Annotated in this window: 44 protein-coding genes and 1 tRNA gene (1 of these 45 only partly in view); 23 read left to right on the top strand and 22 right to left on the bottom strand. The window is 71.2% G+C overall.

All coding sequences use genetic code 11. The features are described 5' to 3' along the window. The first annotated feature begins 227 nt into the window (after window positions 1-227). Window positions 228-1,277 (top strand): glycosyltransferase family 9 protein, encoded by a 1,050-nt coding sequence (locus tag FH610_RS24635; protein WP_139577135.1) that lies wholly within the window; start codon window positions 228-230, stop codon window positions 1,275-1,277. Next, a complete protein-coding gene (locus FH610_RS24630) occupies window positions 1,274-2,326 on the top strand; it encodes a DNA topoisomerase IB (RefSeq protein ID WP_240809164.1) in 1,053 nt (350 codons plus the stop codon). Before FH610_RS24635 ends, FH610_RS24630 begins: the two co-directional genes overlap by 4 nt. On the opposite strand, the gene FH610_RS24625 is transcribed toward FH610_RS24630, so the two are convergent. Continuing rightward, window positions 2,286-3,209, bottom strand: a complete 924-nt coding sequence (locus FH610_RS24625) for a glycosyltransferase family 9 protein (RefSeq protein ID WP_139577134.1) — start codon at window positions 3,207-3,209, stop codon at window positions 2,286-2,288. The two genes, FH610_RS24630 and FH610_RS24625, sit on opposite strands and share 41 nt — an antisense overlap. Window positions 3,210-3,234: 25 nt before the next feature. Further along, complete coding sequence (locus tag FH610_RS24620) at window positions 3,235-4,443, bottom strand: glycosyltransferase (protein ID WP_139577133.1); 1,209 nt, start codon at window positions 4,441-4,443, stop codon at window positions 3,235-3,237. 562 nt (window positions 4,444-5,005) lie between these two features. On the opposite strand from FH610_RS24620, the gene FH610_RS24615 reads away from it, so the two are divergent. Together FH610_RS24615 and FH610_RS24610 are read left to right on the top strand one after the other, a co-directional pair. After that, the gene (locus FH610_RS24615) at window positions 5,006-5,251 is read left to right on the top strand and encodes a BON domain-containing protein (protein WP_139577132.1); all 246 of its coding nucleotides are present in this window, start codon (window positions 5,006-5,008) and stop codon (window positions 5,249-5,251) included. Continuing rightward, window positions 5,248-5,976 (top strand): metallophosphoesterase family protein, encoded by a 729-nt coding sequence (locus tag FH610_RS24610; RefSeq protein WP_205826019.1) that lies wholly within the window; start codon window positions 5,248-5,250, stop codon window positions 5,974-5,976. Before FH610_RS24615 ends, FH610_RS24610 begins: the two co-directional genes overlap by 4 nt. Window positions 5,977-6,080: 104 nt before the next feature. Here the strand turns inward: FH610_RS24610 and FH610_RS43305 are convergent, their stop codons facing one another. After that, window positions 6,081-6,230 carry a GPGG-motif small membrane protein gene (locus FH610_RS43305; RefSeq protein WP_167530303.1) on the bottom strand — a complete coding sequence of 50 codons (150 nt, stop codon included), beginning with the start codon at window positions 6,228-6,230 and terminating at the stop codon, window positions 6,081-6,083. A 120-nt stretch (window positions 6,231-6,350) separates the two neighbouring features. Between FH610_RS43305 and FH610_RS24605 the strand changes: the two genes are divergently transcribed. Then, the gene (locus FH610_RS24605) at window positions 6,351-7,313 is read left to right on the top strand and encodes a TIGR03557 family F420-dependent LLM class oxidoreductase (RefSeq protein WP_139577131.1); all 963 of its coding nucleotides are present in this window, start codon (window positions 6,351-6,353) and stop codon (window positions 7,311-7,313) included. 168 nt (window positions 7,314-7,481) lie between these two features. On the opposite strand, the gene FH610_RS24600 is transcribed toward FH610_RS24605, so the two are convergent. After that, complete coding sequence (locus FH610_RS24600) at window positions 7,482-7,973, bottom strand: DUF6328 family protein (RefSeq protein WP_139577130.1); 492 nt, start codon at window positions 7,971-7,973, stop codon at window positions 7,482-7,484. Then, window positions 7,970-8,473, bottom strand: coding sequence for a DUF1360 domain-containing protein (locus tag FH610_RS24595; RefSeq protein ID WP_139577129.1), 504 nt, complete (start codon window positions 8,471-8,473; stop codon window positions 7,970-7,972). The genes FH610_RS24600 and FH610_RS24595 overlap by 4 nt, the downstream gene beginning before the upstream one ends. Before the next feature lie 55 nt (window positions 8,474-8,528). Here FH610_RS24595 and FH610_RS24590 point away from each other — a divergent pair, with 55 nt between their 5' ends. Then, window positions 8,529-9,125, top strand: coding sequence for a nucleotidyltransferase family protein (locus tag FH610_RS24590; RefSeq protein ID WP_139577128.1), 597 nt, complete (start codon window positions 8,529-8,531; stop codon window positions 9,123-9,125). 108 nt (window positions 9,126-9,233) lie between these two features. Here FH610_RS24590 and FH610_RS24585 read toward each other — a convergent pair whose 3' ends face one another. Next, entirely contained in the window at window positions 9,234-9,596 is a 363-nt protein-coding gene (locus FH610_RS24585) for a PRC-barrel domain containing protein (protein WP_139577127.1), read from the bottom strand. A 162-nt stretch (window positions 9,597-9,758) separates the two neighbouring features. Here FH610_RS24585 and FH610_RS24580 point away from each other — a divergent pair. Further along, window positions 9,759-9,832 (top strand) — tRNA-Lys (locus FH610_RS24580). Window positions 9,833-9,877: 45 nt separating this feature from the next. On the opposite strand, the gene FH610_RS24575 is transcribed toward FH610_RS24580, so the two are convergent. Both FH610_RS24575 and FH610_RS24570 read right to left on the bottom strand, forming a co-directional pair. Then, entirely contained in the window at window positions 9,878-11,029 is a 1,152-nt protein-coding gene (locus FH610_RS24575) for an HNH endonuclease (RefSeq protein WP_205826018.1), read from the bottom strand. A gap of 130 nt (window positions 11,030-11,159) precedes the next feature. Then, window positions 11,160-11,363: a hypothetical protein gene (locus FH610_RS24570; RefSeq protein WP_139577126.1), complete on the bottom strand. Its 204-nt coding sequence runs from the start codon at window positions 11,361-11,363 to the stop codon at window positions 11,160-11,162. A 175-nt stretch (window positions 11,364-11,538) separates the two neighbouring features. On the opposite strand from FH610_RS24570, the gene FH610_RS43810 reads away from it, so the two are divergent. The 3 genes from FH610_RS43810 (at window position 11,539) to FH610_RS24550 (ending at window position 14,906) form a co-directional block, all read left to right on the top strand. Then, on the top strand, window positions 11,539-12,456 hold the full coding sequence (locus FH610_RS43810) for a 2'-5' RNA ligase family protein (protein WP_205826017.1): 918 nt from the start codon (window positions 11,539-11,541) through the stop codon (window positions 12,454-12,456). A 114-nt stretch (window positions 12,457-12,570) separates the two neighbouring features. After that, a complete protein-coding gene (locus tag FH610_RS24555) occupies window positions 12,571-13,896 on the top strand; it encodes a DUF2786 domain-containing protein (RefSeq protein WP_139577125.1) in 1,326 nt (441 codons plus the stop codon). Between the two features lie 224 nt (window positions 13,897-14,120). Continuing rightward, window positions 14,121-14,906 carry a DeoR/GlpR family DNA-binding transcription regulator gene (locus FH610_RS24550; protein WP_139577124.1) on the top strand — a complete coding sequence of 262 codons (786 nt, stop codon included), beginning with the start codon at window positions 14,121-14,123 and terminating at the stop codon, window positions 14,904-14,906. Between the two features lie 30 nt (window positions 14,907-14,936). Here the strand turns inward: FH610_RS24550 and FH610_RS24545 are convergent, their stop codons facing one another. From FH610_RS24545 to FH610_RS24535, 3 genes are read right to left on the bottom strand one after another with little or no spacing between them, the layout of a single operon-like run. Further along, window positions 14,937-15,761: a class II fructose-bisphosphate aldolase gene (locus FH610_RS24545; protein ID WP_139577123.1), complete on the bottom strand. Its 825-nt coding sequence runs from the start codon at window positions 15,759-15,761 to the stop codon at window positions 14,937-14,939. Window positions 15,762-15,782: 21 nt separating this feature from the next. Further along, window positions 15,783-16,721: a 1-phosphofructokinase family hexose kinase gene (locus FH610_RS24540; protein ID WP_240809163.1), complete on the bottom strand. Its 939-nt coding sequence runs from the start codon at window positions 16,719-16,721 to the stop codon at window positions 15,783-15,785. Continuing rightward, window positions 16,718-17,611 (bottom strand): SIS domain-containing protein, encoded by an 894-nt coding sequence (locus FH610_RS24535; protein WP_139577122.1) that lies wholly within the window; start codon window positions 17,609-17,611, stop codon window positions 16,718-16,720. Before FH610_RS24535 ends, FH610_RS24540 begins: the two co-directional genes overlap by 4 nt. A 225-nt stretch (window positions 17,612-17,836) precedes the next feature. Here FH610_RS24535 and FH610_RS24530 point away from each other — a divergent pair, with 225 nt between their 5' ends. Together FH610_RS24530 and FH610_RS24525 are read left to right on the top strand one after the other, a co-directional pair. Beyond that, entirely contained in the window at window positions 17,837-19,150 is a 1,314-nt protein-coding gene (locus FH610_RS24530; protein WP_139577121.1) for a family 4 glycosyl hydrolase, read from the top strand. Next, entirely contained in the window at window positions 19,147-19,938 is a 792-nt protein-coding gene (locus FH610_RS24525; RefSeq protein ID WP_139577120.1) for a DeoR/GlpR family DNA-binding transcription regulator, read from the top strand. The genes FH610_RS24530 and FH610_RS24525 overlap by 4 nt, the downstream gene beginning before the upstream one ends. Before the next feature lie 11 nt (window positions 19,939-19,949). On the opposite strand, the gene melA is transcribed toward FH610_RS24525, so the two are convergent. After that, window positions 19,950-21,254: an alpha-glucosidase/alpha-galactosidase gene (gene melA / locus FH610_RS24520; protein WP_139577119.1), complete on the bottom strand. Its 1,305-nt coding sequence runs from the start codon at window positions 21,252-21,254 to the stop codon at window positions 19,950-19,952. After that, on the bottom strand, window positions 21,251-22,177 hold the full coding sequence (locus FH610_RS24515) for a carbohydrate kinase family protein (protein WP_139577118.1): 927 nt from the start codon (window positions 22,175-22,177) through the stop codon (window positions 21,251-21,253). The genes melA and FH610_RS24515 overlap by 4 nt, the downstream gene beginning before the upstream one ends. A gap of 194 nt (window positions 22,178-22,371) precedes the next feature. On the opposite strand from FH610_RS24515, the gene FH610_RS24510 reads away from it, so the two are divergent. The 4 genes from FH610_RS24510 to FH610_RS24495 all read left to right on the top strand — a co-directional run bounded on the left by FH610_RS24510 (window position 22,372) and on the right by FH610_RS24495 (window position 26,601). Beyond that, on the top strand, window positions 22,372-23,295 hold the full coding sequence (locus tag FH610_RS24510; RefSeq protein ID WP_139577117.1) for a carbohydrate ABC transporter permease: 924 nt from the start codon (window positions 22,372-22,374) through the stop codon (window positions 23,293-23,295). Between the two features lie 14 nt (window positions 23,296-23,309). After that, window positions 23,310-24,227: a carbohydrate ABC transporter permease gene (locus FH610_RS24505; protein WP_205826015.1), complete on the top strand. Its 918-nt coding sequence runs from the start codon at window positions 23,310-23,312 to the stop codon at window positions 24,225-24,227. Between the two features lie 17 nt (window positions 24,228-24,244). After that, window positions 24,245-25,555, top strand: a complete 1,311-nt coding sequence (locus FH610_RS24500) for an ABC transporter substrate-binding protein (RefSeq protein ID WP_139577115.1) — start codon at window positions 24,245-24,247, stop codon at window positions 25,553-25,555. A gap of 188 nt (window positions 25,556-25,743) precedes the next feature. Then, window positions 25,744-26,601 carry an endo alpha-1,4 polygalactosaminidase gene (locus FH610_RS24495; protein WP_205826014.1) on the top strand — a complete coding sequence of 286 codons (858 nt, stop codon included), beginning with the start codon at window positions 25,744-25,746 and terminating at the stop codon, window positions 26,599-26,601. 70 nt (window positions 26,602-26,671) lie between these two features. Here the strand turns inward: FH610_RS24495 and FH610_RS24490 are convergent, their stop codons facing one another. Then, the gene (locus tag FH610_RS24490) at window positions 26,672-27,196 is read right to left on the bottom strand and encodes a DinB family protein (protein WP_139577114.1); all 525 of its coding nucleotides are present in this window, start codon (window positions 27,194-27,196) and stop codon (window positions 26,672-26,674) included. Between the two features lie 83 nt (window positions 27,197-27,279). Then, the gene (locus FH610_RS24485; RefSeq protein ID WP_139577113.1) at window positions 27,280-28,008 is read right to left on the bottom strand and encodes a GntR family transcriptional regulator; all 729 of its coding nucleotides are present in this window, start codon (window positions 28,006-28,008) and stop codon (window positions 27,280-27,282) included. A gap of 140 nt (window positions 28,009-28,148) precedes the next feature. Here FH610_RS24485 and FH610_RS24480 point away from each other — a divergent pair, with 140 nt between their 5' ends. Genes FH610_RS24480 through FH610_RS24460 form a run of 5 tightly spaced genes read left to right on the top strand, consistent with a single transcriptional unit; the run spans window position 28,149 to window position 33,891 of the window. Next, window positions 28,149-29,408 (top strand): sugar ABC transporter substrate-binding protein, encoded by a 1,260-nt coding sequence (locus tag FH610_RS24480; RefSeq protein ID WP_139577112.1) that lies wholly within the window; start codon window positions 28,149-28,151, stop codon window positions 29,406-29,408. A gap of 1 nt (window position 29,409) precedes the next feature. Continuing rightward, a complete protein-coding gene (locus FH610_RS24475) occupies window positions 29,410-30,357 on the top strand; it encodes a carbohydrate ABC transporter permease (protein ID WP_139577111.1) in 948 nt (315 codons plus the stop codon). Further along, window positions 30,354-31,172: a carbohydrate ABC transporter permease gene (locus tag FH610_RS24470; RefSeq protein WP_205826013.1), complete on the top strand. Its 819-nt coding sequence runs from the start codon at window positions 30,354-30,356 to the stop codon at window positions 31,170-31,172. The genes FH610_RS24475 and FH610_RS24470 overlap by 4 nt, the downstream gene beginning before the upstream one ends. A 5-nt stretch (window positions 31,173-31,177) precedes the next feature. Beyond that, window positions 31,178-32,449 (top strand): beta-N-acetylhexosaminidase, encoded by a 1,272-nt coding sequence (locus FH610_RS24465; protein WP_139577110.1) that lies wholly within the window; start codon window positions 31,178-31,180, stop codon window positions 32,447-32,449. 35 nt (window positions 32,450-32,484) lie between these two features. Then, window positions 32,485-33,891: a cellulose binding domain-containing protein gene (locus FH610_RS24460; RefSeq protein ID WP_139577109.1), complete on the top strand. Its 1,407-nt coding sequence runs from the start codon at window positions 32,485-32,487 to the stop codon at window positions 33,889-33,891. A 69-nt stretch (window positions 33,892-33,960) separates the two neighbouring features. Here the strand turns inward: FH610_RS24460 and FH610_RS24455 are convergent, their stop codons facing one another. Continuing rightward, complete coding sequence (locus tag FH610_RS24455) at window positions 33,961-34,752, bottom strand: class II aldolase/adducin family protein (protein ID WP_139577108.1); 792 nt, start codon at window positions 34,750-34,752, stop codon at window positions 33,961-33,963. A 203-nt stretch (window positions 34,753-34,955) separates the two neighbouring features. Here FH610_RS24455 and FH610_RS24450 point away from each other — a divergent pair, with 203 nt between their 5' ends. Then, a complete protein-coding gene (locus tag FH610_RS24450; protein WP_139577107.1) occupies window positions 34,956-35,609 on the top strand; it encodes an HAD family hydrolase in 654 nt (217 codons plus the stop codon). 4 nt (window positions 35,610-35,613) lie between these two features. On the opposite strand, the gene FH610_RS24445 is transcribed toward FH610_RS24450, so the two are convergent. After that, complete coding sequence (locus FH610_RS24445) at window positions 35,614-36,516, bottom strand: LysR substrate-binding domain-containing protein (RefSeq protein WP_139577106.1); 903 nt, start codon at window positions 36,514-36,516, stop codon at window positions 35,614-35,616. 99 nt (window positions 36,517-36,615) lie between these two features. Between FH610_RS24445 and FH610_RS24440 the strand changes: the two genes are divergently transcribed. Next, complete coding sequence (locus FH610_RS24440) at window positions 36,616-37,443, top strand: oxidoreductase (protein ID WP_139577105.1); 828 nt, start codon at window positions 36,616-36,618, stop codon at window positions 37,441-37,443. Here the strand turns inward: FH610_RS24440 and FH610_RS24435 are convergent. The 5 genes from FH610_RS24435 to FH610_RS45290 form a co-directional block, all read right to left on the bottom strand. Next, window positions 37,421-38,473, bottom strand: coding sequence for an alcohol dehydrogenase catalytic domain-containing protein (locus FH610_RS24435; RefSeq protein WP_139577104.1), 1,053 nt, complete (start codon window positions 38,471-38,473; stop codon window positions 37,421-37,423). The two genes, FH610_RS24440 and FH610_RS24435, sit on opposite strands and share 23 nt — an antisense overlap. Next, on the bottom strand, window positions 38,470-39,087 hold the full coding sequence (locus FH610_RS24430) for a VOC family protein (protein ID WP_139577103.1): 618 nt from the start codon (window positions 39,085-39,087) through the stop codon (window positions 38,470-38,472). Before FH610_RS24430 ends, FH610_RS24435 begins: the two co-directional genes overlap by 4 nt. Before the next feature lie 102 nt (window positions 39,088-39,189). Beyond that, a complete protein-coding gene (locus FH610_RS24425) occupies window positions 39,190-39,558 on the bottom strand; it encodes a YybH family protein (protein ID WP_139577102.1) in 369 nt (122 codons plus the stop codon). 36 nt (window positions 39,559-39,594) lie between these two features. Next, a complete protein-coding gene (locus tag FH610_RS24420; RefSeq protein ID WP_139577101.1) occupies window positions 39,595-40,308 on the bottom strand; it encodes an SDR family NAD(P)-dependent oxidoreductase in 714 nt (237 codons plus the stop codon). Between the two features lie 188 nt (window positions 40,309-40,496). Further along, on the bottom strand, window positions 40,497-40,695 hold the 3' portion of the coding sequence (locus tag FH610_RS45290) for a LysR family transcriptional regulator (RefSeq protein WP_205826011.1). The gene runs 713 nt beyond the window's last position; the window shows 199 of its 912 coding nt (coding positions 714-912); its start codon lies off the right edge, out of view; the stop codon is at window positions 40,497-40,499.

Genomic DNA, 40,695 nt, shown 5'->3' with positions numbered 1-40,695 from the left:
GCGAGGGGGTGGCATGAGCGAGCGGAGCGAGCGAATCGGTAGGCACAGCGCGATTCGCGAAGTGCTGATCTGCGCGCCTGCGGCACGACGCGACCCCGAGCCGCCAGGCGAGGGGGTGGCATGAGCGAGCGGAGCGAGCGAATCGGTAGGCACAGCGCGATTCGCGAAGTGCTGATCTGCGCGCCTGCGGCACGACGCGACCCCGAGCCGCCAGGCGAGGGGGTGGCATGAGCGCGCTGCTCGTCGAAGGAGTCGAGCGGATCGCCGTGCTGAGGGCGAACGCCCTGGGCGACCTGCTGCTGGCACTGCCCGCCATCGGGGCGCTGCGGCGGGCGTATCCCGCTGCCAAGATCACTCTGCTCGGCCGCGAATGGCACGCGCGGTTCCTGCGCAATCGTCCGGGCCCGGTGGACGAGGTGGTGGCGCTGCCGCCCATCTCCGGCGTCTCCTCCCCGCCCGACGGGATCGCCGCCCCCGATGAGCTGTACGAGGACCTGCGTCAGCGCAGGTTCGACCTGGCCGTCCAGATGCACGGCGGCGGGCGTAACTCCAATCCGTTCATCCGCCGCCTCGGCGCGCGGGTGACGGCCGGCCTGCGCACCCCCGACGCCGCGCCGCTCGACCGCTGGGTGCCGTACGTCCACTACCAGCACGAGACCCTGCGCTACCTGGAGGTGGCCGGGCTGCTCGGCGCGGCCACCAACGAGATCGAGCCGAGGATCGCGGTCGTCAGGGAGGACTGGGCCGAGCTGAACCGCACGCTCGGCAAGGTGCCCCGGGGGCTGGTGGCGATCCACCCGGGCGCGGGGGACCGGCGCAGGAGATGGCCGCCGGAGCGCTTCGCCGAGGTCGCCGACCGCCTCGGACGGCCGGTGGTGGTGACCGGCGTCGAGGAGGAGCGGGAGGTCGTCGAGAAGGTCGTCGCGCAGATGCAGACCCCGGCGAGGGCCGTCGTCGGAGAGCTGTCCCTCGGCGGGCTCACCGCGCTGTACGCCGCCTGCGACCTGCTCGTCTCCAACGACACCGGGCCGCGCCACCTGGCGGCGGCGACCGGCACGCCCACGGTGGGGATCTACTGGTGCGGCAACATGATCAACTGGGGTCCGCTGAGCAGGGGACACCAGCGGCCGCTGATCTCCTGGACGTCCGGCTGCCCGATCTGCGGGCTCCCCGCGGGGTCCGAGGGCATGCGCGAGTGCGGCCACAGGGACGTCTCGTGGGTGGGCGACGTGAGCGTGGACGACGTGCTCGAACAGGCGTGGGACCTGCTGCGATGAGCACCATGGCGGAGAAGGCGAAGGTCTTCGAGACACCGCCCGTCGAACTGCGGCCGAGCGACCCGAGCGAGCCGGGCATCCGGCGCAGGCGCCGCGGGCGCGGGTTCAGCTACATCTGGGCCTCCGGCCGGCCCGTGAAGGACCGCGCCACACTGCGCCGGATCAAGTCCCTCGCGATCCCGCCGGCCTGGACCGACGTGTGGATCTGCGCCCACCCGAACGGCCACCTCCAGGCCGTGGGCACCGACTCGGCGGGCCGGCGGCAGTACCGCTACCACGACGAGTGGCGCAGGCAGCAGGACGAGGCCAAGTTCGACCACGTGCTGGAGATCGCCCAGATGCTCCCCGCGTTCCGCGAGCGGGTCACCCGCGACCTGCGGGGTGACGAGCTGAGCCGCGAGCGCGTGCTGGCCACCGCCGCGCGCATGCTCGACATCGGCTTCTTCCGCGTCGGCGGGGAGGAGTACACCGACTCCTACGGCCTGGCCACGCTGAAGACGTCGCACGTGAAGTGCGGCGACGGCAAGGTCGTGTGCCGCTACCTGGCCAAGGGCCGCAAGGAACGGGAGCAGGTGCTGGCCGACGCCGACGTGTGCGAGGTGCTGACGGCGCTGTCGAAGGGGGGCGGGGGCGAGCTGCTGCGCTACCGCGCCGACGACGGCTGGGTGGACGTGCGGAGCGCCGACATCAACGCCTACCTGAAGGAGGCGTTCGGCACCGACGTCTCGGCCAAGGACTTCCGCACCTGGCACGCCACGGTCCTGGCGGCGGTCGGGCTCGCCGTCTCCCGCCCCGTACGCAGCGGCGCGGGGCGCAAGCGGGCGGTCTCCAGGGTGATGAAGGAGGTGTCGGAGTACCTGGGCAACACGCCGTCGGTCTGCCGCGCCTCCTACGTGGACCCGCGCATCGTCGCGCTGTACGAGAAGGGACGGACGATCCCCCTCGAACGGCTGGGTGAGGACACCGGCGAGGGCCGGCTCGCCACCCACGGGCCGGTCGAGGAGGCCGTCATCGAACTCCTGCGCCGAGCGCCCGCACGGCGGCGTTGACCACCTGGGCGGCCGGGACCGCGGCGTCCAGGCGGTCGGCGCCGTCCACCTCGTGCAGGATCGGGTGCCGTCCGTCCACCGTGGACACGAGCACCGAAGGCGTCCGATAGGACGCGGCGAGCCGCGTCATCGCGACGTCGCCGCTGATCACCAGCCGGGCCCCGGCGACCAGTGCGCACAGCTCCCGGAGCGAGGTGCGGCCCGCGAGCACGATCTGCGGCGGCAGCACCGCCCGGGTCGCCACGAGCAGGGCCATCGGCCGCTCCCGCGAGCTGCCGGTGATCACGACGGGCAGGCCCTCGTCCGTGAGCAGCCGGGCCACCTCGGCGAACCGATCGGCGGGCCAGCGCAGCGACGTGCCGCCCGCGCCGGGGTGGATCACGACGGCCCCCGGTGCGGGGCTCGCGGTCAGGGGAGTGGGCAGCGCCGAGTCCTCCGGATCGGCCGGCACGCCGTGCCACCGGAGCAGCCGGCACCACCGCAGCACCTCGTGCTCGCCGGGGTCCCACCACGGCCCCCTGATCCAGGGGACGTCCGGGTTCGCGTACGCCCACAGGCGTCTCGTCCCCTCGCCCCGGTAGCGCAGGTTCAGCAGGATGCGGTGGCTGCGCGGCCCGCGGCCGTGCAGGTTGACGGCGAGGTCCGGCAGGAGCGGCGGGTGGTCCGCGTCCTCCTCGCCGGGCCCGGGCCACGACAGCGGCGCGAGCCCGTACGCGGGCAGGATCCGGTCGACCGCGCCGGTCAGCGCGGCGAGTTCGCTCAGCTCCGGTGGGCAGGCCAGGACGACGCGCAGCCCGTGGCGGCGCAGGGCGCGCAGCGCGGGCACCACGGTGAGCAGGCCCCCGATGCCGTCAGAGCGCAGCACGAGGGCCGTCGACGTCACCGGCTCACCTCGGGGGTAGGCAGGATCAAGAGGCGCTCCTTTCCAGCTCCGGGGTGGACAGGGCCCGGTCGTAGGCGGCCAGGGTCTCGGCGGCGATGCGGCTCCAGGCGTACCTCGCGCGGGCCCGGTCGGCCCCCGCGATGCCGTACGCCGTGCGCCGCACCGGGTCGTCGAGCAGCTTGCGCAGCGCCTTGGCCAGCACGACGGGCTTGCGGGGCGGCACGAGAAGGCCGGTCACGTTGTTGACCACCGTCTCCTTCTGACCGCCGACCGCCGAGGCGACGACCGGGACGCCGCAGGCCATCGCCTCGAGCGCCACCATCCCGAACGGCTCGTACCAGGGCACGGACACGACGGCGGCGGCCGAGCGCATCAGCGAGGGCAGCGTGTCGCGCTCGACCCGGCCGAGGAAGCGGACCCGGTCGGAGACGCCCGCCTGGGCCGCGAGCCAGCGCAGCCGGGTGACCTCGGGGTCGTGGTGCAGCTCGGCCGCGGGGGGACCGCCCGCGATGACCAGCTCGGCGTCCCGCAGGTACTGCAGCGCTCTGATGGTGGTCTCCAGGCCCTTGCGCGGCACGAGCCGGCCGACCGAAAGCAGGCGCGGGCGCTCCGGCCGTTCCAGAGGCTCGACGTGGGGATGGAAGGTGGTGACGTCCACTCCGCAGGGGACGACCCGGGTCGCGCGGCGCGGCACGCGCATGCGGATCAGCTCGTCGACCTCGTCGTTGCAGGTCGCGATGATGCCGTCGACGCGCCGTCCGATCTCGGCCTCGGCCTCGATGCGATCCCGCGGGCTGGTGTCCGCCGGGCCCTGGTGACGCCGCTTGACGCTGCCGAGCGCGTGGTAGGTGTGGACGACCGGGATGCGCAGCTTCTCCGCCGCGCCGACCGCGGCCAGCCCGCTCATCCAGAAGTGGCTGTGCACGACGTCCGGGCGGTCGAACAGCCACCGGTCGTGCAGCCACTTCCCGAATTGGGGGATCCAGGGAAGGATCTCGTCCTTGGGGATCTCGGAGGCGGGGCCCGCGGGGACGTGGACGACGTCCACACCCGGGCCGAAGGCGACGGTTTCCGGCAGGTCCTCGCGGTCCTTGCGGGTGTAGACGGTGACCTCGTGACCGGCGCGGGCGAGCTCCTGGGCGAGGGCGGCGACGTGCACGTTCTGGCCGCCGGCGTCGACACCGCCGAGGGTGGCGAGCGGGCTGGCGTGCTCCGAGACCATGGCGATCTTCACTGGGGGTTCCTCCAAGAGCGGCAGTGGCGGGTACCCGGCTCGGGGGTCAGGGAGTCCAGGTGTGCAGGCCCGGCGACCGGGACGGGGGCGGCCGGTCGCGGCGTGCGGGGGTCGCCGGCGCGGACGCGGCAACGACGGTTCCCTGGGGCGGAATGGCCCGCGACGACGGCGGCGCACGCGTGGCGGACCGCGGCGGGACGGTGGAGGGCGGGCGTGCGGCCCGCGAGGACGGTGGCGCGTAATCGAGAGGCGGCGCCGAAGGCGGCCCGTACGGGACGGGCGGCGACGTGGGGGCCGGTGGAGGGAGCGCCCGTGGAAGAGGTGTGGAAAGCGGTGCTGCCGGTGCCCGCGATGCTCCGCTCAGGGCGGGGTGAAGTCCGGTCACACGTTCCCAAGACGCTCCTCCGTCACGGCATGCTCACGCCAAGGAGGTACCTGCGTCTTAGGCACCAGGAATACAAACAACCATATCCACCCTCGCGCCCGTCAAACCAGTGGTTTCGCTCGGAAAGGGCCGGGCAGCGCTAGGCATACGGAACCGAGGGGGACACGAGGGGAAGAGATGGAGACGCCGCACTATGTCGCGGCCCGCGTGCAGCGGGCTCTTGCGGAGGACGAACGGACCACCGAACTGGGCATTCGGGTGGATGTGCGAGGAGAAGAGGTCTACCTGCGCGGGCAGGTCTCCTGTGACGAGCGGCGGCACCAGATCGAGAACGTCGCCCGGGAGGCGGCTCCGGGCCTGCGGGTGCACAACGAGCTCACCTTGGTGGAGGTGCGGGAGCCGGGAGAGGAGGAGCATCTGTGAGGGAGCTGCGGATCGCCGCCGTCGCGGACATCCATCTGGGCGAGGACCTGCGCGGCCACTATCGCAAGAAGATCGAGGGCATCGAGCGCCGTGCGGACGTGCTGCTGGTGGGAGGCGATCTGACCAGGCACGGCACGATCCCCGAGGCCCAGGTGGTCGCCGAGGAGCTGAGCGGCCTGCCCATCCCCGTCGTCGCCGTGCTGGGCAACCACGACTACCACTCCGACCGGAACGAGGAGATCATCGATCTCCTCCGCGACGCCGGCATCACCGTCCTCGACGACGAGGGCGCGGTCGTCCCCATCGACGGCGTACGGCTCGGAGTGGCCGGCGGCAAGGGCTTCGGCGGCGGTTTCGCCGGGAAGTGCGCCAGCGAGTTCGGGGAGCCGGAGACCAAGGCGTTCGTCCGGCACACGAAGGAGATCGCCGAGCGGTGGCGGCGGGCGCTCAAGGAGCTGGACGCCGACCACAAGATCGTGCTCAGCCATTACTCGCCCGTGAAGGACACGCTGATGGGCGAGCCGCCGGAAATCTATCCGTTCCTCGGCAGCTACATGCTGGCGGAGGCGGCCGACGCCGAGGGCGCCGATCTTTTCATTCACGGCCACGCGCACGCGGGCACGGAAAAGGGCGTGACTCCCGGAGGTATCCGGGTGCGTAATGTCGCCCTTCCGGTAATCAAGCACGCCTACACCGTTTACTGCCTGAACGGCGACCATTGCTGATTCGCTGTTCCGATGGCGAGACGGCGACCGGCCCTTCGGCCGGCCGCCGTCTCGGTGTCCGCGAATAGCGTGGATGAGGTTGCGGCTTGCGGGTGAGGTTGGTGCTAGGGATTGAAGATGCTGACGCCCCCGGGGCCGACGAGGAATCCGAGGACGATGAGGACGATCCCCCAGAGGATGTCCCGACGGGCCAGGATGACGTAGATCCCGGCGATGACCAGTACCACGGCGATGATCCAAAGCAGAGTAGCCATGGCCCTCCACTGCCCCTGCAAAGGGGCTCGTAACATCATCGAGCCCTGGCCCCGATTGAATTTGCCCTTGAAGCACCCATTGTTACGTTTGCTTGACAATATTCGGGCATCTGGTGATACATGACCACTTTCGGATATTTTCTGTCCAGCGAGGAGCATGACCCCAAGGAGCTGGTACGTCAGGCGAAACTCGCCGAGGACGCCGGCTTCGAGGCGTTGTGGATCTCCGACCACTTTCACCCGTGGCTGGACGAGCAGGGCGAGAGCTCGTTCGTGTGGTCCGTCATCGGAGCCATCTCTCAGGCCACGTCGCTGCCGGTGACCACCGCGGTCACCTGCCCCATCATCCGCATCCACCCGGCGATCATCGCGCAGGCCGCGGCGACCGCCCAGATCCTGCTGGACGGCAGGTTCCGCCTGGGGGTCGGCACCGGCGAGGCGCTGAACGAGCACATCCTGGGCGACCAGTGGCCTCCGGCCGAGGAGCGCCAGCGCATGCTGGAGGAGGCCCTCGACGTCATCAGGGAGCTGTGGACGGGCGAACTGGTGACGTACCACGGCGAGTTCTACGAAGTGGACACGGCCCGGCTGTACTCGCTGCCCGACCAGCCCCCGCCGATCTACATCTCGGGCTTCGGGCCCAAGTCCGTCGATCTCGCGGGACGGCTCGGCGACGGCTACATCCACACCGCGCCCGCCGCCGACATGGTCGAGGCCTTCCACAAGGCGGGCGGCGAGGGCAAGCCGTGCGCGGCCGGGCTGAAGGTGTGCTGGGCGCACGACGAGGCCGAGGCGCGCAGGACCGTCCACAGGCTCTGGCCCAACCAGGGGATCCCGGGCGAGGCCGCCCAGCTCCTGCCGCTGCCGCGGCACTTCGAGCAGCTCTCGCAGCTCGTCACGGAGGAGGCCGCCACTCAGTCGACGCCCTGCGGGTCCTCCCCGGAGGCGCATCTGAACGCGATCCGCGCGTACGTGGACGCCGGTTTCGACGAGGTCTACATCTCCCAGATCGGCAAGGAGCAGGAGGGGTTCTTCGAGTTCTACGCGACGCAGATCCTGCCGCGCCTGCGGGAACGGCGCTGACGCGGCCGGGGAGCGGAGCTGACACGCCTGCGGGAACAGCGCTGACGCGGCCGGGGGAACGGCGCTGACACGCCTGGGAGAACTGCGCTGACGCGGCTGGGAGAACGGCGCTGACGCGACGCACACGAGAGCGCGACCGCGGGCACCGCGGTCGCGCTCCCCGGACTTCTAGTCCTCGTCCTTGACCAGGCGCAGCGACAGGAGCGGCTGGACGAACCACAGCCAGGCGCACAGCAGCGCCACACCCGCGCCGATCACCGCGGCGGGCCCGGGGCTGGTCAGCGCGTCCAGAACCAGGGCGGTCGAGCAGGTCATGGACACGGCCAGGGCCACCCCGCCTGCCACGCCCAGCCGGTTGGCCCGGCGTAGCAGCAGTTCCTTGAGCCCCGACCGGAACAGGATGCGGTGCTGGGTCGCCGGGGCGATCGTGCAGATCGACGCGACCGCCGCGCTGACGACCGCCAGGTAGAACAACCAGTTGCCGGTCGTGTCGATCTTGCTGAAACCGGAGGAGAACGGCAGCGTCAGCAGGAACGCGAACAGCACCTGCACGCCCGTCGCGGCCACCCGCAGGCCCTGCAGCAGCTCGCCGAGCTCGCGGTCGACGCGCTCCTTCGGGTTCTCGTCGGTGTTCTCCAGAGGCTCGAGAACCTCACTCATTCCTCGGCCTTCTTCATCAGGCGCGCGTAGGCGAGCTGGAGCCAGTCGGAGATCGCCACGGCCGCCATGGTGGCCCCGGCCAGCCGGGTCAGTCTGGGAAAGAACACGGCGCCCGCCGCGTATCCCGTCGCGATCCACTGGGACAGGCAGAACGGGCAGGTCAGCAGCTCACCCACGGCGTGCTGCAGCCCGTGACCGCGGACCTCCTCCTTGAGTTCCGCCGGGCCGGAGACGCCCTCGTAACGGGTGAAGGGAGCGCGGATGGGGCTGGTGACCGGGTCCTTCGCGAGCGTCCGCGAGAGCCGGTGGGTGAACAGCCCCATGAGCATGAGGTCCATCACCTTGATCTTCTCGGGGGCCTGACGGCCTGTCAGCTTCGCCGCGGCGAGCAGCACCGTGACGGCCCCGCCGTACACCGCGAGAACCCGTGTATACGAGGCCAGCGGACGGTTGTCCTCTCCCTCGTACTCGCGCTTGATCTCCTGGAGGGTCTCGGTCATGAGCGCGCCCTACCCGGGATTGTTTGCAGCGAACATGGCTGGGCAAGCGACGTGAGTGGGTAGTCACAGTCATGAAGTCACCGACGCGATTCTTGAGACGCTCAAGCGCGCCGGGGCCGGTCTCAAGGAGGCCGGGGTGCGGTTCGCCCTGGCCGGAGGCTGCGCCGGCTACGCGAGGGGCGCCGCGCCATCACTGCACGACGTCGACTTCGCCCTGGTCGAGGAAGACGTCCCGCTCGCGCTGAAAACCCTGGAGAGCCTGGGTTTCCGGACCGCGAAACCACCGGAGGACTGGCTGGTCAAGGCGTTCGACGAGGAAGGGGTCCTCGTCGACCTGATCTTCTCGCTGGCCGACAGGCCCGTGACCGAGGCCATGATCGCCCGGGCTCAGCCGATCAACACCGCCGCGTTGAGCCTGCCCGTCCTCGAAGCCACCGATCTTGTGATCTCCTGGATACTGCCGCTGTCCGAGCACGCCTGCGACTACGGCTCGCTGCTGCCCATGGTCCGCGCCATGCGGGAGCAGGTGGACTGGGACAGGGTCGCCTCGGTCGCCGCGCCGTCGCCGTACGCCTCGACGTTCGTCACGCTCCTGGAGCGGCTGCACATCATCGCCCCTACGACACCTCGGCCGGACAGCACCTGGCCCTGAACACCGGCCCGCCGTCCCGGTTCGTGCGGAGGAGGGGCCGGGCGGGGTCCGGCTCGCCGACGTAGAGGGGCCGCGCCGTGACGGCGCGGCCCCCCTTTCACATGTCACTCACATGGACGAAGTGCGGGGGAACCGTCCGTAGTACTCCCCGACACGGTCCCGATAGCCCGGGTCGGTCATCGCCGTCTCGTCGAACTCCGGCGCGTTCTTGATCTCCTGTTTCGTGCGGCTGACGAAGATCTTGCGGTCCTGGAAGTCGATCCTCGTCACCACACTCGCGGGAAGCATGACCTTCTTACCGAAGATCCACGGGCCCGTGTCCACGACGATGTAGCTCTGTCCGGCCTCGTAGGTGGCCTCGTCAACGGAACCGATCTTCCCGTCCACCGCCTGCACGTCGTATCCGGCGATGTCCATCTGCTGTCCCGTGCCCGACACGGTGTCGGAATACGACCAGAGATCCGGTGTCATGGTGCTCACACTCCCTTCGTCGTCACTCCACGTACCCGAAGGCGAGAAGGGGAACATCCCGGACACGTAAGGGCAGGACATGATCTGGTCGCCCGTATTCCGACACGGTGAGCGCGCCGGTGGCGCGGAGCACCTCCGGATGCCGCTACTCTTGTGGTGCGGGCGCCGCTAGCTCAGTTGGTTAGAGCAGCTGACTCTTAATCAGCGGGTCCGGGGTTCGAGTCCCTGGCGGCGCACACAGGCAGGGCGTTCACCACTTGAGGTGAACGCCCTGCGGCGTTTCAGTCGGCTTCTCCTCCCGCGACCGCCTCCCTGTGGTAGGTCACATGGCGAGGGTCGATGGAGTGCTCCGCGACCACGGACAGCGCTCCGACCGGCGCGCCTGTCGACCGGTCCACCACGATGAGATCGCCCTGGACGGCGAGGGCTCCCGCGTCGAAGAGCGTGTGATGGTTAGGGCAGAGACAGAGCATGTTGGCGAGCTCATCGGGGCCATTGTGCGGTTCCCCGAGCGGGCGGATGTGGCAGCCCTCGGCATAGGGGCCGGTGGGGAGCATCAGCCGAATTCCGCAGATCTGGCACATGTGATCATGCAGTGTCTTCACGAGCCGTGACAGTGCGCTGTCCCGCACGATCCGCTCGACCGTGGTCGAGCGGCGCCCGACCGGCGCCGCCTGCAGACCCACGCGGGCGAGGAGAGCGTTCTGGTCGACGTCATGAAGGTATTCGGACAGTAGGAAGGCCGCGACGCGTGAGCGGACGGCATCGTCCTTCGTGACCAGGTCATAGACCCAGTCGCATGGGCCGGAGAGCGGTTGATGACGACGCATCCAGCGGAGTGGCTCGCCGCCGCTGGCGGCAGGCGGAGCCGGGTGTTCCGCAATTTCCCACAGGCCGAAATGGGCGAGTTTGAGGACGGGGTACTCCGGGTTCGGCGCGTCATCGACAAGGCCGAAGGTGGAAATGAGCGAGCCGATCTCGGCGCGGGTCGTCTCCCAGGGGACAAGCCTGGGTTCGGCCCGTGCGGCCCGGCCGAGTGCCCAGAGCAGTGTGAGTGGCTGGTGTCGCTTCGGGCGTTTCGTCTGCGGCGACTTGGCCGTCTCAAGGTTCATGACCTTGCCGAGTAGGGCCTCGATTGGACTCTCGGCGGCAAGGTCTTCCGGTGTGGTCACCGTGAAACCCAGGTCGGCCAGGGTCCGGGCGACCGTGGCCGCTCCTCCCGAGAACTCCGAGGCGCGCAGCGGGCGGCCGGCCACACCGCGATGCGCGACTCCGGCGATGGCTTTGGAGTCGTATCGCCGGCCCTGGTGCGTGAGGAAGTAGCCCCGTGCTTCGCGATAGCCGTACTTCGCGAGGAATTCCTCCCGGCCGAGCCTGTCGAACTCCTCGATGGCGGCCAGCACCATGTCCCGGCGAAGATCGGATAAGCCCATCCGGTCATGGTATGTGCCCAGATCGACGCTTGATCGCCGGCAATTCGCGGCACCCGGCGGGCAGCCCCCAAGGAGGACGGTGTGTCCTCCTCCGTTTCCGTGGAGAGAGCCCGTTGCCGCGCCGTGGACGTCAGCGGGAGGTCTCGTACCAGTGGTAGGGGATCGACCAGTCCCAGTGTTCGGTCTCCTCCTCCTGCTCGCGCGCCAGGTTGGGCGCGTCGGGACCCCAGGCCATCGCGTAGGCGAGGCCGAACTGGGCGGCCCAGTACCGTCCAAGCCGTACGAATCCCCGTCCAACAGCGAAGATCATCCGCTTCGCCAGGGAGAACACCATCGGGCACCACTCCTCGCACGATCAGGCACGGCACCAATGTGGCCTAGATCACTTTGTATCTGGAAATAAAGATTTAATCTGGTCGAATCCTCCATGTAAATGCCCAGAGCGGTACGTTACCCGCCGCAGTGGCGTCCGGTCGTACGCGTGACCATCCGGCGGGAGGATGTCGGTCATGGCACCCTTCGAGATCGGTGAGACCGCCCTGGTGGTGGAGGTCCCCTCGGCCGAGCCCCTGGTCCGGGGCCTTCGGGAACGCTACGACTCCTCCGCGGCGTACGGCATGCCCGCGCACGTCACCGTCCTGTATCCCTTCCTCCCGCGAGAACGCCTCGACGACGGCGTGCTCTCCGCGCTGCGGGACCTGTTCGCGGAGCGAAGGCCGTTCGAGGTCGCGTTCGGGGGCGTCGGCCGCTTCCCGGGCGTGCTCTACCTCGCACTGGACCCGGACGGCCCGCTGCGGGAGCTCACCGAGGCGGTGGTGGGCCGTTGGCCGCAGACGCCGCCGTACGGAGGCCGGTTCGGCGACATCGTGCCGCACCTCACGGTCGCGGAGGGACTCGGCGGCGAGGTCGTCGCCGGAGTCGCGGCGGGCCTGGCGGCAGGGCTGCCCGTGACGACGTTCGTCGGCGGCGTGACGCTGCGGGTCTTCGACGGGGAGAGCTGGAGAGCGGAGGGCTTCTTCCCCCTGGGGGAGCCGCCGTCGGCCGAGTTCGCCTTTCCCGGGCCCCTGCGCGATCGCCTGGTGGCCGCGATCCTGAGCGGGGACAAGACCGCCACCGCGGGCCTGCTGGCGGACTACGAGCACTGCGGTGATCCCCTCCCGGTCGTCGGCCGGTGGGCGGCGTTGATCGACTCGGCCGGGCGGCGAGTGGCGCTGCTGGAGACGACGCAGGTGCGGGTGGCGCCGATCCGGGAGATCGACGAGGCGTTCGCCCGCGACGAGGGCGAGGGGTACGACACCGTCGCCCAGTGGCGGGCCGCGCACGAGCGCTTCTGGACCGGCCCGGAGATGTCCGCCGTCCTGGGCGGACCACCGGTCGTCGACGACGACACGCTGATCGTGGCCGAACGCTTCCGCCTGCTCGGTTGAGATTCCGCCGGGCCCGCCTGACAGGCACTCCCGCCGGCCTGTGGATAACGTCACGGCGCCGGGGGCCGGGGCTGACAGAATCGCTCGCACGACCGATCGGGGGAGGGCGAGCGGATGGGCGGCGGAGAGCGGGAGGGCACGCGGCGGCGGTGGAGCCTCGGGCCGCCGGGCGGAGCCGCGTGGAGCTTCCCCTGGTCGTCCGGCGAGCCGGGGCAGGGGGCCGAGGACCTGGTGGCCGGGCTGCTGTCCGCGGCGCTGGAGGCGCGCCGCCGCCGCGACGAGACCGAGTTCCGGCGATGCGTGAAGGTCCTCGCGCAGGGCCAGGGGCTCCGCCAGGTCGTGGACCGGGCCCTGCTTGACGCCCTGAACCGGCATGTGACGCTCGCCTGGCACGGCGGCTGGCAGCCCGCCGACGTCGTACGGCTGGTGGTCCGGCGGCTGGAGGCCCGGCACGTCCGCCTCGTGACCGACGCCGTCGCGGCCGAGATGCGTGCCTACGCCGCGGCGACCGTGGACGATCGCTGGCTCGACCAGCTCGACGCCATCGGTGCGACGGTGTGGTGGGGCCGCGACGAGGAGTACCTCCGTGAGGACGGCGACCGGACCGCGATGGTCGCCTGCGCGCTTCGGGTGATCCATCTGCTGGCCACGCTGCCGCCGCTGGAGCGGCTGTGCCCCGTGCCGGGAACGGCCAGGCGTACGCCCGGCGTCCGGGGCGGCGCCGTCGACGAGCGGACGCTCGCCCGGGTGCGGGCCCTGCTGGCGAAGGCCGAGTCGACCGAGTTCGAGGCGGAGGCCGAGACGTTCACCGCCGCGGCCCAGGCGCTGATGGCCCGGCACAGCATCGACGCCGCGCTGCTCGCCTCCCGGACGGCGACCGGTCCGGGAGGAGCCGGTCGGCCGCAGGGGCGCCGGCTGGGGGTCGACGCGCCCTACGAGGGCCCGAAGGCGATGCTGCTGGACGTCATCGCCTCGGCCAACCACTGCCGCTCGGTGTGGAGCCGTCATTTCGGGTTCGCCACCGTGCTCGGGTTCCCCGCGGACCTGGCCGCGGTGGAGGTGCTGTTCACCTCCCTGCTGGTGCAGGCCACGACCGCGTTGAGGCTGGCCGGATCCCGCAGGGACGGCTCCGGCCGTTCCCGCACGCGGTCGTTCCGGCAGTCGTTCCTCGCGGCGTACGCCCAGCGGATCGGCGAGCGGCTGCGGGAAGCGGCGGGGGAGGCGGTGCGGGAGGCGGCCGCCGATGCCGGGCGCGACCTGCTGCCGGTGCTGGCGGCCCGGGAACAGGCCGTCGAGGCGAAGGTCGAGGAGATCTTCCCGACGCTGACCATGGTCGGCGCGGGCGCGGTCAGCAACCGGGAGGGCTGGATCTCCGGCCGGGCCGCCGCCGACCGGGCCGTCCTCGACGTCCGCGGAAAGATCGTGGGGGGAGGCCGCTGATCCGGCTCGTGGTGATCGACCGGCGGAGCGGCACGGAGCGGCATGAGCGGCACACAGCGGCACACAGCGGCACAGAGCACGGCGCGCACGGCCACCGCGAGACCGCAGGGGCCAGGGAGACGGACGGGGGAGGCGCAGTCGGCCGAAGGCATACCTGGGGCCCCGGAACCTCCCGGACCGGGCATGATGGGTCGCGCAGGCAGCGGTGTGAGCAAGGAGTGGCCGTGAGCAGATACGAGCGGTGGAACACCTTGTTGGAGCTGCTCGCCGAGCGTGGACACCTCGACGTGGAGGAGACCGCCGAACACCTCGGCGTGTCGCCCGCCACGGTGCGGCGGGACTTCGACGAGCTGGCCTCCCAGCAACTCCTCACCCGCACGCGCGGCGGGGCGTCGGCGCACAGCGTCACCTATGACCTTCCCCTGCGATACAAGGTCGCCAGGCACGCCCCGGAGAAGCAGCGCATCGGAGCGGCGGCGGCCGCCATGGTCCCCGCCGGCGCCACCGTGGGCCTGAACGGCGGCACGACGCTGACGGAGGTCGGCCGGGCGCTGGCCACGCGCCCCGACCTGAACACCGACCAGCGGGGCCCGGTGGTGACCGTGGTGACCAACGCCCTGAACATCGCCAACGAACTGGTGCTCCGCCCGCAGATCCACGTCGTCACCACGGGCGGCTCCGCCCGGCCCCAGTCATACGAGCTGATCGGCCCGATCGCCGCCGGCATGCTGGAGCGCGTCGCCCTGGACCTGGCGATCCTGGGGGTCGACGCCCTGCACCTGGAACACGGCGCGAGCGCCCACAACGAGGGGGAGGCGGCGGTCAACCAGATCATGGCCTCCCGCGCGCAGCAGGTCGTCATCGTGGCGGACAGCTCGAAGCTCGGCCGGCGGGCGTTCGCGCGGATCTGCCCGGTGAACCAGATCGACATCCTCGTCACCGACAGCGCGGCGACCGAGGAGCAGACGGCGCCCTTCGCCGACGCGGGTGTCAAGGTCGTGCGCGCCTGAGACATCCCCCGGGCGCGCACCGGGGTCATGTCAAGAGGTCAGTACGCCGAGGAGGTGGGCGACCTCCCGGGTGACCGCGTCGCGGCCCGCCTTGAGGTATTTGCGCGAGTCGACAACGGACGTGTCGGCGGTCAGGCGGTCGCGGACCGCCGCCGTGAACGCCTTATTGAGATGGGTCGCGATATTGATCTTCTTCATGCCGTGCCGTACGGCCGCCCGGATGGTCGCGTCCGGAACCCCGGAGGAGCCGTGGAGCACCAGCGGGACCGGGACGGCGGCGTGGAGCTCGGCGATCAGGCCGAGATCGAGGACCGCGTCCTTCGTGGTCATGGCGTGGGAGCTGCCGACCGCGACGGCCAGGGCGTCCACCCCCGTCCTCTCGACGTAGCCGGCGGCCTCGTCGGGTCTGGTCCTGGCGCCCGGGGCGTGCACGCCGTCCTTGCCGCCGATCTCGCCGAGCTCGGCCTCCACCCACACCCCGCGCTCGTGGCACCAGCGCGCCACCTCGGCCGTGGCCGCCGCGTTGACTTCGTGGTCCAGGGCGGACGCGTCGTACATCACCGAGCCGAGGCCCAGGCCGACGGCCTCCTCGACCAGGGACCTGTCGGTGGCGTGGTCGAGGTGCACGGCCACCGGAACGGCGGCGGCCCGGGCCAGGGCGAGCGACGCCAGCGCGACCGGGGCCAGCGCGCCGTGGTAGCGCACGCAGTTCTCGCTGATCTGCAGCACCACCGGGACGCCGGCGGCCTCGGCGCCCGCGACGATGGCCTCCGCGTGTTCGAGCTGGATCATGTTGAACGCGCCCAGGCCGAGGGGTGCGTCGCGGATGATGTCGCCGATGCCGGCGAGGGGCATGGTGGGCCTCCGAAGGTCCGGTCAGGGGTGGTGGGGTTCGACGGTGATGTCGGGGTGGACGCGCCGGTAGACGCCGGGATCGACGTCGCCCGCGACGGGGGTGGCGACGGCGGCGGCGCCGAGGGCGGCGGCACGGCGGAGCCGTTCCGGCCACGGCGTGCCCTCCACCAGGCCGAGCGCGAGTCCCGCCACCAGCGCGTCTCCGGCGCCGGTCGGATTGCCCTCCACCCGGTAGGGCATGCGGGCCCGCCAGGTCCCCTCCGGGGTCGCGGCGAGCACGCCGTCCGACCCCAGCGAGACCACGACCGAGCCGGCGCCCTCGTCCCTCAGGAGGCGGGCTCCGGTGGCGATGTCCAGCACCTCCCCGGCGTCCGGACGCAGCGCGCGGGCGAGCTCCTCGGCGTTGGGTTTGAGCACGGCGGGCCGGCCGGCGGGGGCGTGGCGCAGGGGAGCGCCGTCGGCGTCCACGACGGCCGGGACGTCGTGCCGGGCGGCGACGGCGGCCAGCGTGGCGTAGAGGTCGGCGGGCAGTCCGCGCGGGAGGCTGCCGGAGATCACCACGGCGGACGCCCCGCCGAGGGCCCGCTCGTACGCGTCGACGAAGCGCGCCAGCTCCTCCGGGGTGACCACCGGCCCCGGCTCGTTGAACAGCGTGGTCCTCCCGGCCGCGCGGACGGCGAGGGTGGTGCGGGTCTCTCCCGCGATGGGGGTGAACGCGGCGGGGACGCCGGCCGCGGACAGGTCGGCGAGCACGGCGTCGCCGGTCGGGCCGCCGGCCAGGCCGACGGCGAGGACCTCGTGGCCGAGGGCGGTGAGGACGCGGGCCACGTTGACGCCCTTGCCGCCCGCCCTGCGGTGCACGCCGCGCACGCGGTTGACGCCGTTCCAGTCGACGTCGTCGACGCCGTAGGTGACGTCGAGCGCCGCGTTCACCGTGACGGTGAGGATCACGCCGGTCACGGCGATTCGCGGAGGATGACCGATCGGGTGAGGTGCGCCGGCGCGTCGGGGTCGAGACCGCGGGCGTGCGCCCTGGCGACCGCGAGCCGTTGCACCAGGATGAGCTCGGCCATGGGGTCGAGGCCGCCCTCCACGAACGTGGCGCCGGTGGCCTCCACCTCGCCCCGCAGCCCGCGCGGCACCGGGCCGAACGCCCACGTGACGCGGCCGGGCGCGGCGATGCTGATCGGGCCGTGGCGATACTCCATGGCGAGGTAGGCCTCCGTCCACGACTGCGAGGCCTCCCGCATCTTCAGCGCCGCCTCCCGCGCCAGGCCGTACGTCCAGCCGGTGCCGAGGAAGGAGAACTGTTCGGCGGCCACGAGGCCGGGGGACAGCGGTTCGGCGAGCGCGCGCTCCGCGTCGGCGATCGCCCCGGTGAGGTCCTCGCCGAGGTGCGCCCGCAGCATGGCGAGCTGCGCGGTGGCGAACCGCGTCTGCACGACCGACCGCTCGTCGGCGAAGTCGAGGACGACGACCTCGTCGGCGAGGGACATGACCGGCGTGTGCGGATCGGCGGTGACCGCGGCCGTCCGGGCCCGTTCCCCGCCCTGCTCGCGGATGCGGCGGAGCAGGTCGAGCACCTCGGTCGTGGTGCCCGACCTGGTGAGCGCCAGCACCCGGTCGTAACGGCGGCCGATCGGGGCCTCGGACGCGGGGAAGGCGTCGGTCTCGCCGTGCCCCGCGCCCTCGCGGAGCGCGGCGTAGGCCTGGGCCATGAACCACGAGGTGCCGCAGCCGACCACCGCCACCCGTTCGCCCTTCGCCGGCAGGGCGCCGGAGGAGGCCAGGCCGGCGGCGCGGCTCCAGCAGGCCGGCTGGGACGCGATCTCGGTCTCGGTGTGACTCACAGGCCCTCCAGTGCTCATTGATGCAAGATTTGTAGCACTATCGAGCAGATTCGAGCAATGGAGGACGTCGTACGGTCGTCGCGAACGCCAGCGGACCGGGACGGGTGATGAGGTGATGTGCGCGGAATCAATGGGTTACGCGCAAGATCGCGCATCGTCCTTTCATGGGGTGCGTGGGAGCATTGGGTGAAGTAGTCTTCGCGCACGTACCGGGCGGGAGGTGGGATGGCGCGCATCGTCTTCGTCGGCGTCGGGGACGTGGAGCTGACGCGCAGGGTGGTCTCCGATCTTCTCCTCGCCCCCTCGCTGCGGGGCGAGCTGGAGATCGTGCTGCACGACGAGAACCCCGGGCAGCTCGCGACGGCAGAGGCCCTGGTCCGCGCGCTCGACGCCGAAGCCGGGTCGGTGGCGGCGATCGTCACCTGCCCGAGCAGGCGCAGGGCGCTGGACGGCGCCGACTTCGTCGTCGGCCACATCGACGTGGGCGGGTTCGAGGCGACCCTGCGCGACTTCGAGATCCCGCACAGGTATGGCCTGCGCCAGACGATCGGCGACACCATCGGCATCGGCGGCATCTTCCGCGGGCTGCGGACGATTCCGGTCTTCGTCGAGCTGGGCCGCGAGATGGCCGAGCTGTGCCCGGACGCCTGGCTGCTGAGCTGCAGCGACCCGATGGCGATGACGGGCTGGGCGGTGCAGGAGGCGACCGGTTTCAAGCGGTTCGCCGGGGTGTGCCACGCCGTCTGCGACACGCACGCGTACCTGGCCGATCTGGTCGGCCGGGGGCTGGACGAGGTCACGTTCCTCAGCGCGGGCCTCAACCACCAGTCGTTCGTGCTGCGGTTCGAGGCCGAGGGCCGCTCCCTGTATCCCGACCTCGACGAGGTGCTCGAGGCCGATCCCGAGCTGCGGCGGCACGTGCGGGTGGAGCTCTACCGCCGGTTCGGCTACTTCCCGACGGAGTCGAGCGAGCACGCCGCCGAGTACGTCCCGTGGTTCATGCGGCACAGCGAGGAGACCGCGCGCCTCGGGGTGCGTCCCGAGGAGTACCTGCGGCGGGTGGGCCACAGCCTGCACCTGTACGAGGAGACGCGGCGGGCGCTGTCGGCCGGCCGCTCGCTGCTGGTGCGCTGGCAGCACCAGGAGCCCGCGGCGGCCGCGCTCCTGGCCATGCTGACCGGCCAGGAGAAGGAGGTCTACGTCAACGTCCCCAACCACGGGCTGATCGGCAACCTGCCCGAGGGCTGCTGCGTGGAGGTGCCCGCCCTGGTCGACGCCGACGGAGTCCACCCCCGGCCGGTGGGAGAGCTGCCCATCCAGCTCGTGGCGCTCAACCGCACGTTCCTCAACGTCGTCGAGTTGACCGTGCGCGCGGTGCTCGACGGCGACCGCAGGCACGTCCACCACGCCGCGATGCTCGACCCGAACACCGCCGCGACCTTGCCCCTGCCCGCGATCGAGGCGCTCTGCGACGAGCTGATCGAGGCGCACGGCGACCTGCTGCCGGAGGGCGTCCGATTCGCCGGGAGCAGGCCATGACCGACTCCATGCCCACGGAGGTGCGGCGGGAGCGCATGCTCGGCATGCTCATGGAGCAGGAGTTCGCCCGGGTCGCCGAGCTCGCCGAGGCGTTCGGCGTCTCCAGCGTCACCGTACGCGCCGACCTGGACGCGCTGGAGGAGCAGGGACGCATCCGCCGGGTGCGCGGCGGGGCCGTCGCGGCCGGCCCGCCGCGGCGCACCGAGCCGTCGTTCGAGCTGTCGCTCGGCACGGCGGCCGTGGAGAAGGCGCTGATCGCCAAGGCGGCGGCCCGGCTGGTCGGCTCGGGGGAGAGCGTGATGATGGGCGCGGGGACCACCACGGCCTACGTGGCCAGGGAGCTCGTCGCCCGGGCCGACCTCACCGAGGTCACCGTCTTCACCAACGGCCTGCGTACGGCGCTGGAGCTGGAGCCCGCGCTGCCCCGCTTCGCCGTCGTCGTGACCGGGGGGAGCCTGCGCCGCCAGCAGCACTCCCTGGTGGATCCGCTCGGCGGCAAGGCCATCGAGGGCATCCGGGTGGACACCGTCTTCATCGGCTGCGGCGGCGTCCACCCGGACGTCGGGATCACCAACGTGAACCTGCCCGACGCGGAGATGAAGCAGCGCATGCTGCGGGCGGCCGGCCGCCGCATCGTGGTCGCCGACTCCTCCAAGCTCGGGGCGATCGGAATGGCGCCGATCTGCCCGCTGTCGGAGATCGACCTGCTCATCACGGGAGAGTCGGCCGATCCGGCGACGGTGGCCGTGCTCCGCGATCGCGGCCTCAAGGTGGAGATCGCGGCCTGAGGCGGCGGACGTCAGCCGGCGAGGGTCGCGCGCAGCGCCTCGGGAAGCAGGTCGCCGTGCGCCCGGGTCAGGTCGTCGCACAGCCGCCAGATCTCCTCCAGCGACAACGTCGCCGACGTGTTCGGGTCCACCATCATGGCGTGCCGCACGTGCTCCGGCCGTCCCTCCCGCGCGGCCCGCACGGTCAGCTCGTTGACGTTGACGTACGCCCGGTTGACCGCGGCGCACTGCGGCGGGAGGGCGCCGACCCGGGTGGGCAGCACCCCGGTCGCGTCCACCGCGCACGGCACCTCGACCACGCACCCGGGCGGCAGGTTGGCGATCAGCCCGTCGTTGACGACGTTGCCGTAGACCACGCGCGGGGTGCCGGTCACGACGCTGTGGATGATCTGCGGGGCGTACTCGCCGGTGCCCTCCACGGGCAGGTCCCCGCCGTGCCGTACGGCGTCGCGGGTGCGCTTGTACTCGCGCACGTTCTCCTCGCTGATCCGCACGTACTCGCCCACCGGGATGCGCAGCCGGTCGATCTCGTCGTCGTGGCGCAGCAGCCAGGGCAGATACTCGGCCGAATGCTCGCTGGTCTCGGTGGGGTAGTGGCCCAGGCGCCGGTACATCTCCACCCGCACCCGGCGGCGCAGCTCCGGGTCGCGCGCGATGGCGTCGTCCAGCCGGTCGTACAGGTTCTCGCCGTCCCGCTCGAACCGCAGCACCCACGCCTGGTGGTTCACCCCGGCGGCCAGGTACGCCACCTCCTCGTACGGCACGGCCACGAGATCCGCCAGCCCCCGCATGGTCCAGTACACCGAGTGGCACAGGCCGACGACGTTGCGCACCTTGCCGCTGAGATACCAGACGTTCATGGCCATCGGGTTGGTGTAGTTGAGCAGCAGGGCGTCGGGGCAGACGGCGGCCATGTCGGCCGCGAGGGCGTCGAGGACCGGGAAGGTGCGCAGCGCCCGGAAGATCCCGCCGACGCCGATCGTGTCGGCGATCGTCTGCCGCAGGCCATACCGGGCGGGGATCTCGAAGTCGGTGACGGTCGCGTCGTGCCCGCCCACCTGGATGATGTTGATCACGAAGTCGGCGCCGTCGAGGGCGGCCCGGCGGTCGAGATCGGCGGTGACCGCCGGTCGGGCGCCGCGGGCCGCCGCGATCCGGTGCGCGACGGTCTCGGCGACCCGCAGCCGCTCGGCGTCGATGTCGTGCAGCGCGATCCTGGCCTCCCGTAGTTCGGGGTAGGCCAGCAGGTCCGCGAGCAGGCCCTGGGTGAAGACGACGCTTCCCGCGCCGATGAAGGCGATCTTCGGGTTTCTCATCGGGTGACTACTTCCTCCCAGGTCGGCTGCGCCGCTGTGCCCCCCGCGGCTCGGGTGGAGAGGGTGCCGCAGGCCACCGCGACCTCCAGGGCGCGGTGGAGCGGGAGCCCGCGCAGGCGGGCCGCGAGGAGGCCGGCGTTGAAGCTGTCGCCGGCTCCGACCGTGTCGACCACGGTGGCCGGGGCGGCCGGCACGCGGACCGGCTCGCCCTCGTGGATCGTCAGCGCGCCGTCGCCGCCGCACTTGACCACGGGCGTGGTGCCCCGGGCGGCGAGGTCGCGTACGGCGCCTTCGAGGTCGCCGTCGGCGCGCCCGGCGATGGCGAGGGCCTCGCGCTCGTTCGGCAGCAGGACGCCGGTCAGCGGCAGGACCTCGTCGAGCCCCTGCCAGCGGCCCGACGGGTCGTCGTTGGTGTCCAGGGACGTGGTGGCCCCCGCGGCCCGTGCCGTACGGAACAGGGCGGGCAGGCCGGAGGCCAGCCGGGGCTGCAGGAAATAGGACGAGACGTGGACGTGGGCGGCGCGTTCCAGCAGGTCCGCCGGCACGTCGCCCGGTTCGAGCCGGTCCAGGCAGCCGGGTGCGGTCAGGATGGCCCGGTCACCGCCGTCGGCCAGCACCACGGTGAGGGCCGTAGGCGCGGCGGGGTCCACGACGCAGGCGGCGACGTCCACCCCGCTGCGGGTGAGCGCGTCGAGCACGAACGCGCCCGCGGCGTCGTCGCCCACGCGGCCGGCGAAGGCGGTGCGCAGGCCAAGCCGGGCCGCGCCGCAGGCCGTGATCGCCCCCGATCCGCCGAGCACCAGCGCGCCGGCCTCGACGAGCCGCTCGCGCTGGCCGAACTCCGGAACGCGCGGCGCTCCCGTGACGACCACGTCGGGGTTCGCGTCACCGACGACGAGCAGGTCGAAATCTGGTCTCCCCATGGACCGGAACGGTCCCAGCACCTTCGATAACTTGTCAAGTCTTTCGATATGGGCCGAAAACGGTCACCTTGAGTGGTGAGTGGGACGTCTTCGAAGGTATTGACAAGGTTTCGAAAGCGACCATTATGGTCTCCAACATCCCGCCCGCACCGGCTCGTCCCGGTGGTCTCAGGAGGTCTGGAGATGCCGCGACGATGACGACCGCGACCCTCACGAAAACGGAGACCGCCGGCGCCGCCCTGCCCCGCCGCAGACGCGGGGACGGCAGAGTGGCGCTGGCCTTCCTGGCGCCCGTGCTCATCGGGTTCGCCGCCTTCTACGTCTATCCGGCCGTACGCGGAGCCTGGTACTCCCTGACGGACTGGAATCTGCTGTCCGAGCCCGGGTTCGTCGGCCTGGACAACTACGCCGAGCTCGTCGGGGACCCGCTGTTCTGGAACTCGCTGAAGGTCACCGCCTACTACGTGGTGCTCACCGTCGGGATGCAGATCGTCGCGGGCCTCGGCCTGGCCGCCCTGATGCACCGCCTCACCCGGTCGCTCGTGCTCCGCTCGCTGCTGGTCGTGCCCTGGCTGGTGCCCAACGTGACCTCGGCACTGCTGTGGATGTGGCTGCTCGACGCCAACCTCGGCTTCTTCAACCACCTGCTGGTGAGCCTCGGCCTGGACAACCAGGGCTTCCTGACCTCGCCCGGGCTGGCGATGCCGAGCGTGGCGGCGATCAACGCCTGGGGCGCCACGGGATACACCACGCTGCTGCTGTACGCCGGGATGCTGCTGGTGCCGCGGCAGATCTACGAGGCGGCGGCCCTCGACGGCACCGGCGAGGTGCGCCAGTTCTTCCGCATCACCCTGCCGCTGCTCCGCCCCATCCTGGCGTTCGTCCTGGTGGTCTCGCTGATCGACTCGTTCCAGCTGTTCGACGCCGTCGCGGTGACCACGAAGGGGGGACCGGTGGACGCCACCCGCGTCGTCTACTTCTACATCTACGAGGAGGCGTTCACCCACTTCAAGATGGGATACGCCTCGGCGCTGGCGCTGAGCCTGGTGCTCATCCTCGGCCTGCTGACCTTCGTCCAGATGCGCCTCCTGCGCGCCTCCCGGTCTGACCTCGCATGAGCGCGCCGGTGAGCATGAGCGCGCCGGTTGGTGTGGGCGCACCGGCGAGTGTGGGCCGCCGGCGGCTGCGCCGCCTGCCGGCCTGGATCTGCCTGATCCTCGCTCTCGGGATCTCGCTCTTCCCGCTGTGGTGGATGCTGCGGACCGCGATCACCCCCGGCCCGGAACTGCCGTCGGACAACGCCGGGCTGCTGCCCCGGCACCCCACGCTGATCAACTTCGAGCGCGTGCTCGGCCTGGTGAGCCGGGACGAGGCCCGCGCGGCCGGCGGGTCGGGGGCGAACCTCAGCTTCTTCCTCTACCTGCGCAACTCCGTCGTCTACACCGGCCTGATCACCTGCGCGCAGACGATCTTCTGCGCCATGGCCGGGTACGCGTTCGCGCGGCTGCGCTTCCGCGGCAGGGACGCCCTGTTCAACGTGTTCGTCGCCGCGCTGATGGTGCCCCCGATCTTCACGCTGCTGCCCAACTTCGCCCTGGTGAAGCAGCTCGGGTGGCTCAACACCTACCAGGGCCTGGTCGCCCCCAGCCTGCTCGTGACGCCGTTCGCGGTGTTCTTCCTGCGCCAGTTCTTCCTCGGCATCCCCCGCGACGTCGAGCAGGCGGCGTTCATCGACGGAGCCGGGCCTTGGACGATCTTCTGGCGGGTGGTGCTGCCCATGACCAAGGGGCCGCTGTTCACCCTGGCGCTGACGACCGCGGTGTGGACCTGGAACGACTACCTGTGGCCGCTGCTCGTGGCGCCGGGCGAGGACACCCGCGTGCTCACCGCCGCGCTCGGCATCTTCCTCAAGCAGTCGCCCAACACCTCGCCCGACTGGACCGGCCTGATGGCGGGCTCCGCCCTGTCGGTCGTCCCCGTCCTGCTGCTGGTGGTCTTCTTCGGCCGCCGCCTCGTGGACTCCATCCAGTTCTCCGGCATGAAGGGTTGACGTTGAAGAAGGCATTCATGGCGGTGACCGCCCTGCTCCTGACGGCGGCCTGCGGCGGGGGCGGCGGCCCGGCGGACGCCGGCGGCGTCACGCTCACCTACGCGTTGTGGGACGACGTCCAGCAGGGCGCCTACCAGCAGTGCGCCGACGCGTTCCACAAGGCCAACCCGGACATCACCATCAAGATCTCGCAGAGCGCCTGGGACCAGTACTGGCAGAACCTCACCACCCAGATGGTCTCCGGCGGCGCCCCCGACGTGATCACGATGCAGGCGTCGTACTATCCCCAGTTCGTCGCGAACGGCCAGCTCCTGGACATCCAGCCGATGGTGACGGCCGACAAGATCGACCTGGGGCAGTACTGGCCCGGCCTGGCCGACCTCTGGGTGAAGGACGGCAAGCGGTACGGCCTGCCCAAGGACTGGGACACGATCGCCATCGTCTACAACGTCGACATGGCGAAGAAGGCGGGCGTGGACATGTCCGGCCTGACGTGGAACCCCGCCGACGGCGGCACCTTCGAGAAGGCCATCGCCCACCTGACCGTGGACGCGAACGGCAAGCGCGGCGACGAGCCCGGCTTCGACAAGACCAAGGTCGCCGTGCACGGCATCGTGCCCGAGCTGAACGACGGCTCGCAGGGCCAGAACGGCTGGGGCGACCTGGCGGTCTCCAACGGCTTCACGTTCATCGACAAGAACCCGTTCGGCACCCGCTACTTCTACGACAGCCCCAAGCTCGCCGAGACCGCCGACTGGTTCAGGCGTCTGGCCGACAAGGGGTACGCCACGCCGTACGACAAGACGAGCTCGCTGGGCCCGGACACGATGCTGAACGCGGGCAAGGGCGCGCTCGGCATCACCGGCTCCTGGATGATCAGGACCTACCTCGACTCGAAGTCGCAGAAGTTCGCCTTCGCGCCGCTGCCGACCGGGCCGCAGGGCCGCAAGTCCGCCTTCAACGGCCTCGCCGACGTCATCTACGCGGGCACCGAGCACAAGGACGCCGCCTGGAAGTGGGTGAGGTTCCTCGGCTCCACAGGCTGCCAGGACATCGTCGCCGACAACGCGGTGGTCTTCCCGGCCATCACCTCCTCGGTCGAGCGGGCGCTCAAGGCCCACAAGGCGGCGGGCCGCGACGTGCGGCTGTTCGTCGACGAGGCCGAGGCGCCCGGCGGGACGTTCCTGCTGCCGGTGAGCGACCACGGCGACGAGATCAACCAGATCGTCTCCACCGCGATGGAGGAGGTCTGGCTCGGCCAGAAGGACGCGCGCACCGCGCTGACCGCGGCCAACCAGAAGGTCAACGCCCTGTTCTCCGGCGGCTGATCGCGCCCCCGGAGCACCTGGAGCATCCGGGCAGAGAGGAGGTTTCCTTCCCCGTGCTGGCGTGCGCCCTGCCGACCTCCCTGGGCCACGCCACTCCACACCGTCTAGAGCATCCCCCGGGGGCGAGGCGGTGTGGAGAGTGCGGAACAGCACGCATGCGCCCCGTCGATCTCACTGGGAGGAAGAACATGCGCATTCTCCGATACCTGGCGGCGATGCTCGCCGCCTGCACGGCGTTCCTCGGCGCGCTCTTCGGCGCCCCGGCCGCCGCGGACGCGGCGGCCCTGCCCGCACCCGTCTCGTGCGCCAGCTGCTGGCATCCCGCGCTGAACACGAGCTGGCAGTGGCAGCTCAGCTCGGTGCCCGCGGAGCCGTTCCTGGACGTCGCGATGTACGACATCGACGGCTTCAACGCCACGGCGGCGACCGTCCAGCGGCTGCACGCCACCAAGACCGGCCGCAAGGTCGTCTGCTACATCAGCGCCGGGTCCTACGAGGACTGGCGGCCCGACGCCGGCTCCTTCCCCGCCTCCGTCCTCGGCAAGGCCCTCGACGGCTGGGCGGGCGAGCGCTGGCTCGACATCCGGCAGTACGGCGGCACGCTCGGCCAGATCATGCGGGCGCGGCTCGACATGTGCAGGTCCAAGGGCTTCGACGCCGTGGAGTTCGACAACGTCGACGGCTACACCAACACGACCGGGTTCCCGCTCACCGCGGACGACCAGCTCCGCTACAACGCCTGGCTCGCGAACGAGGCCCACGCCCGCGGGCTGTCGGCCGGCCTGAAGAACGACAACGAGCAGATCCCCCAGCTCCTGCCGTACTTCGACTGGGCGCTGAACGAGCAGTGCTGGGAGTTCAGCGAGTGCACCACCGCGCAGAACGGCGACTACGGCCTCGACCAGTTCGTCAAGGCGGGCAAGGCCGTCTTCAACGTGGAGTACAACCTCGCCACCTCGAAGTTCTGCGCCAAGGCCAACGCGCAGAACTTCAACTCCCTGAAGAAACGCCTCGACCTCGACGCCTACCGCGTCGCCTGCCGCTGATCGCCCACCCGCGGTGAGGACGCCGGGTTCCCGCACGGGGGCCCGGCGTCGCGTGCGTGACGAGGCGCGATCAGACGACGGATCCGGTGGCGCCGTCGGTGAGCTCCCTGAGGATGTCCGCGTGCCCGGCGTGCCGCGCGGTCTCCTCGATCATGTGGACGTAGATCCAGCGCAGCGAGATCGCGCCGACCTGCTCGTGTGGCACCTCGTGATCGAGCGGGAACCGTGCGGCGATGCTCCGCGACCGGGCGCAGGCCTGCTCGTAGGCCGCGATCAGGGCTTCGATGGTGTCGTCGTCGCCGACCGCGAAGCTCCTGCCGGCGTCCTCCTCCGAAGGAGGCGCCATGGCCGGGTCCTGGGCCAGCACCCGCTCGAACCAGTTCCGCTCCACCACGGTCAGGTGCCCGACCAGTCCGGCCAGCGTCGTCGCCGACGGCACGTGACGCCGGCGCACGTCCTGCTCGGACAGCCCCTGGGCCTTGCGGACGACCATCGCGCGGAGGAAGTCGAGGAACGCCTCCAGGACCTGCCGTTCGTCGCCTGTGGCGGCCCGCACCACCGCCAGTGCCGGCTCGGTCGAAGGAAGAGTGGCCATGTCCGGACCGTACGGAGCGCGCCGAGCCCCCGGCAAGAGCCCCTGCCCACGCTCTCAGCGAACCCGCACTCGGATGCGCCGGGTCAGCCGGAGGTGTCGTCGAAGTGGAGCTCTGAGGTGATGCGGTAGCGGTCGCCGCGGTAGATGGACCGGGTGAACTCGACGACCCGGCCGCCTGCCTCGCGGGCCGTGCGTTCGATGAGCAGGGCGGGGGCGTGCTGGGGGACGCCGAGCAGTTCGGCCTCGGTCTCGTCGGTGACGGTCGGCTCGATGCTCTGCGTGGCGCGGCGGACGTCGATGCCGAACCTCGTGCGCAGGAACCGGTAGAACGAGCCGGACACCATGTCGTCGGGCCTCAGGGACTCGACCAGGCGGTGCGGCAGGTGGATGCGCTCGATGGCCATCGGCTCGTCGTCCACCAGGCGGAGCCGTACGACGCGCAGGACCGGGTCGGCGGGGGAGACCTGCAGGCGGTGCGCGAGCCGGGCGGTGGCCGGGGCCGAGTCGAACTCGAGGATGCGGCTGAGCCAGTTTCCCTCGGCGGCGGGGGCGTGGAAGGAGTCGTCACCGGCCGCGAGGGGTTGGGTGACCTTCCGGCGGCCGGTGAACGTCCCCCGGCCGTGCTCCCGCACGAGCATGCCCTGCCGTACGAGCCCGTCGATCGCCGCGCGGAGGGTCGGGCGGGAGACGCCGAGCTCCCGGGACAGGTCGCGTTCCGAGGGGATGGCGGTGCCGGGCTCCTTGTCGGCGATCAGGTCGAGCAGGACGTCTCTGACCCGGTCGCGCTTGAGACCCGCTGGAAGTCTCTGCACGTCCTCGACCTTACCAGTAGCTGACCACTCCTCTCGGCATTGTGCCTGGGAATATCCGAAATTTCGCCCCTTGACAGCCCGACTGGTTAAGACCACTCTCCTCTCAACGGTTTACCAATAACTGACCACTGGGAGGACCGATGAGGTTACGCCTCCTCGCCGCGGCGGCCGCGTTCAGCCTCGCGCTCGCCGGTTGCGGTTCGGCGTCCGAGCCCGGGACATCCGGAAAGACCGGCACGACCACGCTGACCGTGTGGTTCATGCGCGACAGCCTGTCGGACGCGATCGTGAAGCGGTTCACGGACGACTTCCAGCGGTCGCATCCCGGGATCACCCTGAACGTCCAGATCCAGGAGTGGGACGGCATCGGGCAGAAGGTCACCAGCGCGCTCGCCAGCAAGGACGCCCCCGACGTCATCGAGGTCGGCAACACCCAGGTCGCCGAGTACGCCGCGAGCGGCGGGGTCAGGGACCTCACCGGCGAGGTCGCCGACCTGGGCGGCTCCGACTGGCTGTCCGGCCTGGCCGAGCCGGGGAAGATCGACGGCAGGCAGTACGGCATTCCCTGGTACGCCGCCAACCGGGTGGTGGTCTACAACAAGGACCTGTTCGCCAAGGCCGGCGTCACGACCCCGCCGAAGACCCGCGACGAGTGGATCGACGTCACCACGAAGCTGAACAAGGGCGGCGTGCAGGGCATCTACCTGCCCGGCCAGAACTGGTACACGTTCGCCGGGCTCGTCTGGGACGAGGGCGGCGACCTCGCCGTCAAGGAGGGCGACCGCTGGAAGGGCGTGCTCGACACGCCGCAGGCGCTCGCCGGGATGGCGTTCTACCAGCGCCTCCAGGCGCTCGGCAAGGGGCCCAAGGACTCCGACGAGGCCAGGCCGCCGCAGGCCGACGTGTTCGGCAAGGGCGACGTCGCGCAGATCATCTCCGCTCCCGGCGGCGCGGTCGCGATCGAGAAGGCCAACCCCGACCTCAAGGGCAAGCTCGGCTTCTTCCCGATCCCCGGCAAGACGGCGGACAAACCGGGCGCCGTCTTCACCGGAGGGTCCGACCTGATCGTCCCCGAGGCGTCCGCCCACCCCGACGAGGCGTACGAGGTGGTCAAGGCCCTGGCCGGGGAGAAGTTCCAGCTCGACATGGCCAAGGAGATGAGCTACGTGCCCAACCGCACCGCGTACGCCGGGGTGCTGAGCGGCGACGAGGCCACCGCGGCGATGGCGGCGGGGGCCGTGGTCGGGCACGCCACGCCCAACTCGCCCAACTGGGCGGCCGTGGAGGCCAGGAACGTCATCAAGGAGTACATGACCAAGGTGCTCACCGGCGGCGACGCGGCCACCGAGGCGAAGGCGGCCTCCGACGTGATCACCACGATCCTCAACACCAAGTCCTGACATGGCGCGCACCCTCGCCCGTACGGCGGCCCGTCCTGCTCTCGTGATCGAGGCGAGACCCCGCAGAAAAGGCGCGCTGTGGCCCTACCTGCTGGTGGGCCCGGCGGTGGCCGGCTTCGCGTGCCTGCTCGTCTATCCGCTGGCCCGCAGCATCGTGATCTCCTTCCAGCACTTCCGGCTGGGCGAGCTGATCAGGGGCGGAGCGGACTTCGCCGGGCTCGCCAACTACGCCGAGGCCCTCGGCGGCCCGGAGTTCTGGGCGGTCGTGCGGCGGACCTTCCTGTGGACCGCCGCCAACGTCGTGGTGATCATGGTGATCGCCACGGCCGTCGCGCTGATGCTGCCGCGCCTCGGGCGGCGGATGCGGCTGGCGGTCATGAGCGGGATGGTGCTCACCTGGGCCACGCCGGTGCTCGCCGCGACCACGATCTTCCAGTGGCTCTTCCAGTCACGCCTGGGCGTGGTCAACTGGCTGCTGGTCCGCCTCGGCTTCGACTCCTTCCGCGACTACACGTGGTTCGCCGACGGTGGGGCGACGTTCGCGATCCTGGTCGCGCTTGTCGTCTGGCAGTCGGTGCCGTTCGCGGTGCTCACCCTCTACGCGGGGCTCACGACCATCCCCGGCGAGTTGTACGAGGCGGCCAGGATCGATGGCGCCGGACCCTGGCAGGTCTTCGGCCGGGTCACGTTCCCCATCCTGCGCCCGCTGTTCGGCCTGATCACGTCGCTGGAGGTGATCTGGGTCTTCACCTGCTTCGCGCAGATCTGGGCGATCAGCAAGGGCGGCCCCGGAGGCGCCACGGCCACGCTGCCGGTCTACGCGTTTCAGATCGCGCAGTCGCTGCACCGGTACGACCTGGGGTCGGCCGTCTCCACGCTCACCGTGCTGATGCTGCTCGCGGTGCTGGTCGTCCATCTGCGCCGCATGTTCCGGGAGGAGGGAGCGTGAAGAGGGTCGCGCTGAATCTGGCCGCGTTGGGCGTGCTGGCGGTGTCGGTGTTCCCCGTCTACTGGATGGTGATCACCGCGTTCAAGCCGACGGTGGACATCCTCACCGAGACCCCGGCGTTCTGGCCCGCACGGCCGACCCTCGACCACTTCGCCACGGCCGTGAGGGCCGCGGGGTTCTGGACGTTCTGGCGCAACAGCCTCGCCGTCACCGTCAGCGCGGTGCTGCTCGCACTGGTCGTGGCGCTGCCGGCCGCATTCGCGGTGGCCCGGCTGCGCTGGTCCGGGCGGCGCGGGTTCGTCCTGATGGTCTTCGTCGCCCAGACCGCCCCCTGGTCGGCGCTGCTCGTGCCCGTCTACATCATCGCCCGCGACGCGGACATGCTCGACCGGCTGCCGACGCTGACGCTCGTGTACTTCGTCACGACGCTGCCGTTCACGATCGTGACGCTGCGCGGCTTCATCGCGGCGGTCCCGCCCGAGCTGGAGGAGGCCGCGCTGATGGACGGGTGCGGCCGGACGGAGGCGTTCCGCCGGGTGGTGCTGCCGCTGCTCGCGCCGGGCCTGATGTCCACGTCGCTGTTCGGCTTCATCACGGCCTGGAACGAGTTCGCCTTCGCCAACGCCCTCATGATCAAGGATCAGGGCGACCGTACGCTGCCGATCTGGCTGTCCGGGTTCAGCAACGTCTTCGGCACCGACTGGGGCGCCACCATGGCCGCCGCCACGTTGTTCATGCTCCCCGTCCTGCTCGTCTTCCTCGTGCTCCAGCGCCGCGTGTCCTCCGGGATGATCGCGGGCGCGGTGAAGGGATGACCCACATGATGATTCCGCGGCCCCGCGAGGTGGCCGTGCTCGGGGGAACCGTCACGCTCCACGACGGCCTCGTACGGCACGCGCCCGACGATCCCCGGCTCGGGGAGGAGGGGTATCGGATCGACGTCACCCCCGCCGGCGCCGAACTCGCCGCCGGCGGACCCGCCGGGCGCTTCTACGGCCTGCGCACCCTGACGGCGCTCGGCCCCGAGGCGCCGCTGTGCCGGATCACCGACCGGCCCGCGCACTCCTGGCGCGGGGTGATGCTCGACGTCGCGCGGCACTTCATGCCGAAGGACTTCGTGCTGCGGCTGATCGACCTGCTCGCGGTCCACCGGCTCAACCGGCTGCACCTGCACCTGACCGACGACCAGGGCTGGCGGCTGCAGATCAAGCGCTACCCCCGGCTCACCGAGGTCAGCGGGGAGCACTACACGCAGGAGGACATCCGGGAGATCGTGTCCTACGCCGCCGACCGGTTCGTCGCGATCGTGCCGGAGATCGAGATGCCGGGGCACGCCCAGGCGGCCATCGCCGCCTATCCCTGGCTCGGCAACCAGCCGTCGCGCCGGCTGCCGGTGCGGGACTCGTGGGGCATCAGCCCGCACGTGTTCAACCTGGAGGAGACCGCCGTCGGCTTCTGCCGGGACGTGCTCGACGAGGTCATGGACCTGTTCCCCGGCGAGTACGTCCACCTCGGCGGCGACGAGTGCCCGCCGGACGAGTGGGAGCACAGCGAGGCGGCGCTGCGGCGGATCGCCCGGCTCGGACTGACGGGCCCGGACGCGGCCCGGGCGTGGTTCACCGCCACCGTCGGCGCCCACGTGACCTCCCGCGGCCGGCGCCCGATCCACTGGTACGACGGGCCCGGAGGCGCTCCCGGCGTGACGGCGATGACGTGGCTCGACCACGAGAGCGGCCCGCGTGCGGCGATCGAGGGGTTCGACGTCGTGCTGGCCCCGCACACCAGCACCTACTTCGACTATCCCGCCGACGCCCCGGGGCCGCACGGCCGGATGCTCTCCCTCGCCGACGTCTACGGGTTCACGCCGCCTCCGGCCCCGGACGGCGCCACCGGCCGGATCCTCGGCGTGCAGTGCCAGCTCTGGACCGAGTACATGCCCACGCCCGAGCACGTCGAGGCGATGGCCTTCCCCCGGCTGTGCGCCTTCGCCGAGGTGGCGTGGGGCACGGCGGGGGACTACCGCGAGTTCCTCCACAGGCTCACCCCTCACCTGGAGTCCCTGGGCGTCCGGCCGGGGCCGGTCATCCCCTGACTCCGCGACCCACCCCCCACGAAAGGAAGACTGCGGTGTCACGAAAGCTCTTATGGGGCGGCCTCGTGGCCGTCCTGCTGGCCGCGCTCGCGGTGGCTCTGCCCGCGCAGGCGGCCCAGTCGCTGCGCCTGCGATACAAGACCAGCGCCACCGGCGCCACCGCCGACCAGGTGGAGCCGTGGTTCGACCTCGTCAACAGCGGGACCACGGCGGTGCCGCTGAACACCGTGAAGATCCGCTACTACTTCACAGCCGACTCGCCGGCGCAGCAGTACCGGTTCGCCTGCTCGTGGGCGGTCGTCTCCTGCTCGGCCGTCACCGGCACCTTCCAGACGGTCTCGGGCACGGCTGCGGCCGACCGCTACCTGGAGGTCGGCTTCACCTCCGGCAGCCTGGCGGCCGGCGCCTCGACCGGCGACATGCAACTGCGCTTCTACCGGTCCGACTGGCAGACGATCCGGCAGAGCGACGACTACTCCTTCGGCCCCACGCGGACGACGTACGGCGACTGGGACAAGGTCGCGGTCTACCAGGGCGGCACGCTGGTCTGGGGCGTCCCGCCCGCGGGCGGGACCGATCCCTCGCCGTCCCCGTCGCCCTCCACCTCGCCTTCGCCGGGCGGGCCTGGCGGCGGCAGCGGGGTCGTCTTCGACGACTTCGCCTACGCCTCCTCGTCCGACCCGCAGATCACCGCGCACAACTGGACCGTGCGGACCAACAGCGGCGGCCCCGGCGTCCCCGGGGCGAGCTGGCCGGCGTCCAACGTCGGCTTCCCCGTCGTCAGCGGGAGCAACAGGGCCCTGCAACTGCGGGCGGCCACCGACGGCACCGCCGGGGGCACCTCGCAGGCCGAGTTCCTGCACCAGCGCAAGTTCTTCGAGGGCACGTACGCCGCGCGGGTGAAGTTCGCCGACGCCCCCGACAGCGGTCCGGACGGCGACAACATCGTGGAGACGTTCTTCACCATCACGCCCCTGGCGTACGACCTCGACCCGGACTACAGCGAGCAGGATTTCGAGTATCTGCCGAACGGCGGCTGGGGCGCGCAGGGCCCGATCATGTACACGACCACCTGGGAGACCTACCGCAACGAGCCCTGGCTCGCGGTCAACACGCACACCGAGCGGACGGCGAGCTACGCCGGCTGGCACGACCTCGTGCTGCAGGTCTCCGGAGGCACGGTCCGTTACTACATCGACGGCACGCTGTTCGCCGAGCACGGCGGCGACTACTACCCCGAGACCCCGCAGTCGGTGAACTTCAACCTCTGGTTCATCAGCGGCGGGCTGCTGGGCAGCGCCACTCCGCGCGCCTACACCCAGCAGGTCGACTGGTTCTACTTCAGCAAGAACGAGGTCGTGGCTCCGGCCGAGATCGCCTCCAGGGTGAACGCGTTCCGGAGCGCGGGCACCACGTGGAAGGACACGGTGCCGATGCCGTAGCTCCGCAGCCGGTCCGGCCCGGGCCCCGGCGGCGGCCGGGCCCGGGCCCCGTGCCCGGTCCGGAAGGGCTCAGTCCAGCAGGTCGGGGTCGGAGGCGAGGATCTGGTCCAGCAGGGGCTGGAAGTTGATCCAGCCGACGACGTCGTTGCCGATCTGGCCGTGGGTGAGCTTGGCGTTATCGTGCGAGATGGGCACCGTCGGCCCGGCGGCCTTGGCCGCGAGCTGCGCCTGGCAGCTGCGCTCCATCGTCATGAACCACCAGGCCGCCGCCTCCACGCTGTCGCCCACGGTCAGCAGCCCGTGGTTGCGCAGGATCACGGCCTTGTGCGAGCCCAGCGCCTGCGCGATGCGGCGGCCCTCCTCGGTCTCCACGACCACCCCGGTGTAGTCGTCGAACAGGGCGTGGTCCTCGTAGAACGCGCACGCGTCCTGCGTCAGCGGTTCGAGCAGCGTGCCCAGCGCCGACAGGGCCTTGCCGTACACCGAGTGGGAGTGGGCGGCCGCGACCACGTCGGGCCTGGCCTGGTGGACCATCGAGTGGATGGCGAACGCCGCCTGGTTGACGTGGTAGCGGCCCTCCACCACCTGGCCCTCGTGGTTGACCAGGATCAGGTCGCTGACCTTGATCTGCTTGAACGACATGCCGAACGGGTTCACCCAGAAGTGATCGGTGTGCTCCGGATCCCGGGCCGTGATGTGGCCGGCCACCCCCTCCTCGAAGCCGAACCTCCCGAACAGGCGCAGCGCCGCCGCCAGCCGCTCCTTGCGGTGGCGCCGCTCCTCCTCCACGGTGTCGAACGTCGGCGGCAGCCGGAAGGCGAGCTGGTCGGCGGGCACGGGCTGCAGGTCGGACAGGCTCATCGCGGCTCCCAAAGCTCATGAGGCGTACCCGTCCAGCCTGTCTCCGGCACCCCTCTCGTGTCCATGCCGAAAACCGAATCCTCTTCGGTTTCCTCGGTGGTTCGGCCCTGTCCCCTGGGGCAGTAGAGGCCGGGTCCAACAGGGCAGTGGAGGCCGCCCGAAACCGCGTAAGGTGCATGCAGCGCGAGAGACGGGAGGTACCGATGCGGCTGGAGGCGGTCTTCTTCGACGTCGGAGAGACCCTGGTGGACGAGACCCGCGAGTACGGCACCTGGGCCGACTGGCTGGGCGTCCCGCGGCACACCTTCTCCGCCGTGTTCGGCGCCGTGATCGCGCGCGGCGGCGACTACCGGGACACCTTCCAGCACTTCCGGCCGGGTTTCGACCTCCACAAGGAGCGAGAGCGCCGGGCCCGGGAAGGCAGGCCCGAGACGTTCGGCGAGGAGAACCTCTACCCCGACGCCCGGCCCTGCCTGGCCGAGCTGCGGGAGATGGGGCTGCGCGTCGGCCTCGCCGGCAACCAGACCGCCCGCGCCGAGACCATCCTGCGCGCCCTGGACCTGCCCGTGGACGTGATCGGCACCTCCGACGGCTGGGGCGTGGAGAAGCCGGACGCGTCCTTCTTCGATCGCCTGGTGGCGGAGGCCGGCTGCCCGGCGGAGTCCGTCCTCTACGTGGGCGACCGCCTCGACAACGACATCCGTCCCGCGCAGAAGGCCGGGGTGCGCACCGCCCTTGTCCGGCGGGGTCCCTGGGGCCACATCCTCCGCGACGAGCCGGCGGCCCGGGCGTGCCTGTTCCACGTCGACTCGCTGGCCGAGCTGCCCGCCCTGATCCGCAAGCACAACGGCGACTGATCGCTCAACCGGCCTCGGTGAGGTCGATCGAGACGGCCAGTTCCGCCGCCACGTCGAGCAGGTTCCGTACGGCCTGCCGGTCGCGCGCGGGGTGCCAGGCCATGACGGTCTCGGCGCGTTCACCGGCGAGCGGCACGAAGACGACCCCGGTGCGCCGGAGGCTGTGCGCGGACCGGGCGAGCCGGGTGACGCCGACTCCGGCGGCGACCAGGCCGAGCAGGCTCGGCACGCCGTCTGCCCGCTGCACCACCTGCGGCTCGAAGCCCGCCGCGCGGAAGTCCTCGTCGTACTTCCGGTGCCACGGCTCCCACGAGCCGCGCGGGGTGAGCACCCAGGGTTCGCCGGCCAGATCGGCGAGCCGCAGCCCGGCCCGCCCGGCGAGCGGGTGGCCCGCCGGCAGGACCGCACAGACGGGCTCGGCGACCAGCGTCGCGGTCACCAGGTCGTCGACCAGCGGCGGCCGGGTGAACGCCGCGTCGTACCGGTCCTCGCGCAGGCCCGCCACGAGGCCGGCGATGCCGACGGCCTCGGCGAGCAGCTCGACGTCCGGATACCGCTCCCGGAACGCGCGGACGACCGGCGGCATCATGTAGTTCGCGGTGGAGACGAGGAAGGCCACCCGAAGCCGGCCGATCTCACCGCGCACCGCCTTTCTGGCGGTCTCCAGGGCCGCGTCCGCGCGAGTCAGGACGGCCCGTGCCTCGGGCAGGAACACGCGGCCGACCTCGGTCAGACGCGTGCCCCGGGTGTCGCGGTCGAACAGCCGTGCGCCGAGGGCGTGTTCGAGCGCCGCGATCTGCTGCGACAGCGACTGCTGGGCGAGGTGCAGCTCCCGTGCGGCGACGGTGAAGCTCAGATGCTCGGCCACGGCGACGAAATACCGCAGATGACGCAGCTCGGGGGTCACAGGCTCTGACTGTAACCGCTGCAGGGAACGTGTGTTGGCCGCGCGGGGCTCGCTCCGGGGAGAGTGGTCGCACTGATCACGAGGACGAGGAGTGGGACCATGACCGGACGGGTGTGGTTGATCACCGGATGCTCTGCGGGCTTCGGCCGGGAGCTGGCCGAGGCCGCTCTGGCCGCCGGTGACCGGGTGATGGCGACGGCGCGACGCCCCGAGACGCTGGCGGACCTGGCGGAAACGGGCGGCGACCGCGTGCGCGTCGCACGGCTGGACGTCACCGACGCCGCGTCGATCGACGTCGCGGTGGCCGAGACCCTGTCGGCCTTCGGCCGGATCGACGTGGTGGTGAACAACGCCGGCCACGGGTCGGTGGGGGCCGTCGAAGAGCTCGACATGGCCGACCTGCGCGCGCTGATGGAGGTCATGTTCTTCGGGGCGGTGGCCGTGACCAAGGCCGTCCTGCCGCGTCTGCGCCGGCAGGGGAGCGGGACGATCGTGCAGATGAGCTCGATGGGCGGGCAGCTGAGCATGCCGGGCTTCGGCGCCTACTGCGCCGCCAAGTTCGCCCTGGAGGGAGTGTCGGAGGCGCTCGCCGCCGAGGTCGCGCCCTTCGGCGTACGGGTGCTGATCGTGGAGCCGGGCGCGTTCCGCACCGAGTTCGGCGGCCACCGCATGCACCGCTCGGAGCCCATCGACGCCTACCGGGTGTCCACGGGCGCGACCCGGACCGCGGTGGACGAGATGGACGGCGCCCAGCCGGGGGACCCGGCCAAGGCCGCGCAGGCGATCCTCCAGGTCCTCGACCACGACGAGCCGCCGCTGCGGCTCGCCCTGGGCGACGACGCGGTGGACGCCATCCGCGCCCACCACGAGATGCTCCGCGCGGACCTGGACGACTGGGAGAAGCTCAGCCGGGCGACGAGCGTCTAGAGTCGCCGGCGCTGGGGTCGAGGACGACGCGGAAGCGGGCGTCACCGGAGATCATGCGCTGGTAGGCCTTGGGCGCCTCGCTCAGCGGGAACACCTCGTTGCGGGAGCGGATGCCTTGGTCGAGCGCGAACCGCAGGTTGTCCTCGTTGTCGATCGCCGTGCCGGTCAGGCTGCCGCGCACGACGCGCTCACCGAAGATGAGGTCGCTCGTCGCCACCTGGATCGGATCGGGAGCGGCCCCGACGACGACCAGTTGCCCACGCCGGCCGAGCCCCGGCACCAGTGGCGACATCGACGCACCCGAGGCCGCGGTGGCGACGATGACGGCCGCTCCGCCCAGCCGTTGCAGGGCGGCGCCGGGATCGGTCCGCGTGGTGTCGATGTAGTCGTCGGCACCGAGTTCGGCGGCCAGCGCAGCCTTCCCGCTGCCTCGCGCGATGGCGACGACCCGATGGCCCAGCGCCCGGGCGTACTGGAGGCCGAGGTGGCCGAGGCCGCCGAGTCCCTGCACCGCAACCAGCGCGCCGGGACGCGGGGCCGCCGACAGCAGCGCCTTGTACATGGTCAGGCCCGCGCACAGCAGGGGCGCACCGGCCAGGGAGCCGAGCTCGGGCGGGATCCGAACGAGGCCGGTCGCCCGTGCGTAGGTCACCTCGGCGTAGCCGCCGTCGACGTCGGTGCCCGTACGCGGTTGATCGGAGCAGTTGACGAAGTCTCCGCGCCGGCACGGCTCGCAGGCGTTGTCCTGGCCGCCGAGGAAGCCGACGCCGACACGCTCCCCGATCTGCCACGCCGGGCCGACGCCCTCGCCGAGGGCCTCGATCACGCCGATGATCTCGTGGCCGGGCACGATCGGCGCCGAGGGGTCGGGCCGCAGCCCTTCGACGGCGAGCACGTCGGTGTGGCAGATGCCGCAGGCCTCGACACGGATCCGCACGTGCCCGTGTGACGGCTCGTGCCGCTCGCGTTCGACCAGGTCGAACTGCCGCCGGCCGGTGACGGTGACGGCACGGTAGGTGGAGGCGCTCATGCCGGCAGGTCCGTTCCGGCCTGTTCGCGCACCATGTGGCCGGCGTACCAGTCCGGCCAGTCGGGGTCCTCGGCACCGATGCGCGCCTCGTGCTCGCCGTGCGCGACCGCGGCACGGCGCAGCGCGGCCGCGAGGTCCGGGGCCGAGACGAACGTGGCGACCGGCGGGTCCAGCCGTCCCGGGAGCCGGGTGGTGACCTCCTGCACCACCCAGCCGTTGCCGTCCGGGTCGCCGAACGACAGGAACGAGCCGTAGCTGCGGCGCTGTGGATCCGGGCCGGGCACTCGGGCGTCGGTGCCCGCGTGGTGGAAGATGCCACCGGCGTCGTGGAACACCTCGCTCGGGTCGGCGCCGAGCCGCTTGAGCTCGTCGTGCGCGGCTTCGATGTCGTCGACGATCAGATGCAGGCCCTGGGCCGAGCCCGGCGTCTGGGACGTGACCGACGTGCCGAAGATGACCGACGCCGGCGAGCCGGGCGGGGTCACCTGCACCACCCTGAACCCCTCGCCGGTGGCGATGTCGGCGTCCAGCCGCCACCCCAGCGCCGTGTAGAAGTCCTTGGCCCGGTCGACGTCCGAGACCGGCACCACGACGACCTCAAGTTTCATGTCCATGCCCTGCGCCTCCTGCGCTGGTTGTGAGGAAATGCCGAAACGACGAGACTCCGAGCGGCGGGCGTCCGGGTCGGCCAGGCCGTCCCGGACGAGCGGCGGGGCTCACAGTCGGGAGACCTGGTAGTGGCCGATGCGCCAGCCCTCCTCCGTCCGCTTCACCAGCACGCTGAGACAGACGTCGAGGGTGGGGCGGTCGGTGAAGGAGAAGTCGACGGCCAGGTATCCGAGGACGAGGTCGTCGGCGGGGGCCGCGGTCTCCAGGATGCGGTACGCGGCCGTCAGTCCGGGCGGCTGGGAGTCGTAGTAGGCGGCTACACCCGGCCTCCCGACGGTGTAGGGGCGCAGCCCTTGGAAGATCGCGTCCTCAGTGAACAGGGCGGCGATCTGCTGCGGTTCGTGGGCGTCGACGCCGGCCTTCCACCGGTCGAGGACGTCCCTGAGGATCGTTTCCCTGTCCTTGTCGCTGGTCATCAGGCGCCTCCTGCCGGTGGAACCGGGGCTCGCGGATCAGTGGCCGGCGCTCATGCCGCCGTCGACGTGGAGGATCTCACCGGTGACGAAGGGTGCGTTCTCCAGGTAGACGACCGCGTCCGCGATGTCGCTCGGCTCGCCCATCCGGCCTACCGGGTGCAGCGCTGCGAGGGCCTCGTGGGTCTCCTCGGGGTGCATGGGGGTCTTGATGGTGCCGGGCGAGACGGCGTTGACGCGGATGCCCCGCGTGGCGTACTCGATGGCGAGCGACTTGGTCGCGGACTGCAGGCCGCCCTTGGTCAGCGAGGCCAGCACGGACGGGACCCGGGAGTCGGCGTTGTCCACCAGGCTGGTGGTGATGGTGACGACGTGGCCGCCGCCCTGGGTCAGCATGCGCGCGATGGCGAGCTGGGTGACGTGGAAGAAGCCGTCGAGGTTCACCTTGGTCACGGCGGTGTAATCGTCGAGGGTGTAGTCGGTGAACGGCTTGGCGACGAAGATGCCCGCGTTGTTGACCAGGGAGTCCACCCGGCCGAACCGCTCGACGGCCGCCGCGACTGCGCGTTCGGCGGTGGCGGGGTCGGCGACGTCGCCCTGGACGGTGAGGACGCCGGGGTCGTCGGAGGGCGCGATGGTGCGCGAGACGGCGACGACGGCGTAGCCCAGCTTGCGGTAGGCCTCGACCAGTGCGGCGCCGATGCCCTGCGACGCGCCGGTGATGAGGGCGACCTTCTGCTGCTGAATGCTCATGATTGCTTTCCTCCAGAGGGAACCGATCGGTTACTAGTCAACCGGTCGTCTATTTCTGCCTGTGAACTTAGGCCGCCGGAGAGGAGAAATCAAAGGTTCACGGCGCCTCAGCCAGAACCGGAATCCTTCCAACTGATAGGCGCAGGCTCCTACACCCGGATCAGCGCACCTAGGCCCGGGGGCGAGGGCTAGCGACGGTGCGGGTCGCCCTCGGGCAGCCAGGCGTCCGGGCCGTGGATCCCGAAGCGGTCGTCGGTGCGCAGAGCCTCGACGACGGCGAGCACCGAGGTGCGGACTTCGCCGCGACGCCACACCAGAGACCAGGTCCAGTAGATCTCCGGCGCGATGACCTGCCGCCGGACGAGGTCCGGCGGCAGCGGGGTGGCC

The sequence above is a fragment of the Microbispora catharanthi genome, from assembly GCF_006334915.2.
Classification (GTDB): Bacteria; Actinomycetota; Actinomycetes; order Streptosporangiales; family Streptosporangiaceae; genus Microbispora; species Microbispora catharanthi.
Note: the sequence above shows the minus strand (reverse complement) of the source record. Positions and strands in the feature narration are given on the sequence as shown.

What these genes read in the sequence shown, in the direction of transcription:
- FH610_RS24635 (WP_139577135.1), top strand. Translation starts at nt 228, where the DNA reads ATGAGCGCGCTGCTCGTCGAAGGAGTCGAGCGGATCGCCGTGCTGAGG.
- FH610_RS24490 (WP_139577114.1), bottom strand. Translation starts at nt 27,196, where the DNA reads ATGGCCACTCTTCCTTCGACCGAGCCGGCACTGGCGGTGGTGCGGGCC.
- FH610_RS24555 (WP_139577125.1), top strand. Translation starts at nt 12,571, where the DNA reads ATGGGCGGCGGAGAGCGGGAGGGCACGCGGCGGCGGTGGAGCCTCGGG.
- FH610_RS24545 (WP_139577123.1), bottom strand. Translation starts at nt 15,761, where the DNA reads ATGCCCCTCGCCGGCATCGGCGACATCATCCGCGACGCACCCCTCGGC.
- FH610_RS24600 (WP_139577130.1), bottom strand. Translation starts at nt 7,973, where the DNA reads ATGAGTGAGGTTCTCGAGCCTCTGGAGAACACCGACGAGAACCCGAAG.
- melA (WP_139577119.1), bottom strand. Translation starts at nt 21,254, where the DNA reads ATGAGAAACCCGAAGATCGCCTTCATCGGCGCGGGAAGCGTCGTCTTC.
- FH610_RS24465 (WP_139577110.1), top strand. Translation starts at nt 31,178, where the DNA reads ATGATGATTCCGCGGCCCCGCGAGGTGGCCGTGCTCGGGGGAACCGTC.
- FH610_RS24425 (WP_139577102.1), bottom strand. Translation starts at nt 39,558, where the DNA reads ATGACCAGCGACAAGGACAGGGAAACGATCCTCAGGGACGTCCTCGAC.
- FH610_RS24420 (WP_139577101.1), bottom strand. Translation starts at nt 40,308, where the DNA reads ATGAGCATTCAGCAGCAGAAGGTCGCCCTCATCACCGGCGCGTCGCAG.
- FH610_RS24435 (WP_139577104.1), bottom strand. Translation starts at nt 38,473, where the DNA reads ATGAGCGCCTCCACCTACCGTGCCGTCACCGTCACCGGCCGGCGGCAG.
- FH610_RS24615 (WP_139577132.1), top strand. Translation starts at nt 5,006, where the DNA reads ATGGAGACGCCGCACTATGTCGCGGCCCGCGTGCAGCGGGCTCTTGCG.
- FH610_RS24495 (WP_205826014.1), top strand. Translation starts at nt 25,744, where the DNA reads ATGCGCATTCTCCGATACCTGGCGGCGATGCTCGCCGCCTGCACGGCG.
- FH610_RS24440 (WP_139577105.1), top strand. Translation starts at nt 36,616, where the DNA reads ATGACCGGACGGGTGTGGTTGATCACCGGATGCTCTGCGGGCTTCGGC.
- FH610_RS24430 (WP_139577103.1), bottom strand. Translation starts at nt 39,087, where the DNA reads ATGGACATGAAACTTGAGGTCGTCGTGGTGCCGGTCTCGGACGTCGAC.
- FH610_RS43305 (WP_167530303.1), bottom strand. Translation starts at nt 6,230, where the DNA reads ATGGCTACTCTGCTTTGGATCATCGCCGTGGTACTGGTCATCGCCGGG.
- FH610_RS24515 (WP_139577118.1), bottom strand. Translation starts at nt 22,177, where the DNA reads ATGGGGAGACCAGATTTCGACCTGCTCGTCGTCGGTGACGCGAACCCC.
- FH610_RS24500 (WP_139577115.1), top strand. Translation starts at nt 24,245, where the DNA reads ATGGCGGTGACCGCCCTGCTCCTGACGGCGGCCTGCGGCGGGGGCGGC.
- FH610_RS24510 (WP_139577117.1), top strand. Translation starts at nt 22,372, where the DNA reads ATGACGACCGCGACCCTCACGAAAACGGAGACCGCCGGCGCCGCCCTG.
- FH610_RS24525 (WP_139577120.1), top strand. Translation starts at nt 19,147, where the DNA reads ATGACCGACTCCATGCCCACGGAGGTGCGGCGGGAGCGCATGCTCGGC.
- FH610_RS24450 (WP_139577107.1), top strand. Translation starts at nt 34,956, where the DNA reads ATGCGGCTGGAGGCGGTCTTCTTCGACGTCGGAGAGACCCTGGTGGAC.
- FH610_RS24630 (WP_240809164.1), top strand. Translation starts at nt 1,274, where the DNA reads ATGAGCACCATGGCGGAGAAGGCGAAGGTCTTCGAGACACCGCCCGTC.
- FH610_RS24475 (WP_139577111.1), top strand. Translation starts at nt 29,410, where the DNA reads ATGGCGCGCACCCTCGCCCGTACGGCGGCCCGTCCTGCTCTCGTGATC.
- FH610_RS24505 (WP_205826015.1), top strand. Translation starts at nt 23,310, where the DNA reads ATGAGCGCGCCGGTTGGTGTGGGCGCACCGGCGAGTGTGGGCCGCCGG.
- FH610_RS24605 (WP_139577131.1), top strand. Translation starts at nt 6,351, where the DNA reads ATGACCACTTTCGGATATTTTCTGTCCAGCGAGGAGCATGACCCCAAG.
- FH610_RS24595 (WP_139577129.1), bottom strand. Translation starts at nt 8,473, where the DNA reads ATGACCGAGACCCTCCAGGAGATCAAGCGCGAGTACGAGGGAGAGGAC.
- FH610_RS24575 (WP_205826018.1), bottom strand. Translation starts at nt 11,029, where the DNA reads ATGGGCTTATCCGATCTTCGCCGGGACATGGTGCTGGCCGCCATCGAG.
- FH610_RS24570 (WP_139577126.1), bottom strand. Translation starts at nt 11,363, where the DNA reads ATGGTGTTCTCCCTGGCGAAGCGGATGATCTTCGCTGTTGGACGGGGA.
- FH610_RS24530 (WP_139577121.1), top strand. Translation starts at nt 17,837, where the DNA reads ATGGCGCGCATCGTCTTCGTCGGCGTCGGGGACGTGGAGCTGACGCGC.
- FH610_RS24455 (WP_139577108.1), bottom strand. Translation starts at nt 34,752, where the DNA reads ATGAGCCTGTCCGACCTGCAGCCCGTGCCCGCCGACCAGCTCGCCTTC.
- FH610_RS24585 (WP_139577127.1), bottom strand. Translation starts at nt 9,596, where the DNA reads ATGACACCGGATCTCTGGTCGTATTCCGACACCGTGTCGGGCACGGGA.
- FH610_RS43810 (WP_205826017.1), top strand. Translation starts at nt 11,539, where the DNA reads ATGGCACCCTTCGAGATCGGTGAGACCGCCCTGGTGGTGGAGGTCCCC.
- FH610_RS24480 (WP_139577112.1), top strand. Translation starts at nt 28,149, where the DNA reads ATGAGGTTACGCCTCCTCGCCGCGGCGGCCGCGTTCAGCCTCGCGCTC.